This is a genomic window from Arthrobacter sp. 135MFCol5.1 (assembly GCF_000374865.1).
In the GTDB taxonomy this organism is placed as follows: domain Bacteria; phylum Actinomycetota; class Actinomycetes; order Actinomycetales; family Micrococcaceae; genus Arthrobacter.
This window is the reverse complement of the sequence record NZ_KB895464.1, coordinates 1-54,920: the sequence shown is the minus strand read 5'-3', so window position 1 is coordinate 54,920 and position 54,920 is coordinate 1. Positions and strand designations below refer to the sequence as shown.

The 54,920-nt window shown below is 66.9% G+C and carries 57 protein-coding genes and 1 tRNA gene; 23 read left to right on the top strand and 35 right to left on the bottom strand.

The window, feature by feature from the left end; all coding sequences use genetic code 11:
* Positions 1–16 precede the first annotated feature (16 nt).
* From C563_RS0116775 to C563_RS0116760, 4 genes are all read left to right on the top strand, one after another.
* Positions 17–928 carry a transketolase gene (locus C563_RS0116775; protein WP_018763231.1) on the top strand — a complete coding sequence of 304 codons (912 nt, stop codon included), beginning with the start codon at positions 17–19 and terminating at the stop codon, positions 926–928.
* Entirely contained in the window at positions 925–1,935 is a 1,011-nt protein-coding gene (locus C563_RS0116770; RefSeq protein WP_018763230.1) for a transketolase family protein, read from the top strand. The genes C563_RS0116775 and C563_RS0116770 overlap by 4 nt, the downstream gene beginning before the upstream one ends.
* A gap of 121 nt (positions 1,936–2,056) precedes the next feature.
* Positions 2,057–2,716: a GntR family transcriptional regulator gene (locus C563_RS0116765; RefSeq protein ID WP_018763229.1), complete on the top strand. Its 660-nt coding sequence runs from the start codon at positions 2,057–2,059 to the stop codon at positions 2,714–2,716.
* Positions 2,717–2,828: 112 nt separating this feature from the next.
* Positions 2,829–3,278: a transferase gene (locus tag C563_RS0116760; protein ID WP_018763228.1), complete on the top strand. Its 450-nt coding sequence runs from the start codon at positions 2,829–2,831 to the stop codon at positions 3,276–3,278.
* Positions 3,279–3,311: 33 nt separating this feature from the next.
* Here the strand turns inward: C563_RS0116760 and C563_RS0116755 are convergent, their stop codons facing one another.
* Positions 3,312–4,364: a LacI family DNA-binding transcriptional regulator gene (locus C563_RS0116755; protein ID WP_018763227.1), complete on the bottom strand. Its 1,053-nt coding sequence runs from the start codon at positions 4,362–4,364 to the stop codon at positions 3,312–3,314.
* A 254-nt stretch (positions 4,365–4,618) separates the two neighbouring features.
* On the opposite strand from C563_RS0116755, the gene C563_RS0116750 reads away from it, so the two are divergent.
* Positions 4,619–6,442, top strand: a complete 1,824-nt coding sequence (locus tag C563_RS0116750) for a hypothetical protein (protein ID WP_018763226.1) — start codon at positions 4,619–4,621, stop codon at positions 6,440–6,442.
* Positions 6,443–6,522: 80 nt separating this feature from the next.
* Here C563_RS0116750 and C563_RS0116745 read toward each other — a convergent pair whose 3' ends face one another.
* The 11 genes from C563_RS0116745 to arfA all read right to left on the bottom strand — a co-directional run bounded on the left by C563_RS0116745 (position 6,523) and on the right by arfA (position 16,167).
* On the bottom strand, positions 6,523–7,557 hold the full coding sequence (locus tag C563_RS0116745; protein WP_018763225.1) for a HoxN/HupN/NixA family nickel/cobalt transporter: 1,035 nt from the start codon (positions 7,555–7,557) through the stop codon (positions 6,523–6,525).
* Positions 7,557–8,525: an urease accessory protein UreD gene (locus C563_RS0116740; protein WP_026264997.1), complete on the bottom strand. Its 969-nt coding sequence runs from the start codon at positions 8,523–8,525 to the stop codon at positions 7,557–7,559. The genes C563_RS0116745 and C563_RS0116740 overlap by 1 nt, the downstream gene beginning before the upstream one ends.
* Positions 8,522–9,139, bottom strand: a complete 618-nt coding sequence (gene ureG, locus C563_RS0116735) for an urease accessory protein UreG (RefSeq protein ID WP_018763222.1) — start codon at positions 9,137–9,139, stop codon at positions 8,522–8,524. The genes C563_RS0116740 and ureG overlap by 4 nt, the downstream gene beginning before the upstream one ends.
* Positions 9,140–9,181: 42 nt before the next feature.
* Complete coding sequence (locus tag C563_RS0116730; RefSeq protein ID WP_018763221.1) at positions 9,182–9,850, bottom strand: urease accessory protein UreF; 669 nt, start codon at positions 9,848–9,850, stop codon at positions 9,182–9,184.
* A gap of 141 nt (positions 9,851–9,991) precedes the next feature.
* Positions 9,992–10,471: an urease accessory protein UreE gene (gene ureE / locus C563_RS0116725; protein WP_018763220.1), complete on the bottom strand. Its 480-nt coding sequence runs from the start codon at positions 10,469–10,471 to the stop codon at positions 9,992–9,994.
* 19 nt (positions 10,472–10,490) lie between these two features.
* The gene (gene ureC, locus C563_RS0116720; RefSeq protein WP_018763219.1) at positions 10,491–12,248 is read right to left on the bottom strand and encodes an urease subunit alpha; all 1,758 of its coding nucleotides are present in this window, start codon (positions 12,246–12,248) and stop codon (positions 10,491–10,493) included.
* Complete coding sequence (locus C563_RS0116715) at positions 12,245–12,583, bottom strand: urease subunit beta (protein ID WP_018763218.1); 339 nt, start codon at positions 12,581–12,583, stop codon at positions 12,245–12,247. Before C563_RS0116715 ends, ureC begins: the two co-directional genes overlap by 4 nt.
* 11 nt (positions 12,584–12,594) lie before the next feature.
* Positions 12,595–12,897 (bottom strand): urease subunit gamma, encoded by a 303-nt coding sequence (locus C563_RS0116710; protein ID WP_018763217.1) that lies wholly within the window; start codon positions 12,895–12,897, stop codon positions 12,595–12,597.
* A 92-nt stretch (positions 12,898–12,989) separates the two neighbouring features.
* Positions 12,990–13,994, bottom strand: coding sequence for a LacI family DNA-binding transcriptional regulator (locus C563_RS0116705; protein ID WP_018763216.1), 1,005 nt, complete (start codon positions 13,992–13,994; stop codon positions 12,990–12,992).
* Positions 13,994–14,581: an HhH-GPD-type base excision DNA repair protein gene (locus C563_RS0116700; protein WP_018763215.1), complete on the bottom strand. Its 588-nt coding sequence runs from the start codon at positions 14,579–14,581 to the stop codon at positions 13,994–13,996. Before C563_RS0116700 ends, C563_RS0116705 begins: the two co-directional genes overlap by 1 nt.
* A 59-nt stretch (positions 14,582–14,640) precedes the next feature.
* Positions 14,641–16,167 carry an arabinosylfuranosidase ArfA gene (gene arfA, locus C563_RS0116695; RefSeq protein WP_018763214.1) on the bottom strand — a complete coding sequence of 509 codons (1,527 nt, stop codon included), beginning with the start codon at positions 16,165–16,167 and terminating at the stop codon, positions 14,641–14,643.
* A 310-nt stretch (positions 16,168–16,477) separates the two neighbouring features.
* Between arfA and C563_RS0116690 the strand changes: the two genes are divergently transcribed.
* Entirely contained in the window at positions 16,478–17,425 is a 948-nt protein-coding gene (locus C563_RS0116690) for an ANTAR domain-containing protein (RefSeq protein WP_081624200.1), read from the top strand.
* A 31-nt stretch (positions 17,426–17,456) separates the two neighbouring features.
* On the opposite strand, the gene C563_RS0116685 is transcribed toward C563_RS0116690, so the two are convergent.
* From C563_RS0116685 to C563_RS0116665, 5 genes are all read right to left on the bottom strand, one after another.
* Complete coding sequence (locus C563_RS0116685) at positions 17,457–18,251, bottom strand: anti-sigma factor domain-containing protein (protein ID WP_018763212.1); 795 nt, start codon at positions 18,249–18,251, stop codon at positions 17,457–17,459.
* Entirely contained in the window at positions 18,238–18,816 is a 579-nt protein-coding gene (locus C563_RS0116680; protein WP_018763211.1) for an RNA polymerase sigma factor, read from the bottom strand. Before C563_RS0116680 ends, C563_RS0116685 begins: the two co-directional genes overlap by 14 nt.
* 50 nt (positions 18,817–18,866) lie before the next feature.
* A complete protein-coding gene (locus tag C563_RS22840) occupies positions 18,867–19,625 on the bottom strand; it encodes a class F sortase (RefSeq protein ID WP_026264995.1) in 759 nt (252 codons plus the stop codon).
* A 113-nt stretch (positions 19,626–19,738) separates the two neighbouring features.
* Positions 19,739–20,575: a DUF4397 domain-containing protein gene (locus tag C563_RS0116670; RefSeq protein WP_018763209.1), complete on the bottom strand. Its 837-nt coding sequence runs from the start codon at positions 20,573–20,575 to the stop codon at positions 19,739–19,741.
* A gap of 118 nt (positions 20,576–20,693) precedes the next feature.
* A complete protein-coding gene (locus C563_RS0116665) occupies positions 20,694–21,707 on the bottom strand; it encodes a LacI family DNA-binding transcriptional regulator (protein WP_018763208.1) in 1,014 nt (337 codons plus the stop codon).
* 132 nt (positions 21,708–21,839) lie between these two features.
* Here C563_RS0116665 and C563_RS0116660 point away from each other — a divergent pair, with 132 nt between their 5' ends.
* Positions 21,840–22,181, top strand: a complete 342-nt coding sequence (locus C563_RS0116660) for a YciI family protein (protein ID WP_018763207.1) — start codon at positions 21,840–21,842, stop codon at positions 22,179–22,181.
* Positions 22,182–22,346: 165 nt separating this feature from the next.
* Here C563_RS0116660 and C563_RS0116655 read toward each other — a convergent pair.
* Positions 22,347–22,419 (bottom strand) — tRNA-Lys (locus C563_RS0116655).
* A 208-nt stretch (positions 22,420–22,627) separates the two neighbouring features.
* On the opposite strand from C563_RS0116655, the gene C563_RS0116650 reads away from it, so the two are divergent.
* From C563_RS0116650 to C563_RS0116640, 3 genes are all read left to right on the top strand, one after another.
* Positions 22,628–23,287, top strand: coding sequence for a hypothetical protein (locus tag C563_RS0116650; protein ID WP_018763206.1), 660 nt, complete (start codon positions 22,628–22,630; stop codon positions 23,285–23,287).
* A gap of 303 nt (positions 23,288–23,590) precedes the next feature.
* Positions 23,591–24,208 carry a DUF47 domain-containing protein gene (locus tag C563_RS0116645; RefSeq protein WP_026264994.1) on the top strand — a complete coding sequence of 206 codons (618 nt, stop codon included), beginning with the start codon at positions 23,591–23,593 and terminating at the stop codon, positions 24,206–24,208.
* Position 24,209: 1 nt separating this feature from the next.
* A complete protein-coding gene (locus C563_RS0116640; protein ID WP_018763204.1) occupies positions 24,210–25,220 on the top strand; it encodes an inorganic phosphate transporter in 1,011 nt (336 codons plus the stop codon).
* Between the two features lie 25 nt (positions 25,221–25,245).
* On the opposite strand, the gene C563_RS0116635 is transcribed toward C563_RS0116640, so the two are convergent.
* The 5 genes from C563_RS0116635 to pstS all read right to left on the bottom strand — a co-directional run bounded on the left by C563_RS0116635 (position 25,246) and on the right by pstS (position 29,868).
* The gene (locus C563_RS0116635) at positions 25,246–25,644 is read right to left on the bottom strand and encodes a hypothetical protein (protein WP_018763203.1); all 399 of its coding nucleotides are present in this window, start codon (positions 25,642–25,644) and stop codon (positions 25,246–25,248) included.
* A gap of 94 nt (positions 25,645–25,738) precedes the next feature.
* On the bottom strand, positions 25,739–26,518 hold the full coding sequence (gene pstB / locus C563_RS0116630) for a phosphate ABC transporter ATP-binding protein PstB (RefSeq protein WP_018763202.1): 780 nt from the start codon (positions 26,516–26,518) through the stop codon (positions 25,739–25,741).
* Between the two features lie 79 nt (positions 26,519–26,597).
* Complete coding sequence (gene pstA, locus C563_RS0116625) at positions 26,598–27,710, bottom strand: phosphate ABC transporter permease PstA (RefSeq protein ID WP_018763201.1); 1,113 nt, start codon at positions 27,708–27,710, stop codon at positions 26,598–26,600.
* A complete protein-coding gene (gene pstC, locus C563_RS0116620; RefSeq protein WP_018763200.1) occupies positions 27,711–28,643 on the bottom strand; it encodes a phosphate ABC transporter permease subunit PstC in 933 nt (310 codons plus the stop codon).
* Between the two features lie 103 nt (positions 28,644–28,746).
* Positions 28,747–29,868, bottom strand: coding sequence for a phosphate ABC transporter substrate-binding protein PstS (gene pstS / locus C563_RS0116615; protein WP_018763199.1), 1,122 nt, complete (start codon positions 29,866–29,868; stop codon positions 28,747–28,749).
* A gap of 251 nt (positions 29,869–30,119) precedes the next feature.
* Between pstS and C563_RS0116610 the strand changes: the two genes are divergently transcribed.
* The 3 genes from C563_RS0116610 to C563_RS0116600 all read left to right on the top strand — a co-directional run bounded on the left by C563_RS0116610 (position 30,120) and on the right by C563_RS0116600 (position 34,547).
* The gene (locus C563_RS0116610; RefSeq protein ID WP_018763198.1) at positions 30,120–31,247 is read left to right on the top strand and encodes an FUSC family protein; all 1,128 of its coding nucleotides are present in this window, start codon (positions 30,120–30,122) and stop codon (positions 31,245–31,247) included.
* A gap of 126 nt (positions 31,248–31,373) precedes the next feature.
* On the top strand, positions 31,374–32,747 hold the full coding sequence (gene radA / locus C563_RS0116605) for a DNA repair protein RadA (protein ID WP_018763197.1): 1,374 nt from the start codon (positions 31,374–31,376) through the stop codon (positions 32,745–32,747).
* Between the two features lie 111 nt (positions 32,748–32,858).
* Positions 32,859–34,547 carry a sensor histidine kinase gene (locus C563_RS0116600; protein WP_018763196.1) on the top strand — a complete coding sequence of 563 codons (1,689 nt, stop codon included), beginning with the start codon at positions 32,859–32,861 and terminating at the stop codon, positions 34,545–34,547.
* Positions 34,548–34,564: 17 nt separating this feature from the next.
* Here C563_RS0116600 and C563_RS0116595 read toward each other — a convergent pair whose 3' ends face one another.
* On the bottom strand, positions 34,565–34,804 hold the full coding sequence (locus tag C563_RS0116595; protein ID WP_018763195.1) for a hypothetical protein: 240 nt from the start codon (positions 34,802–34,804) through the stop codon (positions 34,565–34,567).
* 116 nt (positions 34,805–34,920) lie between these two features.
* On the opposite strand from C563_RS0116595, the gene C563_RS0116590 reads away from it, so the two are divergent.
* From C563_RS0116590 to C563_RS21515, 4 genes are all read left to right on the top strand, one after another.
* Positions 34,921–35,409: an NUDIX domain-containing protein gene (locus C563_RS0116590; protein WP_018763194.1), complete on the top strand. Its 489-nt coding sequence runs from the start codon at positions 34,921–34,923 to the stop codon at positions 35,407–35,409.
* Positions 35,410–35,511: 102 nt separating this feature from the next.
* A complete protein-coding gene (locus C563_RS0116585) occupies positions 35,512–36,396 on the top strand; it encodes a LysR family transcriptional regulator (protein WP_018763193.1) in 885 nt (294 codons plus the stop codon).
* A gap of 161 nt (positions 36,397–36,557) precedes the next feature.
* A complete protein-coding gene (gene kdgD, locus C563_RS0116580) occupies positions 36,558–37,472 on the top strand; it encodes a 5-dehydro-4-deoxyglucarate dehydratase (protein WP_018763192.1) in 915 nt (304 codons plus the stop codon).
* Between the two features lie 37 nt (positions 37,473–37,509).
* Positions 37,510–39,123 carry an aldehyde dehydrogenase (NADP(+)) gene (locus C563_RS21515; RefSeq protein ID WP_018763191.1) on the top strand — a complete coding sequence of 538 codons (1,614 nt, stop codon included), beginning with the start codon at positions 37,510–37,512 and terminating at the stop codon, positions 39,121–39,123.
* A 1-nt stretch (position 39,124) separates the two neighbouring features.
* Here C563_RS21515 and C563_RS0116570 read toward each other — a convergent pair whose 3' ends face one another.
* Positions 39,125–40,360 (bottom strand): beta-ketoacyl-[acyl-carrier-protein] synthase family protein, encoded by a 1,236-nt coding sequence (locus C563_RS0116570; RefSeq protein ID WP_018763190.1) that lies wholly within the window; start codon positions 40,358–40,360, stop codon positions 39,125–39,127.
* A 10-nt stretch (positions 40,361–40,370) separates the two neighbouring features.
* A complete protein-coding gene (locus C563_RS0116565) occupies positions 40,371–41,984 on the bottom strand; it encodes a peptide chain release factor 3 (RefSeq protein ID WP_018763189.1) in 1,614 nt (537 codons plus the stop codon).
* 195 nt (positions 41,985–42,179) lie between these two features.
* Here C563_RS0116565 and C563_RS0116560 point away from each other — a divergent pair, with 195 nt between their 5' ends.
* The 3 genes from C563_RS0116560 to disA all read left to right on the top strand — a co-directional run bounded on the left by C563_RS0116560 (position 42,180) and on the right by disA (position 44,287).
* On the top strand, positions 42,180–42,422 hold the full coding sequence (locus C563_RS0116560; protein WP_018763188.1) for a hypothetical protein: 243 nt from the start codon (positions 42,180–42,182) through the stop codon (positions 42,420–42,422).
* A gap of 40 nt (positions 42,423–42,462) precedes the next feature.
* The gene (locus C563_RS0116555) at positions 42,463–42,966 is read left to right on the top strand and encodes a 2'-5' RNA ligase family protein (protein WP_018763187.1); all 504 of its coding nucleotides are present in this window, start codon (positions 42,463–42,465) and stop codon (positions 42,964–42,966) included.
* A 244-nt stretch (positions 42,967–43,210) separates the two neighbouring features.
* On the top strand, positions 43,211–44,287 hold the full coding sequence (gene disA / locus C563_RS0116550) for a DNA integrity scanning diadenylate cyclase DisA (protein ID WP_018763186.1): 1,077 nt from the start codon (positions 43,211–43,213) through the stop codon (positions 44,285–44,287).
* A gap of 54 nt (positions 44,288–44,341) precedes the next feature.
* Here disA and C563_RS0116545 read toward each other — a convergent pair whose 3' ends face one another.
* Positions 44,342–45,025 carry a hypothetical protein gene (locus C563_RS0116545; protein ID WP_018763185.1) on the bottom strand — a complete coding sequence of 228 codons (684 nt, stop codon included), beginning with the start codon at positions 45,023–45,025 and terminating at the stop codon, positions 44,342–44,344.
* A 148-nt stretch (positions 45,026–45,173) separates the two neighbouring features.
* On the opposite strand from C563_RS0116545, the gene C563_RS0116540 reads away from it, so the two are divergent.
* The 3 genes from C563_RS0116540 (at position 45,174) to C563_RS0116530 (ending at position 47,172) form a co-directional block, all read left to right on the top strand.
* A complete protein-coding gene (locus C563_RS0116540) occupies positions 45,174–46,118 on the top strand; it encodes an A/G-specific adenine glycosylase (RefSeq protein ID WP_018763184.1) in 945 nt (314 codons plus the stop codon).
* A gap of 60 nt (positions 46,119–46,178) precedes the next feature.
* Positions 46,179–46,610, top strand: a complete 432-nt coding sequence (locus C563_RS0116535) for a DUF3592 domain-containing protein (protein WP_018763183.1) — start codon at positions 46,179–46,181, stop codon at positions 46,608–46,610.
* Positions 46,611–46,689: 79 nt separating this feature from the next.
* Entirely contained in the window at positions 46,690–47,172 is a 483-nt protein-coding gene (locus tag C563_RS0116530; RefSeq protein ID WP_018763182.1) for a hypothetical protein, read from the top strand.
* Positions 47,173–47,179: 7 nt separating this feature from the next.
* On the opposite strand, the gene C563_RS22655 is transcribed toward C563_RS0116530, so the two are convergent.
* The 8 genes from C563_RS22655 to C563_RS23055 form a co-directional block, all read right to left on the bottom strand.
* Complete coding sequence (locus C563_RS22655) at positions 47,180–47,353, bottom strand: hypothetical protein (protein WP_018763181.1); 174 nt, start codon at positions 47,351–47,353, stop codon at positions 47,180–47,182.
* Positions 47,354–47,422: 69 nt separating this feature from the next.
* Positions 47,423–48,115 carry a dihydroxyacetone kinase phosphoryl donor subunit DhaM gene (gene dhaM, locus C563_RS0116520; protein WP_018763180.1) on the bottom strand — a complete coding sequence of 231 codons (693 nt, stop codon included), beginning with the start codon at positions 48,113–48,115 and terminating at the stop codon, positions 47,423–47,425.
* Positions 48,112–48,744 carry a dihydroxyacetone kinase subunit DhaL gene (dhaL, locus tag C563_RS0116515; RefSeq protein WP_018763179.1) on the bottom strand — a complete coding sequence of 211 codons (633 nt, stop codon included), beginning with the start codon at positions 48,742–48,744 and terminating at the stop codon, positions 48,112–48,114. The genes dhaM and dhaL overlap by 4 nt, the downstream gene beginning before the upstream one ends.
* 2 nt (positions 48,745–48,746) lie before the next feature.
* The gene (gene dhaK / locus C563_RS0116510) at positions 48,747–49,748 is read right to left on the bottom strand and encodes a dihydroxyacetone kinase subunit DhaK (RefSeq protein ID WP_018763178.1); all 1,002 of its coding nucleotides are present in this window, start codon (positions 49,746–49,748) and stop codon (positions 48,747–48,749) included.
* A 238-nt stretch (positions 49,749–49,986) separates the two neighbouring features.
* Complete coding sequence (locus C563_RS0116505) at positions 49,987–50,496, bottom strand: amino-acid N-acetyltransferase (RefSeq protein WP_018763177.1); 510 nt, start codon at positions 50,494–50,496, stop codon at positions 49,987–49,989.
* Between the two features lie 34 nt (positions 50,497–50,530).
* Positions 50,531–52,657: a S9 family peptidase gene (locus C563_RS0116500; RefSeq protein WP_018763176.1), complete on the bottom strand. Its 2,127-nt coding sequence runs from the start codon at positions 52,655–52,657 to the stop codon at positions 50,531–50,533.
* An 860-nt stretch (positions 52,658–53,517) separates the two neighbouring features.
* Positions 53,518–54,372: an IS3 family transposase gene (locus C563_RS22650; RefSeq protein ID WP_018761876.1), complete on the bottom strand. Its 855-nt coding sequence runs from the start codon at positions 54,370–54,372 to the stop codon at positions 53,518–53,520.
* Positions 54,369–54,773, bottom strand: a complete 405-nt coding sequence (locus C563_RS23055; protein WP_442852938.1) for a helix-turn-helix domain-containing protein — start codon at positions 54,771–54,773, stop codon at positions 54,369–54,371. The genes C563_RS22650 and C563_RS23055 overlap by 4 nt, the downstream gene beginning before the upstream one ends.
* Positions 54,774–54,920 lie beyond the last annotated feature (147 nt).

Below are 54,920 nucleotides of genomic sequence, written 5' to 3'. Positions count from 1 at the left end.
AATCACGGAGCACGCAATGCCTACAGAAACCGTCCAGGACGCCGCCCCGCAGGGACAGACATATCAGGCTGGGGTGACCCCGGAGCGGGTGGACAAGATCAGCGCCGCCGCGTACCGCATCCGGCACCACGCCCTGAACATGGGCGAAGTCCAGGGCCAGGGCTACGTGGGGCAGGCCCTGGGCGCCGCGGACATGCTGGCCACCGTCTACGGGGACCAGCTGCGGTTCAGGGCGGAGGACCCGCACTGGGAGGCCCGCGACCGGTTCCTGCTTTCCACCGGCCACTACGCGATCGGCCACTACGCCGCCCTCGCCGAGGCCGGCATCGTCCCGGTCCAGGAGCTGGAAACCTATGGTTCGGATGACTCGCGGCTGCCGATGTCCGGGATGTCCACCTACACCCCCGGCATGGAAATCTCCGGCGGCTCCCTGGGCCACGGGCTGACCATCGCCGTCGGCATGGCCCTGGGCCTCCGCTACCAGGGCTCCAACGCCCGGGTGTTCAACTTCCTCTCCGACGGCGAACTGGATGAGGGCTCCACCTGGGAGGCCGCCATGGGCGCGCACCACCACCAGCTGGGCAACCTCACCGCCATGGTGGACATCAATGCGCTGCAGGCCGACGGCAAGACGGACACGGTCCTCCGCACCGAGCCGGTCACCGAAAAGTGGGAATCGTTCGGCTGGTACACCCAGCGCGTGGACGGGAACGACGTCGGCGCCCTGCTGGCAGCGTTCGACAACGCAGCCGCCCAGGCCGCCGCCGTCGGACGTCCCTCCGTGATCCTGTGCGACACCAAGGTGGGCCGCGGCGTTCCCCTGCTGGAGGAGCGCGAAAAAGCGCACTTCATGCGCATCGAAGAACACGAATGGCAGGTCTGCCGCGAGCAGCTCACCGCCGGATATGAAGGAAAGGCTTCAGCATGAGCACCACCACGACGACGGCCACGCCCGCCAAGCCCAAGCTGAAGACCTCGGCGATGATCGCCTCCTTCGCGGACCCCGGCCAGAAGACGTCCTCCGCGCCGTTCGGTCACGCCCTGGTCAAGGCCGCGCAGGAGAACGACAGGATCGTGGGCCTGACCGCGGACCTGGGCAAATACACGGACATGCACATCTTCGCCCAGGCCTTCCCGGAACGGTTCTTCCAGATGGGCATGGCAGAGCAGTTGCTCTTCGGCGCCGCGGCCGGCCTGGCCGAAACCGGGCTGGTCCCGTTCGCGTCCACCTATTCGGTGTTCGCGGCCCGCCGCGCCTACGACTTCCTGTGCCTGGACGCTGCCGAACCAAACCTGAACGTCAACATCGTGGGCGGCCTGCCCGGCCTCACCACCGGGTACGGGCCCAGCCACCAGGCCACCGAGGACATGGCGATCTTCCGCGGCATGCCCAACCTGACCATCGTGGACCCCTGCGATTCGGTGGACATCGAGCAGGCGGTGCCGCAGCTGGCAGCGTCGGAAGGCCCCACATACCTGCGACTGCTGCGCGGCAACGTGCCCACCGTCCTTGACGAGTACGGCTACACCTTCGAGCTGGGCAAGGCCAAGGTGCTGCGTGGCGGCAACGACGTCGTGTTCATCTCCTCCGGCCTGATGACCATGCGTGCCCTCCAGGCAGCCGAGGCGCTGGCGGCCCACAACGTGGACGTCGCCGTCGTACACACCCCCACCATCAAACCGTTCGACGCCGAAACCGTCCTCGCGGAGATCAATACCGGCCGCCTCGCCGTCACGCTGGAAAACCATTCCGTGGTGGGTGGACTGTTCGAAACCGTCGCCTCCGCCGTCGTCACCGCGGGGCTGGGCAAGCGCGTGGTGCCCGTGGCACTCCCGGACCAGTTCCTCGATGCCGGCGCCCTGCCCACCCTGCACGACCGCTACGGCCTGGCCACGGACCGCATCGTCGCCAAGGTCCTCGCCGAACTCGGCTAAAGGCAAGCCACCCCATGAAAATGCACGGCACCGGTCCCAAGCCGGTGCCGTGCATTCTGCCGTACTATCGAAACTACTCCCGACTGTAGACAGTCGACTTATGACATTGAGGACAGAAGCCATGGCCGGACTGACCGCCCCGTTGCTGGGACTGGAAAAGAAGAGCCTCCGCGAGCAGGCGCTCTCGGCGCTGCGGACCGCCATCACCAGCGGAGAGCTGGAACCCGGGCGCCACTTGGTGGAAACCGAACTGTCCGAGATGCTGCAGATCAGCCGCGGCACTCTCCGCGAAGCCCTCCGCCAGCTTGAACAGGAGGGCCTGCTCTCCGCTGGGCCCCGCGGCAGGCTGTCCGTCCGCCACCTGGACGAAAAGGAAATCCGGGACATCTACTCCGTCCGCGCCGCCTTGGAGTCCCTCGCGGCCCGGACCCTGTGCGAACTGCCCGACCGGCAACAGGTCACCGACTCGCTGCACAAGGCCGTTGACGCCATGGATGCCGCAGCCAGCGGCACCCTGGAGGAACGGATCGAATCCGACCTCGAATTCCACCGCACGCTGTGCCGGCTCACCGGCAACGAAACGCTCCTCCACTCCTGGGAGTCCCTGGAGGGCTCCATCCGGATGTCCATCATGTTCGCCGGCCTGGAAAAAGGCGTCCGCAACATGAGCGTGGACCGGCACAAGGACATCGTCGCCGCCATTGATACCGGCGACGCCGCGCTGGCCCGGAAGACCATCCTGGAACACATGGACACCGCGGCCGCCAACCTGGTGGCATAGCCCGTCGGCGGCACCAAAAACCGCGCCGCCTGGGCCCGTTTGGGAATCCCCGAAAGCTCCCGGCCGTTAACCTACTGTGCGGTAGAGTGCCGCAGCGTTAACGAGGGACGGTATGACCGCAAAGTTTGTGTCAGTTGAGGACGACGCCGGGAAGATCACCCGGTATGCCCGCCACGACAACGGCGGCGGCCTCATCGCTCCAGGAGCGAAGGTGGCCGAGAGCGCACGGATCGGCCCCATGACCTACGTGGAGCACGGTGCGCAGGTGGGTGCGGGCTGCAGGATCGGGCACGGCAGCTGGATTGACCGTGACGCACGGATCGGTGACCGGACCGTGATCGGCGACGGTGTGCGCATCGGGCGTGGCACAGTCATTGGCAACCGGGTCCATATTGGCAGCCATTCCAGGATCGGCTCCGGCGTCCTGGTAGAGCACGGCGCCCACCTTGTCACGGACAGCACCGTGCCGGACGGCAGCGAAGTCCTCGCCGGGGCGCACTCGCGCTTGGCCGCCACCGCGCACCGGCCGCACCGCAAAGCCAAGGGAAAGATCGCGGCGTAGCTCCGGCCTTTGCTGGGAGGCGCGCCGGGGCGGTCAGGGAACCGTACTGGCGCGCACCACCAGTTCCGCCGGATAGACCACCGGGTCCATGTGCTCCCCGGGGGATCCGATCGCGCTGACCAGGAGTTGTCCTGCCGCAGAAGCCATGTCCACCATGGGGTGCGCCACGGTAGTGAGTCCCAAGCCGTTTGATGCCTGGATGGCGTGGTTGTCGAAGCCCACCACTGCCACATCCTCCGGTACCCGCCGGCCCGTGCCCCGAAGGGCATCCACGACGCCGAGGGCCATGAGGTCGGAGGCGGCGAAAATCCCGTCCACTCCGGGCGCTTGGGCCAGCAGGCGCCCGGCCGCGGCGGCGCCACCCGTCGTCGTAAAGTCCCCGTGGATGACGGGCCCGGGCTGCAGGCCCGCGTCCTTGAGTCCCTGGAGCCAACCGTCAAGGCGGTCGACGGCGGCCGTCATGTCGGTGGGGCCGGCAACACTTGCCAGCGTGGTGCGGCCCAAGGATGCCAGGTGCCGGGCTGCCAGCCGGCCGCCCTCGAAGTTGTCCAGGTCCACGTAGGGAATTCCCGCTCCCGTGTCCCAGGGCCTGCCGATGAAGACGGTGGGCAGCCCCGTGGCACCCAAGGTCTCCACCCAGTCATCGGCGCGGTGGTGGGACACCACGATGGCACCGTCCACGTGCCCGCCGCGCAGGTAGCGGAGGGTCCGGGCGGAGTCGTCCCCGGCCCGGGACATCAGGAGCACCAACTGCAGGTCGGTGCCGCGCAGTGCTTCATTGACGCCCGTGATCACGGCAGCGAAGTAGGGGTCCATCATGACCCGGGCGTCAGGTTCAGGGATGACCAGCGCCACCGAACCGGCGCGCCGGGTGACCAAGCTCCGTGCAGCGCGGTTCGGTGTGTAGCCCAACGCCACGATTGCGGCATCGACGGCGGCCTGGGCCTTCGCACTCACCTTGGACCCGCCGTTGATTGCGCGGGATGCGGTGGAACGGGATACCCCGGCGGCCGACGCCAGGTTCTCCAGCGTGGGACTGGGCCGCCCTGCTCCTGGCGTGCCCGGGCGGCTGGAGTTTGCGTTCATTCCACCGACAATACGACACCGAGGGTGCGTGGGAGCGCTCCCGAAAAGCCTTGCCTGGGCAAAAACGCAATGCTACGCTTCCCCGACGGGAGCGCTCCCACCACTCGGCCCGGCTGCCCCAGTTGCCCTGGCCGTCCACCCCATCACCGACAGGACCAGCAATGCCGCTAGCCCCACGCCCTGATACAGCCAACCCCGTATTGTTACCGCGCCTGCACCGGGCCGGGACGATTGCGGCCGCCGCCGCCTTGCTCATGGGTCTCTTCGCCGCCGGCGGGGCAGCACCCGCGCAGGCCGCAGCACCGGCCCTGGGCCCGGCAGCCCAGGCACCGGCGTCGCCAGTGCCCCCAGCCCCAGCACCGGCTTCAGGACACCCCTTCGGACCCAACACCTACGTTTTCGATCCCGGCATGCCGGTGGCCCGGATCAAGGCCACGGTGGATTCCATTGCGGCGCAGCAGGTGGACGACGAAATGGGGACCAAACGCTATTCCCTGCTCTTCAAGCCCGGCACCTACGGCACGCCCCAAGAGCCGCTGATCATCCAGGTGGGGTATTCCACCGAGGTTGCGGGCCTGGGCGCTGCCCCCACCGACGTCACCATCAACGGGCACGTGGACGTCTACAACCGGTGCCTGGCCGCTGACAACTGCATCGCGCTCAACAACTTCTGGCGCTCCTTGTCCAACCTCACCATCAACGTCACGGGCCTTGAGGGGTGCCGGAGCTCCGCCAACTTCTGGGCCGCCTCCCAGGCCTCCCCCATGCGCCGGGTCAACATCACCGGCGGCAACCTCTCCCTGATGGACTACTGCACGGCCGGTCCACAGTACGCCAGCGGCGGTTTCATCGCAGATTCAAAGACGGGCGCCGTCATCAATGGCTCCCAGCAGCAGTACCTGGTCCGCAACAGCAGCATCGGAAGCTGGTCAAATGGAGTCTGGAACCAGGTGTTCTCAGGGGTGAACGGTGCACCTGCCGATTCCTTTCCGAACCCGCCCTACACCACCTTGGACAGCACTCCCATCAGCCGCGAGAAGCCCTACCTGACCGTGGATCCGGCCGGCCAGTACAGCGTGTTCGTTCCCTCCGTCCGCCAGGACTCTGCCGGGACCACGTGGGAAAACGGCCCCACCGCGGGCCGCAGCATCCCCTTGACCGACTTCTATATCGCAAAGCCCGGCGATTCAGTGCAGACCATCAATTCCCAGCTGGCCCGCGGAAAGAACCTGCTCCTGACCCCCGGGGTCTACGACGTTGACCGGAGCATTGAGGTCAAGCGGGCCGGAACCGTGGTCCTGGGACTCGGGATGGCAACCCTCACCGCCGTCAACGGCTCAGTTCCCCTGACGGTGGCAGATGTCCCCGGAGTGGACATCGCCGCCGTCACGGTGGACGCCGGCGAGGTGAATTCGCCCGCCCTGATGCGCATCGGGAAGGGCAATGGGCCGTCCAGCTCATCCGTGCACACCGATCCGGCAAACCCCACCACGCTCCATGATGTGTTCTTCCGCGTCGGTGGACCGCATAGCGGCAAAGCCTCGGTCAGCCTGGAAGTCAACAGCGACAACGTCCTTCTGGACCACATCTGGGCCTGGCGCGCCGACCATGGAAACGGCGTCGGCTGGACCACCAACACCGGTGCGAACGGTGTGATCGTCAACGGCAACAACGTCACGGCCACGGGCCTGTTCGTGGAGCACTACCAGCAGTACAACGTCATCTGGAATGGAGAAAGCGGGCGCACGGTCTTCTTCCAGAACGAGCTGCCCTACGACGCCCCCAACCAGGCCGCGTGGCAGCACGACGGGGTCCTGGGCTGGGCAGGCTACAAGGTGGCAGACTCCGTCAAGGCCCACGAGCTCTGGGGCGGCGGCAGCTACGTTTACACCAACGTCGACCCCAGCATCCACGCAACGAGGGGCTTTGAGGTGCCGGTAACGCCGGGCGTGAAGCTGCACAGCCTTTTGACGGTGAACCTCGGCGCAGGCACGCTGGATCACGTGGTCAACGACACGGGGGCGCCGGTCTCAACCGACGCCGTGGGGGTTCCCAGCTACGTAGCCGATTTCGGCTGACCGGCTGATTCCGTCCGTTGCTGATTCTGTCCGTTAAGGTCCGGACCTGGCGGGCGCGGTGCCGGTGGTACCGCGCCCCGTCACTTGGTCCGGAACGCCTTGCCCTTCAGCGCCGCGCCGGCCCATACGGCCAGCAGCAAGGCCACCAGCAGCAGGCCGGCGTCGCCCAGGTCGATCGATCCGAGCCACCCCGTCACGGGATCGTCAAGGGACAACGCGGCGTGCAGGAATCCGCCGAGCGTGATCACGGCAATGAACAGGGCGGACACGGCCGAGATGCCCGTGACCACGGCGTTGAAACCGAGCTTCCGCCGGGGGTCGTCCAGCGCGGAGCGGTACATCCGCAGCATGGCCATGCCGTTCACCGAGTCGCAGAGTGTCATCGCGGCGGCGAAGGCGACCGGCAGCGCAAGCAGGGCGAACGGCGGCACTCCGGCCAGCGAGGCCGCCGTCGTCATCATCAGCAGCCCGATGGTGGTGGCAGTGTCAAAGCCGAGGCCGAACAGGAACCCAATCACGTAGATGTTCCGCGGCCGGCGCACCCTGGACAGCGGCCGGGCCAGCAGCCGCGCCACCGCGCCCTGCGGTTCCAGGTCCCGGGGCTCGACGGCGGCGCCGTTGCGGGCGCGGCGGTAGGCGCCGGCGGAACGGACGAAGGCGGAGCCGTTGAACAGTCCCATGGCCAGCAGGAACAGGCCGGATACGCCGCTGCCGATCAGGCCCAGGACCAGGTTGCCGGCCGAACCGTCCTGCATCAGTCCGCCCACCAGGGATGCCCCCGCGATGACCAGCACCCCGGCGAGGGTCACCACGGAGCTGTGCCCCAGGCTGAAGGCGAAGCCAACGCTGACCGGGTCTTGACGCTGCGCCACGAACTTGCGGGTGGAGTTGTCGATGGCTGCCAGGTGGTCCCAGTCGTAGCTGTGCTTCACGCCGGCCAGGTAGGCGGTGAGGAACAGGCCCCAGGTCAGCGGTTGGCCGCCGGCGGTCGTGCCGGCGAGCAGGAGGACGACGGCGGCGGCGTGCAGGGCGGCCACCGCGCCGAAAGTGAACAGCGCGCGGGTCCGGAGCGGCAGGGAGTCCCGGTCCCGGTAGAGGGTGGCGATGCTGGTCATCAGTGCTTCCTCAGGTCCAGCGGACCCTGGCCGTACCAGCGACTGCGCAGGAAGTCGGTGCAGGACCGGAGCAGGCGGTTCAGTTCGTCGGTGCTGTTGGAGAGGCTCCGCAGAACCAGCCCGGAAGTCCCCGCAACTGGGCGCGCCAGTGAGATGCCGGTCAGCGCTTCGCGGCCGGCCGTGAGCCCGTGCAGGTCATCGGCGAGTGCCTGGTCCACCCTCGCATCCACCACCACCAGGGACCCGAGGTGGCTGTGGCCTTCCATGAATCCGAGCCCGGTGACGTCGTGCAGCGGTGGCCGGATCAGCAGGTTGTCCAGCGCCAGCAGGTGGGTTCCGCCGTCGGATTCGACGCGGATTTCGTTGCGCAGCCGCACTTCCCGGTATTGGAAAGCCGAACCGTCCGGCGACCAGCCGGGAGTGACCACCTCAGCCATGACCAAGGACGACGACGGCCGCAGGGTCACGGAGGTCCGCTGCCGGTAGCTGGCCTCGCGGTAGGCGATGAGCTGGTCCGGCATGAATTCCAGCCGCGCCGCCTCCCCCAGCCGCACCACCATCCGCTGCTCGGCAAAGGACCCGGGAGTCCGATAAATCTTGGTAGCGGATTGGGTGGTCAACAGCAGGTCAGCCCCCTCCCCGACCTCCACATCTATGACAAAGAGATCCGCCCCAAGATAAGCCCCGCCAGGATTGACGACGACATAACAAACCTGCCCGGAGTCATCAAGATAGTGCGGGCGGAGTACTCGAAGAGCGCCACGGTGATATTGATACGTCGCGACTGAACGCTGACCGCGTAAGGCGACCCGAAGCTCAAGCTCGCCCATCGGGGGCCGATCAGCGGACGCGGGTGATAGGGGCCGCGGCGTGGCGGGCACCGCGAAGCGGGCACGGCCCCTATCATCCGCGGGCGCAGGCCCCGGCGAGGTGCCTGCTTGAGGTGACCCGACCGCCGTCGTACTCATGAGGCCAAATCAAGCATCAGGACGTCGTGCCGGATCCAGTCGATGACCTTGTCCAGGCCCTCGTCAGTTTTCAGGTTGGTGAAGCAGAACGGTTTGTTGCCTCGGAATTCCTTGGAATCCCGCTCCATGACGGCCAGGTCAGCGCCGACGTGGGGTGCGAGGTCGGTTTTGTTGATGATGAAGAGGTCGGACTTGATCATGCCCTGGCCGGCTTTGCGGGGGATCTTTTCGCCTTGGGCCACGTCGATGATGTAGATGGAGAAGTCGACGAGTTCGGGGCTGAAGGTGGCGGAAAGGTTGTCGCCGCCGGATTCGACGAAGATGACTTGCAGGTCGGGGTGGCGGGTTTTGAGTTCCTCGATGGCGGCGGTGTTCATGGAGGTGTCTTCGCGGATGGCGGTGTGCGGGCAGCCGCCGGTTTCGACGCCGATGATCCGGTCCACGGGGAGGATGCCGTTGGCGGCAAGGATTTTGGCGTCCTCGATGGTGTAGATGTCGTTGGTGATGGCGGCCATGGAGATTTCCCCGCTCATGTGCCGGGTGAGCCGCTCCACGAGCTGGGTCTTGCCAGCTCCCACGGGTCCTCCGATGCCGATCTTGATGGGTTCAGACATGTGTCCTCCTTTGACTCAAAAGCACAGTATTTTCAAGCACGGTCAGCTCATGAACATGCGGGCACGTTGGCGTTCGTGCCTCATTTGCGAGATTTCCAGGCCGGGGCTGACGGCCCCAAGGTCGTCCGGCGTGAGGTGGGCGATCGTGTCGATGGCGGCAGCGACGTCGTCGTGCGCTGCCCGCAGCACCCGCTGCCCGGCGTTCTGGCCCAGCGGGATGGCACGCACGGCGTTCTGCGTCAGCGAGGTGACGGTGGCGAAAAGGTAGGCGGCGAGCGCCTCCTGGAGCGGAACGTCCAGGGAGCGGGCGACGACGGCGAACGCGAGCGGCTGGTGCCCTGCGGCCCGGCCGTCACCCACCAGGTCCCGGTACAGTCCCAGCGCAGGTGAAGGAAACACCTCAGCCCCAATCTCCAGCAGCCGGAGCCCCATTTTGACGCTCGCCTCCCGAACCTGCCGCGGCAGGAGAGAAGCAGAAAGAAGAGAATCCAGCTCCCCCACATCAGCCCCTTCATAAAGGAACCGAATCGCCAGCCCATCCGAGTAAGTAAGCTGCTGCGACACAAAAGCACCAAGCCACACCCCAAAAGAAGCCTCATCAGCGACCACCCCGGCGTCGACATAGGTCTCGAACCCAAGCGAGTGGGCAAACGCCCCAGTAGGAAGCGCAGAGTCAGTGAGCTGCTGCAGCGCCAGCTGATACCCGCTCACTAAGCGCCTCCCAAAGGCGCGAGACCCAAGCGACGGCCCGGGATGGGGGCTGCGGCGTGGTGGGCACCGCGAAGCGGGCACAGCCCCCATTCCGGGTCGGCGCAGCCAGCCCGGCCGGCGCCAAGAGCCGAAGACGACGACCTAGTGCGAGTGTTCAGCATGGCGGAAAGGCACAGGCATGACGCGTTCCTGGCGGGTGTAGGGCACTGAGTTGTGGCGGAGGTAGTCCTCGACGGTGTGGTCGTAGGCGCACACCATGACATCGGCCCCGTACTCGGAGGACGCGTCGAAGAACTGTGCCTGGAGGTGCCTGTTGCCGAGGGAGTGTGCGGTGACGCCCATTTCGTGGATGGTGCGGGGTGCGATGACCAGGACGTCGGTGGGCAGCACGGACACCACGATCATGTTGGCCTCTTCCACGTGGAGGATGTCGCCGTCGCGGAGGTCCCCGGAGCCGGCGGACAGTCGGATGCCGATCTCCTTGCCGTGGTCCGTGGTGGCGCGCTGGATGCGCTTGACCAGCTGGGAGCTGGGAAGCATCACCTTTTCCCGGTGCAGTCCGGCGTAGGTTTCGGGGTCCGGGAGGTCATGCAGGTTGCCGAGGACTTTGTCGATGATCACGTGGGGGCTCCGGTGGGGTCTAGAACAGGAAGTAGCGCTGCGCCATGGGCAGGACGTCGGAGGGTTCGCAGGTGACGTCCTCGCCGTCGACCGTCACCTGGTAGGTTTCCGGGTCCACCTGGATGTCCGGGGTTGCGTCGTTGTATTTGAGGTCGGCTTTGGTGAGGTTGCGGATGCCGGAGACGGGCCGGATGACCTTCTCCAGCCCCAATTCCCCGGGCACGCCGGCGTCGATCGCTGCCTGGGACAGGAAGGTGATGGAGGACTGCTGCACAGCCTTGCCGAACGTGGCGAACATGGGCCGCATGGTGCGTGGCTGCGGTGTGGGGATGGAAGCGTTCGCGTCTCCCATCAGGGCGTAGGCAATCTGGCCGCCCTTGAGCACCAGCTCAGGTTTGACCCCGAAGAAGGCCGGGTCCCAGAGCACGAGGTCGGCGAATTTGCCCACCTCCACCGAGCCCACCGAGTCCGCGATGCCCTGGGCGATGGCCGGGTTGATCGTGTATTTGGCCACGTAGCGCTTGAGCCGGAAGTTGTCGCTGCCTGGCGAGCCGTGGCTGCCCGGGCCGGTCCCGCCGTCGCCCTCGTCCAGGGCGCCGCGCTGCTTCTTCATCTTGTCCGCCACCTGCCAGGTGCGGGTGATGACCTCACCCACCCGGCCCATGGCCTGCGAGTCGGAGGAGGTAATGGAGAAAATGCCCAGGTCCTGGAGGACGTCCTCGGCGGCGATGGTCTCGGCGCGGATGCGGGAGTCCGCGAAGGCCACGTCCTCGGGGATGTCCGGGTTGAGGTGGTGGCACACCATGAGCATGTCCAGGTGCTCTTCGATGGTGTTGCGGGTGTAGGGCAGGGTGGGGTTGGTGGAGGCGGGCAGGACGTTGGGCATGCCGGCGATCTTGATGATGTCCGGCGCGTGGCCGCCGCCGGCGCCTTCGGTGTGGAAGGTGTGGATCACGCGCCCGTTGATGGCCCGGATGGTGTCCTCCACGAACCCGCACTCGTTCAGGGTGTCGGTGTGGATGGCCACCTGGACGTCGTATTCGTCGGCGACGGTGAGCGAGGTGTCTATCGAGGAGGTGGTGGATCCCCAGTCCTCGTGGACTTTCAGGCCGATGGCGCCGGCTCGGATCTGCTCGGCGAGGGGTTCGACGGCGGACGCGTGGCCTTTCCCGAACAGGCCGATGTTCATGGGCAGCCCTTCGGCTGCCTGCAGCATCCGCTGGATGTGCCACTTTCCGGGCGTCACGGTGGTGGCCTTGGTGCCTTCAGCCGGGCCGGTGCCGCCGCCGATCATGGTGGTCACGCCGCTGGCCAGGGCCGTGGGCACCTGATCCGGGGAGATGAAGTGGATGTGGGTGTCGATGCCACCGGCGGTAAGGATTTTCCGTTCCCCGGCGATGATTTCAGTGCTGGCCCCGATGACGATGTCCACGCCGTCGGTGATCTGCGGGTTGCCCGCCTTGCCGATCCTGAAGATGTGCCCGTCCCTGATGGCCACGTCCGCTTTGTAGATGCCGGTGTAGTCAAGGATGACGGCGTTGGTGATGACGGTGTCGGGGATGTCTGCGCCCTGGACGTTCCCGTCCCTGGTGGCCTGGCCGTTCTGGCCCATGCCGTCGCGGATGACCTTGCCGCCGCCGAACACCACTTCCTCGCCGTAGGCGGTGAAGTCTTTTTCGATCTCGAGGAACAGGTCGGTGTCCGCCAGGCGGATCTTGTCCCCGGCGGTGGGGCCGTAGAGGTCCGCGTACTGCCGGCGTGGAATCTCGAAGCTCACTTTGCGCCCCCGTCCAGGCGGGTGCCGCCGTCGAGCTTTCCGTTGACGGCGTTGCTGAGTCCGTAGACCTCGCGTGCGCCGGCCAGTTCGATCAGCCGTACGCTGCGGGAGTCGCCGGGTTCGAACCGGGCGGCTGTTCCGGCCGGAATGTCCAGGCGCCGGCCGTAGGCCGCCTCCCGGTCGAAGGACAGGGCGGCGTTGGCCTCGGCGAAGTGGAAGTGGGAGCCCACCTGGACGGGCCGGTCACCGGTGTTGGTCACCGCAACGTCGATGGACTCCCGGCCGGGGTTCGCCGTCACGGGCTCGGGCCGGAGGATGTACTCGCCTGGGATCATTGCGGCGCTCCTTAGCGGATCGGGTTGTGGACGGTGACCAGCTTGGTGCCGTCGGGGAACGTGGCCTCGACCTGCACGTCATGGATCATCTCGGGCACCCCTTCCATGACGTCGTCACGGCCCAGCAGGGTGGTGCCGTAGCTCATGAGCTCGGCCACGGTCCTGCCGTCCCGGGCACCTTCGATCAGTTCGTAGCTGATGATGGCCACGGCTTCGGGGTAGTTGAGCTTGAGTCCCCGCCCCTGGCGGCGGCGGGCGAGGTCCGCGGCCACTACGATCAGGAGCTTTTCCTGCTCACGCGGCATCAGATGCATGGGGTTCCCTTCGACGGCCTGGGGCGTGCTGCCAGCCAGCCTAGGCCGGTCACGTTTCCGCCACGTTTCAGGTCCATCATCCGGACGGAACGCTAGGGTGCGGATTCCCGGATCTTCAGCTCGAACCCTGATTCCATGTGCACGCCCTGCCCGGATGTTTCGCGCCCGCCGATCCGGTCCAGCAGCAGGCTGATCGAACGCTCCGCGATCTCATCCATGCCTGGGGAGATGGTGGTCAAGGACGGGGACGCGAAACGGGCCTCGTCGATGTCGTCAAAGCCCGCGACCGCCACGTCCCCCGGCACGTTGACGCCCCTGATCAACAATTCGTGCATGGCGCCCAATGCCAGGACGTCGTTCAGGCCGAAAACGGCGTCGAACTGCACGCCCGAGGCCATCAGTCCCGCCACGGCGGCGGCACCTGTATCGCGGCGCCATTCGGCGGGGGCCACCAGGTCGGCGTCGAATTGGACGCCCGCCTGTTCCAGCGCCTTCCGGTACCCGTTCATGCGCAGTCCCGCGGTCCCGGTGGACTCCTCCGGGTGGGCGCCGATGACGGCGATGCGACGGCGGCCGGCCTGCAGCAGGTGGGTGGTCAGCGCAGCCGCGGCTTCCCCGTTCTTCATGGTGACCAGGTCGAAGCGGGGGTCCATGATGTGCTCGCCGAGCATCACCAGGGGTTTGGTGCCGGCGCGGGCGGCGATGGCGTCGGCGTCCAGCACCAGCGGGGTGAAGAGCAGCCCGTCGGTGAGCTGCCGGAACGTCCCGTGCAGGGCGCTGAGTTCAACGGAAGCCTCAGCGCCGGACTGCTCCACCAGCACCCGGTAGCCGCGGCGCGATGCGGCCTTCATCAGCCTGGACGCCAGTTCCGCGTAGTAGGGCGCCGAGAGGTCGGAGAGCACCAGGCCCAGCATGGACGTCTTGCCAGAGCGCAGGCTTCGGGCGGTGAGGTTGGCCTCATACCCCAGTTCAGCAATGGCGTCCTGCACACGCTGCTTGGTGGCCGGGCGGATGAACTCGTAGTCGTTCAGGACGTTCGAGACCGTTTTGAGCGAAACGCCGGCCGCGCGGGCGACGTCGTTCATGGTGACTGCCATTAACGTTCTTTTCCTGCCTTCGCCGCCGCCTTGGCCGCTTGCTTGCTGGCCCGCACCTTGGCCAGGGATTCCGGGTCCACGATGTCCGCCACGGACAGGTAGGAGCCCTCTTCCCCGTAATGGCCGGCCGCTTCCCGCCAGCCGGGCGCGTCAAGGCCCCGCTGCTTGCCCAGCAGGGCCAGGAAGATCTTTGCTTTTTGCTCACCGAAGCCGGGCAGCGCCTTGAGCCGCTTCAACACCTCTGCACCGTCGGGTGAGCCCTTGGTCCAGATGGCTGCGGCATCGCCGTCCCAGTGGTCCCGGACAGCCTCGGCGAGCGCCTGCACCCTGCCGGCCATGGATCCGGGGAAGCGGTGGACGGCGGGCCGTTCCTTGAAGATCTCCACGAATTCCGCGGGGTCGTGCCCGGCGATGGCCTCGGGCGTCAGGGTGCCCATCCGGGTCCTGATCTTTTCCGGTCCGGCGAAGGCCGATTCCATGGTGACCTGCTGGTCCAGCAGCATGCCGGTCAGCAGGGCGAAGGCGTCCTCACTCAACAACTTGTCCGCGGCGGGATCGCCCGTGATGTGCAGTTCCATGCCGTCCATCCTCCCACCTGCGGGCCGTCGTCGTCATGGGGCCGCCTCCGCCCTGGCACGCGGCCCGTTCAGGCCTCCACGGCGAGCCGGATCATGGACCAGGACACGGCCGGGAGCTCGGCTGTCAGGTGTCCGCCGTCGGCCTTGGCCGTGACGTTCTCCGCCGGCAGGACGGAGCTGGAATCGTCGGCCGTGGCCTGCCAGTAGGGGTCCTTGTTGGAGTAGGTCAGCGCCTCGATGACCCGGACGTTGCCCAGTCCCCCGACGGCGGCGTCAAGTGTCAGTGCCCCGGCGGCCGAGCGGTTGACGGCGAACACCACCGCCTCGCCCTTTGCCGCGTCGTAGGTGGCGACGGCGGACAGGGCGGCGAAGTCGGCCGTCGTACCTCCGCTGACAAGGGGGGATTCGACGGCGAGTTGCAGGACCGTGCCGGACGCGTGCCGGGAGGTCAGGGCGAACGGGTGGAAGGTGGTCTGCTTCCAGGACCGGCCGCCGGGTTCGGTCATGATGGGGGCGATGACGTTCACCAGTTGCGCGAGGCTTGCCGAGAGGACGCGGTCCGTGTTCCGGAGCAGCGTGACCAGCAGGTCCCCCACCACCACGGCGTCGGCCACCGTGTAGGTGTCCTCCAACAGGACGGGGGCCACGGGCCAGTCGTTTCCGCTGGGGACTTTGGATTCGCCGCGGCTCATGTGCCAGACGTTCCATTCGTCGAAGGAGATGTTGACCTGTTTGGTGGACTTTCGGACGGACTTCACGTGGTCGATGTGGCTGACGATGTCGCGGATGAAGGCTTCCATCTTGTGCCCGGCAGCGAGGTGTTCCTGGAGGTCGCCGGAGTCTTCGAAGTACTGGTGCGCGGAGACCAGGTCCACCACGTCGTAGGTTTCGGTCAGGACCACACGCTCCCACTCACCGAACGTGGGCATCGTGGGGCCGGAGCTGCCGCAGGCCACGAGTTCCAGGCCGGGATCGATCATGCGCATTCCGCGGGCGGTGTCCGCGGCCAGCCTGCCGTACTCCTGGGCGTTCTTGTGCCCGATCTGCCAGGGGCCGTCCATTTCGTTGCCCAGGCACCACATCCTGATGCCGTAGCCGGTGGCGGCACCGTTGGCGCGTCTTTTCTCTGAGAGGGCGGTGCCGCCGTCGATGTTGCAGTACTCCAGCAGGTCAAGGGCCTCCTGGACGCCGCGGGTGCCCAGGTTGACGGCCATCATGGGCTCTACGCCGGCCTTCGCGGACCACTTGGCGAACTCGTCCACGCCTACGGAGTTGGGGTCGGTGGAGTGCCAGGCCAAATCCAGCCGGACGGGCCGCTGGTCCACCGGTCCCACGCCGTCCTCCCAACGGTATCCGGAGACGAAGTTGCCGCCGGGGTACCGCACCGTGGAGACGCCCAGTTCACGGGTGAGCTCAAGTACATCCTTCCGGAAGCCGTCCTCGTCGGCATCGGGGTGGTCCGGCTCGAAGATTCCGGTGTACACACAGCGCCCGAGGTGCTCAACGAAAGCGCCAAAGGTGCGCCGCCGGACGGGGCCCACGGTGAAGGCGGGATCGATGGTGATCGTTGCCGGGGTGGATTCTGCTGGGGTCACGAAAACATCCTTGTGTCAGATTATTTACAACGTTATAGAAGCATTCTTTGCGGTTCTGTCCGGCGAGTCAAGGAAACGGGGAAGTCCGTGGTGTTTGCCCTCTCCCCCACATGCGCCGGGCAGGGCAGGGTCCCACCTGCGGCAATGGCCCGAAGGCATCGCAGGAGCAGGATTCCAAGTACTGCCCCGTCCCAAAAACAGGTACCAGCTACGCATTCACCGGGTGCTTCCTGGCCACTAAATTCTTCCCAGAGGCAATACCACTTCCGGCTTTCGGTACTTGACTCACTAGGGGGGTGTGGGACTGGCAATGAATGCACCACACCCACGTACAGGTTTCCCGGCCCGCAGGGCCCGGGTAGTAAGCGGGGCCGGCGACGAGGAGCTCTTTGAGACCAAGGGCTCTCCCCCAGCCGTCGCCGGCCCTCCATCCTCACGCGGCCCCGGCGGGGGCAGTGCTGCCACGGTTGCGCCTGCCTCTCCAGGACCCGACGGCCACCGTAATCCAGCCCTCCTGTTGGACCTGGTCAGCGGCGCCCAAACCCTCGCCGACTCCCTGGACCTGCTGGTGGCCGCATCCGCCGGGCACATCGCCAGGACGGCGGGGATTGAGGTGGGTTGCGGCCTGGTGCTGCAGCAGCCCAAGCGGAGTCCGGCGCTGTCCGGCACCTCCGAAGAGGTCCTCCGCCTGCTCGGCTGGGAACGCGGGTCCGCGGAGGGGCCGGTGACCGATGTCTTGTCGGGAGGCCATCCGGTGGCGGTGCTTCAACGGAACGGTGACTTCCGCTGGCGGCAGTACTCCGGGCGGCTGCAGTCCGCCGGATACGGCAGTGCCTTGGCAGTAAGGCTCCCGCTGGACGCCGGGGTCCAGCGGGAGCAGATATTTCCCGCCGAGGCCGACCCCCGCCGGATGACCGCGGCCCTCGCTTTCTTCGCACCGGATGCGAAAGCCTTTCCGCTCCAGGTCATCGCCGAGGCCCGCGGGTTCGCCACCCTGGCCGCCAGGAGCCTCCACATGGCCATCGACATGCACACTGCCCGGTCCCTCGCGACCGACCTCCACTCTGCCTTGGACAGCAGGACGTCCATCAACGTCGCGTGCGGCGTGATCATGGCCCAAAACAGGTGCTCCTACGAGGAGGCGTTCGCCATCCTCGCAAAGGCATCGAGCCACCGGAACATCAAGGTCCGCAAGGTGGCGGAGGGCATCCTGGAGCGGCTTCCGGAGGGGGCGCCGCAGCCGCACTTCGGCCGCTGACATGTTGTGATCCCTGCTTTTCACCAGTGGGTCAGGACGTCAACGTGCCCCTGGCGATGCTCACGCTGGAGTGTGCGGGGTTGCCATCCATTGGTTCGTCCGACACATCCACCACCGGGTACTGGGAGAGGTCCAGGCCGGTGGGCACCTGAAAGGTTCCGGACGTGGAGTTCATGACGCCCAGGCTGACCAGCCGGGTCAGGTCCGGGGCGATCAGCCACACCTCCTGGTAGCCCTTGGCTTCATCCTTGTCCAAGCTGATTTCCAGCTTGCGGGAGCCGTCTGGACCCGTCACGACCTTCGCCGACCCTGACGCTGAGTGCTGGGCCAGCGGCGCCAGCCGGGCAGCAGCAAGTTCCTGGGGCCCGGGCGGACGGTTCAACGCCCAGATGGCACCGGAAACCACCAGCGCAGCAGCAGCCGCCGTTGCCAGCAACGGGCCGGGGCGGTGCCACCACGCGGCCTTGGTCCTGCCGCCCCCGGCCCGGCCACCGAGCCGGATGACGTTCGACGGCGGCGCCGGCGCTGGCGGCGCGGCCACCCCTGACGCCACCGGGCCCTCCGCTGGCTCCTTCACGGCGAGCGGATCCTCCCGCAGTGATTCGGAAAGGCCCAGCTCCCGATGGATTCCAGCCCATACCTGGGGCCCGGGCACGGCCAGGCGGCCGACGTCAGGGGATGCCTTCACGGCATCCACCGTGCGGCGAAGGGCGGCAAAGTCATTCGCGCACTCGGGGCAGGCCGCAAGGTGATCGCGGCCCTCCGGATCCTCCCGCCCCTCGTAGAGTGCCAGGAGGCTCAACTGTTCCGGATCAAGATGCGGCATGGTCTACCTCCAATCTGCTGCGTAGATGCGAGAGGCTCCGGCGGATGTGGCTCTTGACCGTACCAAGCGGGAGCCCGAGCTTTCGTGAGATCTGCTCGTGCGTCAGGTCCTCGTAGAAGGCCAGCTTCATGATGGACCCCTGCGGCTCGCCGAGCCTCTCCAACTCCCCGTCCAGAAGCAACCGGTCCGCCAGCATTTCCGCCGCCTCCGTGCCGGTTCCGGCATCGTCCCCCATGCCGGCCCCGGCCGCGGCGAAGGCCTTGCGCGCTTCCCGGGCCGCCGCCGAATGGGCGTCGGTAATGGCGTTGCGCGTGATTCCGACGATCCATGCCGGAAGCCTGGCCACCTGGGGGTTGAAGGTGTTCCGTGAACGCCAGGCCCGGATAAAGACCTCCTGGGTCACGTCGTCGGCGGCCGCACGGTCCGGAAGGGAGCGCAGGGCCAAGGTTTGCACCAGGGGCGCGAACTCGCGGTAGGCCGCTGCCAGCGCGTTCTCGTCCCCGGCCAGGAAAGAATCGGTCAGCGTGTCGTCCCACCCGCGGGAGGCCTGCCCGGGAAGCGTCACAGGCAACTCCTTCCCGGCTTCGGTGCACGAGTCAAGCGATTGGCCACCGATCATGCAGGAACCGCGGTGACAATCACATTGTCGCTGTAGTCCATCCGCTCGTCCAGCCACCTGCCGCCACAGGTGACCAGCTTGAGTTCGTGCGGGCCGGACCGGCGGAACAGGGCGCCGCCGTCGAATTTATCCTTGGCCATCATTTCCACTCCCACCACCCGGTAGGTAACCGGCGGGGCTCCGTCCCGGCCCACCCGGATGACGGTCCCGGCAGCGAGGGACTTCAATGCCGAAAACGGCGCCCGGTCCGAGGTGGTGTCGATATGGCCGGCAATGACGGCGGTTCCCTCCGCCGCGCCGGGGGCCGGACCGAATTTGTACCACGACGCCCGGTTGAAGGCCTCAGGAATTTCCATCACTCCCTCTGCGGAAACTCCCCCGGGCACCACCGGCATATCGATGGCCGTGCCCGCCACGGTCAAGGAGGTGGGCGCGGACACGGCCGGAGCTGCGGGCGCAGTGGCGGGCCGGACCGGGATACCCCCGGCAGGAGGAACAACCGGGCGGACGGGAACCGCAGTTCCGCCGGGACCGGTGGGAGTGGGCTCTTGTCCGGAGAGCGCCGGACCGGGAGAACCGGTCCCTGGCGGCATCGTTGCCATCGGGACCGCTTCTCCCCCTGGGTTGCCGGCTCCTCCGGAGCTGCCCAAACCGCAGCCGGACAGAACCAGCGCGGCAGCCACCAGCGCGGCGGCCCCGCCACCTGCCGCATGGCGCCGGCGGCAGCCCGGTGCCGTCGTCGAGCTTGCCGTCATTCCTAACGCCTCCCTTCCACTGTGCTTGTTGACCTTGGCAGGACCAGCCCAAGGGGCCCGTCCTTTGACGGGCCGGGCCCCTTGCGCTTACGTCCTTCGCGGATTCCGCGAGGCTACTGCCCCGCCCTCCGGGCACGGACCGTGCGGGCCGCGCCTATCGCGCCCGCGAGGAGGGCCAATGCTGCCAGTCCGAATCCGGCCGTGGCTACGGCAGTACCCGCTCCGCCGGAACTCGCCGAACCGTTAAGCGCACCCGGCACCGAGCCCGGCGCCGAATGCAGGCCCTCGATGGTTTGCACGGCAAGTTTCAGGTTCTGGTCAGCCAGGCTCCCCCAGGCATAAACGATGGTGTGTGTTCCCTCGGCCACCGCCACGTCCGCCGGGCCTATCACCGGAGTGGTGGTGCCCGTGGCGGCCACTGCGGCCGGGACGGTGCCCGGGTCGAGGGTGAGTGTCTTCTCGTTCGGGTTGGCCAAGTTGGTGATCACGGGGGTGGCGCCGGCCAGCACATCGACGGCTGGGGCGGCGGCGGCATGCCTGACTGTCAGTTTGCCTTTTCCGGCCGGGATCTGGGACACATCATTGGTGAAGAGGCTGGCTGTCGGCTTGCCATCCGCACCCAGGTGGGCCGCGGCAGTGTAGTTCCCGTTGGCCGCAAGGTTGACGCTTACGGGACCAATGGCGGGTGCGGACGCGTCGGCGGCATCCGCCGCGGTGATCGCAATTTCGTAGCTGCCGGCCGGAAGCGCGAGCGGCCCGGCAAGGGTTCCCGGGGTGAAGTCATCAAGGGTCCGGTTTCCGTTGACCCAGACGTCAACGGTCAGTCCGGGGACCCCGTGCAGCACGGAAAGCTGGGCGTCCCCTTCGGCTGCCTGGGCGGGACCGGCCAGAGCGATTGCGGCTGCAATGGCTGCTGCACCGGCGCCTGCGGCGAAGAATGTTTTGCGCATGTCCATCTCCTTGAACGGCCCGGCTGGCGGGCATTTTCTGCTGACACTCCTACTACCGGCCCAACCCCGGATTTGGATGCAGATTCATGGAGTTTTTTTGGTTCTGCGCGCTCCCCGCCTACGCGGGGGCGGCGGTGCTGGCCCGCACCACGAGCTCGGGCGGGACCACAGTTGAACTGACAGCGGCGCCGGACTCGATTTCCTTGAGCATGATGTCCATGCAGCGCCGTCCGAGTTCCTCGAAGTCCTGCCGGACGGTGGTCAGCGGCGGCGTGAAGTACCCCGCTTCCGGCTGGTCGTCGAAGCCCACCACGGAGACGTCGTCGGGCACTTTGATCCCCGCTTCCGTGAAGGCGCGCAGCAGGCCCAAAGCCATCTGGTCGTTGCCCACGAAGATGGCCGTCGCGGTGCGCCCGGACGCCAGCTTGCGGCCGATCGCGTAGCCGCTGCCTGCGCTCCAGTCCCCTTCCACCAGCAGGGACTCCTCCAGCCCGGCCTCCCGGAGCGCGGCGCGCCAGCCCTCCGCACGCTCGGCGCCGTCAGTCCAGTCCGGCGGGCCCGCGATGTGCCCGATCTGCCGGTGGCCTTCCTTGATGAGATGTTCGACGGCGAGCCTGGCTCCCGCGCGCTGGTCCACCATCGCGCCGCTCACCGAGGCACTGCCGGCGGAGCCCACAGCCACCACGGGCACGGGAAGGTTCATCTGTTCCAGCACGGCCAGGGTGTCCGAATGCGGTACCAGCACGGCGATACCGTCCACGGCCTGGTCCATGAAATGGCCCACCGCGTTGGATATGGCGTCCCTGCTGACTTCCCGCAGCGCGGCGATACTGACGAAGTAGCCGGCGTTGCGTGCTGCCTGCTCGACGCCCAGGAGGGTATTGGCAGGGCCGTACTGCGAGAGTTCGCTGGCCAGCACGCCGATGGTCTGCGAGCGCCGGGTGACCAGGCTCCGGGCAGCGGTATTGCGCCGGTACCCCAGTTCGGCAATGGCCGCCTCCACCTTTTCCCGCGTCGCCTTGCTGACGTTGGGGTGGTTGTTCACCACCCGGGAAACGGTCTGGTGGGAGACGCCGGCCACCTTGGCCACGTCTTCCAGGCGCGGCATCCGGCCCTTGCTGGTATTTGCCATGTGCCTATTGTGCCTTTCGGCCGCGGCGGCATCCTGTTTTGCAGCGCCAGCGGTGGGAACAAATCCTTGCGCGGCCCCCTGGTGGTGGGAAGGATGAAGGTGATCCGCGCCTGCAAAGAAGGAGCCTGCCCAATGACCAAGTACCTGATCTCGTTCCCCAGTGGCGTCATGGACATCCCCGACGGCGGGCTGCAGGAAGTTGCCGACGCGGCCCATGCGGTGGTCCAGGAGGCAAAGGAAGCCGGTGTCTGGGTGTTTGGCGGGGGCATCGACGAGAGCGTCCCGCCCGTGATGGTCAGCGGCGAAGGAGCAGTGCGCGAGGGCACCTACCCCCAGACAGCGCAGATCGAGGGCGGCTACACAATACTGGAGTTGCCCACGTACGACGCCGCCCTCCACTGGGCCTCCAAGATCGCCACCGCCTGCCGCTGCGCCCAGGAAGTGCGGGCCTTCCAGTACGATCCCGCCAGCTGAACGCCGAACACGGCAGGCACTGGGGCCCTGGAGCAGCGGTGGAGCTGGCGTTCCCATCTCGTTCCGTGGCGGGATACCGCGCAACGGGATAGTCGTGCGAGCCTGAATCCCAGGCTTAAAAGGAAAAGGCCCGCCTCACGGCGGACCTTCAAAACCTTCTGTGGGTGGGCCCTGTGGGGCTCGAACCCACGACCCACGGATTAAAAGTCCGATGCTCTACCAACTGAGCTAAAGGCCCCTGCCGGTCGGTCAGACACGCTGTGTCGTTCCGCCCGGCCCAATCCATTTCTGGACGTTAATACTCTAACCCATGGTTCGGGCGTCTTTCGCACCTGGTCCGGGAGCCGCCGTCGTGCGCTTGTCCGGGACCAACGGCACTTTCTGCGGGGACCGGGCGAACGCGAAGACGCTCGATTTCCGCTGCGGCACAGGAGTAGCGTGGGGGCATGAGCGAGCAAGCAGGAACCAGCCCCTACGGCGGCAGCAACCGGCACCACAAACCAAAGCCGTTCGCCCCAATGGATTTCGAGCCGTTCGCCGGCGGCGCCGATCCCGCCCGCGTCTCGGAGGCCGCCCACCTTGCCGCGCAGGCGCTGGTCCGCCATGGCCGGGACAGCGACGATCCCGTCATCACCGAACGCCTGGTGAAGCTCGCCGACGAGCAAGGCCTGGATGCCATTGCCGAGATGTGGGCCGAAAGCCCGGCCCGCTCCCTGCCCGGTGCGCTCTGGCGGCTCTACGCGCTCCGTGCCGCCACCGTCCGTGACCCCGAGCGGATATCTGTCTACTTCCGGGCCGGCCGGGACACGGCACAGGTGTCCAACGTGGTGGCCGGTGCCGCCGAGCCGCCGGGCGCTGATGAAATGCGCACCATGGCGGACGCCATCCTCTCAGGCGCGTTCGACGGCGATTTCGACGTTGCGCTGGAACGCTCGGCAGCTTTCTGCCGGGTGGTGGCCCTCGGCCAGGCCACGCTCGCGGACGGCGCCGAGCACGCCAATGAGGCCCACGCCAGCAAGCTGACCCGCAACTCGCACCAGCTGGTCAAGACCGCCGAAGACCTGGAACACGCCGCCAACGCGTGGCGCCTGGGCGAACTCGATTAGGCGCCGCCCTGATATTTTCCGCACCCGCCAACGGCCGGCTGTCAAGATTGACTTGGGCGGGGCTAAGTAGAAGACTGAAGCCGGTGCCGAGCCGCGAAACCCCCGGGCTTCAACAATTAGCCGCCTAGAGCGGCCTACCGCCGAGAGGCGTATCCGGTTCGGCACCATTTTTCTGCCCTCGTCCCGGCAGCCAATTCAAGGCACACTCTTTCGGGCCGGTAGAGTAGGCGACAGTTGCGCGTCGGCGTCAAGTCACACGGCAGCAACGCCCGCCTTGAACAGTCCCCGGAGACCGGTAAACACGTGAAGCTGCGCCTTTTTCCCCAGGAGCCCGCAGGGCTGAACCTCCTATCGCAGATGGCACAACAGATCGTGTTGGCCAGCGCAACCCTGGCCGAAATCCTTGGCGTACCCGCGGACGAACACGGCAAGCTCGTAGATCACATGCACAACCTCGAGGCCAAGTCCGCCGAGCTGCATTTCGCGCTGCTGACGCACATGCGCTCCAGCTTCGTGAACCCCCTCCCCCGCGAGGACATGTACGCCCTGTCCCGCTACCTCAACGAGGCCATGGAGAAGATGGACGCGGCCGCGGAACTGGTGGCCCTGTACAAGCTGGACCGCCTGCCCAAGCGGGCGGCCGACCAGCTGGAGATCATCAGCCGGCAGGCGGAGCTGACGGTTGATGCCATGCGCCGGCTCAATGACCTGGACGACCTCGAGGATTACTGGATCGAGATCCTGCGCCTTGCAAAACGCGCCGAACGCACCCACCGGGTGTGGGTTGCCGACATGATCGCCGACATGAAGTGGGCGCAGTACTCGCGCAACCGGGACATCGCCAACCAGCTGGTGGAGGTAACCAAGGACATGCGGCGGGTGGCCACCCAGGTAGGCAGCATCATCGTCAAGGAATCCTGACGTGGCCGCAGCCATCTTTGCTGGGGTGGTCCTGCTGGCCGCAGCGTTTGCCTTCCTGAACGGCTTCCGTGATGCCTCCACCTCGGTTGCCCTCGCCGTGCGGAACCGCGCACTCACGCCCAGCGTGGCCGTGCTCCTGGCTGCGTTCTTCAACTTCGTGGGCGCCCTGCTGAGCGCGATGCTTGCCGTTGCAGCCAGCCGGACCTGGATCAATCTCCCGGCCGGCCCGGGCGGCCTCGCCATACTGGTGGCCGGCCTGGCCAGCGCCTGCGCCTGGGGCCTGCTGATGTGGCGCCGCGGCATCCCCGCCTCCTCCACCCATGCCCTGGTGGGGGGACTCGCAGGGGCGGGACTGGCCAGCCTTGCGGTGGGAGGCCCTGGGGTGGCGGGCGTGGACCAGTCGCTGCTGTTCCAGGTGGTCCTCCCGCTAGTGCTTTCCCCGCTCGTGGCCTACAGCGGATCCTTCCTGCTGGTCTATCCGGCCACCTGGGGAGCGCGCTACACCCAACCCAACGTGGTGAACCAGCGGTTCCGGAGGGCGCAGGCGATTGCCGCCGGCGCGGTGGCTTTCGGCCACGGCCTGCAGGACGGGCAGCGGGTCAGTGCCGTGCTGTTGCTGGCCCTGCTTGCGGCAGGGTACGCCGACGGCGGGATCCCCATCTGGGTGGCCTTGCTGTCGGCGGTGATGATGACAGCCGGGACGTTGTTCGGAGGATGGCGGATCTCGTACACCATCGGCTACAAGATCACCCGGATCGATCCCCTGCGCGGCTCCGTGGCGCAGACCTTCAGCGCGCTGATGCTCTTCGTGGGCGCCATCGGGTTGCACTGGCCGTTGTCCACCACCCACACCGTCACGGCGGGCACCCTGGGCGCGGGCGAGAACCAGCACTTTTCCGTGACCAACCGGAAGCTGGTCATCAGGATCATCTGGCTCTGGGTCCTGACGCCGGTAGCCACCTGCGCCATGGCCTTCGTGCTGGCGCTGGCGCTGTCACCGCTGGCCAGGTAGCCGGGAACCGAAGAAGTGCGTGGCCCTAGATGGCAGCGGGTGCTGCTTCAGGGCCCAGCAGGATCGCGGCCAGCTCTTCGGCAGACAGGTTCGCCGCCGTGCAAAGTTCATCCCGGGCGACACCCGCAGAAGAAGCCTTCCGGACCGCCTGGCGCAGCGCTTCGAGGGCGCTGTCCAACTCCCACTGCTTGCCCTCGAGGTAGGAACTGGTCCGCCACACCTCCGTGAGCACATCCTCCGCATCCCCGGCCGCCGCTATTGCCTCCGGGTCGATTTGCGGGACGAGCGGCCCACCCCCAAGGGTGGCGGCGAGTCCGGCGGCCGCGTCAAAGTCCTGCACGTGCACGGCGGGCTTCGCCGGTGCGCCCGCAGCGGGTACGGAAACCGTAAGCTGGGGGCCGGGGTTGCTGGCCGTCTGCGTCATGGCAAAACTCCTAAAGCTGGCTTACTACTAGTTTCAAAAGTATCTAGTTCAGCGTACTAAATGCTGTCGGAGTTCGCCACCACGGAGCAGCTGCCTACCCGAAGCGTCCCGAGACGTAGTCTTCGGTGGCCTTCTGCACCGGGTTGCTGAAGATGGTGTGGGTGTCACCGTACTCGATCAGCTTGCCCGGCTTGCCCGTCCCGGCAATGTTGAAGAAGGCCGTCTTATCGGAGACGCGGGCGGCCTGCTGCATGTTGTGGGTCACGATCACCACGGTGTACTGGTCCTTGAGCTCATTGATGAGGTCTTCAATGGCCAGGGTGGAAATCGGGTCCAGGGCGGAGCAGGGCTCGTCCATCAGGATCACCTGCGGCTCCACGGCGATGGCGCGGGCGATGCAGAGGCGCTGCTGCTGGCCGCCGGAGAGGCCGGAGCCAGGCTTTTCGAGCCTGTCCTTGACCTCGTTCCAGAGGTTGGCGCCTTTGAGCGAGCGCTCCACCAGGACATCGGCCTCGCCCTTGGAGATCTTCTTGTTGTTCAGCTTGACGCCGGCCAGCACGTTGTCGCGGATGGACATGGTGGGGAACGGGTTGGGCCGCTGGAAAACCATTCCAATCTGGGAACGGACCGTCACAGGGTCCACGCCGGGGCCGTAGAGGTTGTCGCCGTCCAGAAGCACCTCGCCTTCCACGCGGGCGCCGGGGATGACCTCGTGCATGCGGTTCAAGGTCCGCAGGAACGTGGACTTGCCACAGCCGGAGGGGCCGATGAACGCGGTGACGGACTTGGCCTCGATGTTGATGCTGACGTCCTCCACGGCGAGGAAATCGCCGTAATACACGTTCAGGTCCTTGACGTCGATGCGCTTAGACATGGTGTTCCTTCACTTACTGGGTATGGGTTGAAGTCTAGGATCCGCCACGGTGGGACGGAAGGCCGGGCCGGCGGCCTGGTTACCGGCCGGTCTTGGGGGCGAAGATCCTGGCGATCAGGCGGGCCGCCAGGTTCAGGACCATGACCAGGATGATCAGCACCAACGCCGCGCCCCAGGCCCGCTGCGAGGACGGATCCGGGTTCGATGGCGAGGTGGGGTTCAGGATCTGGGTGTAGATGAACGTGGGCAGTGATGCCATCCACCCGCCGAAAACATTGGAGTTGATGCTCGTGGCAAAGCCCGCGGTGACCAGGATGGGTGCCGTCTCGCCGATGACCCGGGCGATCGCCAGGGTGACGCCGGACGCGATGCCGGAAATCGCCGTCGGGATGACCACCTTGAGGATGGTCCGCCACTTGCGCACGCCCAGGGCGTAGGCGGCCTCGCGCAGTTCGTTGGGGACAATCTTGAGCATTTCCTCGCTCGAGCGGACCACCACGGGGATCATCAGGACAGAAAGGGCGACGGCGGCCACGGCACCGGTCTTGGTCCCCGGGCCCACCACCACGAAGAAGAATGCGGCGGCAAAGAGGCCGGCCACGATGGAGGGGATGCCGGTCATGACGTCCACGAAGAACGTGATGGCCTTGGCCAGGCGGCCGTCGTGGCCATACTCCACCAGGTAGATGGCCGTGAGCAGCCCCACGGGTACGGAGATGACGGTGGCCAGCAGGGTGATCTGTACGGTGCCCAGGATTGCGTGGTAGATGCCGCCCATGACCGGGCCGCCACCCTCCACGGCCTTGTTGTCGAACGCGCCCGTGACGCCGTTCATGGAGGTGGTGAGGAAGCCGGGATCCAGGAGTCCCGGAATGCCGTTCACCAGTACCGTCCAGATCACCGAAACGAGCGGCAGGAGGGCCACCAGGAATGAGCCAACCACCAGGCAGGTGGCCAGCTTGTCCTTGGCCCTGCGGGAACCTTCCACCGCTGCGCTCCAGGACACCAGGCCGATGGCGAAGAGCAAGGCCGAGACCACTCCCCACCCGAACGCATTGAAGCCGATCAGGGCAAGGATGGCAGCGCCGACGATCAACGCCGCGGCAAGGACGGCGTAGGGGGCGTATTTGGGCAGCTGGCCCTTGGTGAGCGCGGACCGCTTGCTGCGGACCGGGGTAAGCGTGGAGGTCATTTAGTTGGCTCCCGAGAATTCTTTGTGCCGGGTGATGACCCAGCGGGCGATCATGTTCACGGCCAGGGTGATGACGAACAGGACCAGGCCGGCGGCGATCAGGGTGCTGACCTTGATGCCGCTGGCTTCCGGGAAGTTCAGGGCGATCTCGGCCGCGATGGTCTGGTTGCCGGACTGGATCAGGCTGGCGGTCAGGGCGCCGGAGGACAGGACCAGGGCAACGGCCATGGTTTCGCCCAGTGCGCGGCCCAGACCCAGCATGATTGCGCTGATGATGCCCGGGCGGGCGAAGGGCAGCACGGCCATCTTGATCATTTCCCAGCGGGTGGCACCGAGCGCCAGTGCCGCCTCCTCGTGCAGCTTGGGGGTCTGCAGGAAAATCTCCCGGGACAGCGAGGTGATGATGGGCAGGACCATGACCGACAGGACGATGCCCGCAGTGAGGATGGTCTTGCCGGTGGTGGAGGCGGGGCCCTGGAAGATGGGAAGCCAGCCCATGTTCTCCGCGAGCCATCCGTAGGCGGGAGAGATCTGCTTGGCCAGGAACGCCGCGCCCCAGGCGCCATAGACCACGGAGGGGATGGCGGCGAGCAGGTCCACGACGTAACCGAGTCCGGAGGCGAGCCGGCGCGGCGCGAAGTGCGAGATGAAGAGGGCTACTCCGATGGCCACCGGGGTGGCGATCACCAGCGCGATGACGGCGGCGATCAGGGTCCCAATGACAATGGGCCAGATGTAGGCGAAGAAGCCCTGTCCGCCCTGGATCTTGTCGGCGGGAGCGGTCAGCGCGGGAATTGCCTGGACCACCAGGAAGAGTGCGACGCCGAAGAGGACGGCGAGGATCAGGCAGCCGGCGGCCAGTGCGGCCCCGGAGAAGACTTTGTCCCCGGTGCGTCCGGCGCCCTGTGAACTGGTCAGGGAGGTGGCGGTCATTCGACGGCCCTTCGATTCGTTGCTGGATTAAGGAAGCAGGGTGCAAAGCCAAGTTCCCCGCACTGCCTTCCGGCAGGCGGGGAACCCGGTTTTGCGGCGATGGTTAGGACTTGACCTTGATCGAGTCGATGGCCTTGGCGGCCTTGGCTGCGAGGTCGGAGGACAGCGGAGCGGACTTGGCCGAGTCCGCGGCGGCCTTCTGGCCCTCAGCGGAAACTACGTAGTGCTCGAAAGCCTTGACCAGGTCAACGGTCTCCTGCTTGTCGTACGTGGTGCACAGGACGTGGAAGGACACCAGGACGATCGGGTAGGCGCCGGCGATGGTGGTCTTGCGGTCCAGCTTGATGGAGAGGTCGTTCGCGGCGCGGCCGTCAACGGGCTTGCCGGCGTCGACTGCCTTGGCGGCGGCATCGGCGGAGATCTTGGTGAAGGAATCGCCCACCTTGATCTGTGCAACGCCCAGCTTGCCGCTCACGGCGGAGTCGTCGGCGTAGGTCACGGCGCCGGGGGTGTCCGTCACGGTCTTGACCACGCCGGAGGTGCCCTTGGCGTTCTCGCCCTGGAGGCTGGCGGGCCAGACACCGGCGGCCTTGTCCGTCCAGACGTCGGAGGCTGCGGCGGACAGGTAGTCCGTGAAGTTCTGGGTGGTGCCGGAGTCGTCCGAGCGGTTCACCGGGGTGACCTTGAGGTCGGGCAGCGAGACGCCCGCGTTGAGGGCAGCGATCGCGGGGTCGTTCCATTTGGCGATCTGGCCGCGGAAGATCTTGGCGACGGTGGTGGCGTCCAGCTTCAGGTCGGTGACACCGGGAACGTTGAAGGCCACGGCGATCGGGGAGATGTAGACGGGGACGTTGATGGCGCCGTCGGGGCCGCACACGGACTTGGAGGAGGCGTATTCGTCATCCTTCAGGTAGGCATCCGAACCGGCGAACTGGGCCGAGCCGTCGAGGATTGCCTTGCGGCCGGCACCGGAACCGTCCGGGGAGTACTGCACGCTGGCGCCGGAGTTGGCGGAGGCGAAGTTCGTCTTCCATGCGTCCATGGCCGCACCCTGCGCAGAGGAACCGATGCCGGTCAGCGTGCCGGTGACCTTGGTGCCGGACGAAGCCTGGTTGCCTGCGGGCGCGGTGCCCGTGGCGTTGTCTGAACCGCAGGCGGACAGCGCGAGTGCGCCCGCAGCGATAACAGCGATAGCCGCGTGGCGGCCGAAGCGAAGTGCCTTCACTAGATGTACCCCTTCCAGGGTTATTCAGGTGCGGGACAGGGACGGAGAACCCTGCTGCGCGATGCGTACGTTGTGTACCTTCAAGAAAGTTATGGGCCGCAGGTAACGGGATGGGCTGTCCAAAGTGAACGGATGATTAACGACGGCGGGATATTGGCTGACAAATGCCGGGTCACCATTGCGCAGATCACATCCGCAGCCGTAGTGGAGCCGTGCCCGGCAGTGGACGGGCACTGAATAGACTTGACCGCATGGCCATCCCAGCAGGACTCTCAGCAGGCCGGCGGTTCCTGCGCACCCGCATCCGGACCGGGCTGATCCGCAGCCGCAACTCCTTCGTCCCAGCCATCCAGATGACCATCTGCGCCGTCGGCGCCTACGCTTTCGCGGAGTACGTCCTGGGCCATTCCGGGCCCCTGTTCGCCGCCACGTCCTCGCTGATCGCGCTCGGGTTTTCCCGGGAGCCGCGGCTGCGCAGGGTGATGGAGGTGGGCCTGGGCTGCACCATCGGCATCGCCGTGGGCGACCTGCTCCTGCACTGGCTGGGCGGCGAAATCTGGGTGGCCGCCGTCGTGCTTCTCTTCTCCATCCTGCTGGCCCGGTTCCTGGACAGCGGAAACATCTTCACCACCCAGTTGGCACTCCAGTCGCTGCTGGTGGTGCTGCTGCCGGCACCGTCCGGGGGCCCGTTCACCCGGAGTATCGACGCCGTGGTGGGGGGCCTGTGCGCGCTGCTGGTAACCATCCTGGTGCCCAAGGACCCCCGCCGTGAGCCACGCCGCGACGTCCAGAAACTGCTGCATGAACTGGCCGAGGTCCTGCGTGAATGCGCAGGTGCGCTGGCGAACAGCGATTCCACGCAGGCGTGGCACGCGCTGATCCGCGGCAGGAACTGCCAGCCCCTGGTGGATGCCATGCGGCAGTCCCTTCGGGCGTCAGGGGAAGTGGCCACGCTGGCGCCGGCCTACCGGCGGCACCGCGACGAGCTGGAACGGCTGAAGCAGTCGCTGGACTTCATCGACCTGGCGCTGCGGAACAGCCGCGTCTTCGCGCGGCGGCTGACCAGCGCCATCAACCACACCGCCCTCTCGGACGAGGCAACGGACAGCATTGCCGGGGTGCTCCAGGAGACGGCTGCCGCCATTGATGAGCTCTCGCTGGGCCTGGCGGAAACGCACGACGGCGTCCGGCGCGCCCACCTGCGCACGGCCCGGCGCGACCTCAGTGAGATAGCGCTGCGGCTGCACCCGAAGCTGTTGGAGGTCCAGCGGCTGGAGGGCGAAACGGTGGTCATGCTGTTCCGACCCCTCATGGTGGACCTGCTGGAAGCAGCAGGCATGGACGCGGCCGAGGCACGGGACATCCTGCCCGCGCTGTAAGAACCGGTGGCTAAGCCTGGGCCCACGGCCGCAAGGTGCCCCGGCCGGGCTTGCGAGGTCAGCGGGCGCGTGGGGACGAAGGCCGCGTCGACGCTGATGTCAGTGGCCGCCGCTAGGGTTGAACCCATGGCAACAAAGACTTCCCGGGCATCAAAGGCGCCCGCCTATAAATGCGCCGAATGCGGCTGGACCACCGCCAAATGGGTGGGCCGCTGCGGCGAGTGCCAGGCGTGGGGCACCGTCGAGGAAACGGGCACCGCGGTGGCCCGGACCACGGCCGCCACAACGGTGCTGGAACCGGCGCGTCGTATCGCGGATGTTGACGCCACTACGGCGGCGTTCCTGCCCACCGGCGTGGACGAGTTGGACCGCGTCCTGGGCGGCGGGCTGGTTCCCGGCGCGGTGATCCTGCTGGCGGGTGAACCCGGCGTGGGCAAGTCGACGCTGCTCCTGGACGTGGCGGCCAAGTTCGCCCGGACAGCCCAGGACGTCCTCTACGTCACCGGGGAGGAGTCGGCAGCCCAGGTGAAGCTGCGCGCGGAGCGGATCGACGCCGTCGCGGAGTCCCTCTACTTGTCCGCGGAGACAGACTTGGGCCAGGCACTGGGCCAGGTGGAACAAATTGAACCGCGGCTGCTGATCGTGGACTCCGTGCAGACCCTCAGCAGCGCGGACGTTGATGGCAGTGCCGGCGGCGTTTCCCAGGTGCGCGAGGTGGCGGCATCGATCATTGCCGCGGCCAAGCGGCGGAACATGACCACTTTGCTGGTGGGGCATGTCACGAAGGACGGTTCGATCGCCGGGCCGCGGCTCCTGGAACACCTGGTGGATGTGGTGTGCCAGTTCGAGGGCGAGCGGCACTCCCGGCTGCGGATGCTGCGCGCCGTGAAGAACCGGTACGGACCCACCGATGACGTTGGCTGCTTCGACCTCAACGAAAACGGAATCGAGGGCCTCGCCGATCCCAGCGGGCTGTTCGTCAGCCGCACCAAGGACCCTGTTTCGGGCACTTGCATCACGGTCACCATGGAAGGGCGCCGTCCCCTGCTCGCCGAGGTTCAATCACTCCTGGCCGAAAGTCCCAACGCGCAGCCGCGCCGGGCCACCAGCGGCCTGGACAGTTCACGGGTGTCAATGCTGCTGGCGGTACTGCAGCAGCGAGCGGGAACCATGCTGCACAAGGACGATTCCTACGTCGCCACCGTTGGCGGCGTCAAGCTCAGCGAACCGGCCACGGACCTCGCCGTGGCCCTCGCAGTAGCATCGGCGAAGGCCCGTAAACCGCTGCCCATCCGGCTGATTGCTTTTGGCGAGGTGGGGCTGGCCGGCGAAGTCCGTCCGGTACCGGGGATCAACCAGCGCATCCAGGAGGCCCACCGGTTGGGATTCACGCACGCTGTGGTCCCCGCCAGCCACACGGGGCCCGGTCCCGTGCCCGCCGGTTTCTCGGTGCGGGAAGTGGAACACCTGACGGAGGCGCTGAGCCTTTTGATCGGGTGACCGCATGCCAATAAACCCGCCGCCCACCGTGAGAACCTGCATTCACCCGGGTACTGTGGCTGCAGGACCTTCTTGCAAACGGAGGCATGACATTTCTGTGCTGGGGGCAGCGTGGTAATCCGGGAACCGCAGGGCACCACCGATGTGCCCGGCCTGGCGCGCAATGCGCTGCCCGAACCAGTGGTGTCGGACCGGCTTGACGGGCTCTTCGGTGGGCTCAGCGCCCGGCAACGGGTGATGGCCAGCCAACTGCCCGTCAGCCTGACCGTGGCACTGGTGGTGGTGGCGGCCGCCGTGTTCAGCCCGTGGACCCTCACGGACAGCAGGTTCCTGAACGCTTTGCTGTTCCACCTGGCGATCGCCGCAGCGTGCGTCGCCGTCCCGTGGGGACGGCTCCCGTCCGGAGCATTCGCCGTCATCCCGCTTCTTGACTGCTTCGCCATCGGCTTTACCCGCGAGGCCGGCGGGCCCCCGTTCAGTGTCCTGAGCCTGACGCTGGTATTCCCCGTCATTTGGCTCTCGGCCCAGGTCCGGCCGTACATGCCCGCCCTCGCCATTGCCGGGACCGTCCTCAGCACCGTGGTCCCGGCAGCAGCACTGGGGTCGCCGCCTGTGGCCGGCTCGATGATCCGTGTCCTCATCCTGCCCCTGGTCATGTCCGTTATGGCCGTAACCGCGCACGTGGTGGCCACCACCATCCGCCGGCACCGGACCAAGCTGATGGACAGCGAGTATCACCTTGGCCGGACGCTGGACGAAAGCGTCCGGCGCCAGAACCTGCTTGATGCAGTGCTCGGCGCCGTGGGCGTGGGCGTGTGGGTGGTGGACCGCAACGGCAACACGGTGCTGACGAACAAGACCCTGCAGTCCGATCCTGCGCTGGCCGGCCTTGTTGGAGTGGGCGGCGGACATACCCAGTTGCTGGCGGCAGACCGCACCACGCCTGTTCCGGCCGGTTCACGTCCTGCTGAGCGCGCCGCCGCCGGGGAAGCGTTCATGGACGAGCTCTACTGGGCCGGGCCGGCGGACGGCCAGCGCGCCTATTCAGTGAGCTCACATGGCTTTCCTGCTGCCGGCGGCCAGGAAGCCGGCGGGGTCATCACTTTCGCGGACGTGACCGACCTGATCAGCGCCCTGGCTGCCAAGGACGACTTCGTGGCCACGGTTTCGCACGAGCTGCGGACTCCCCTGACCTCAATCCTCGGCTACCTCGAACTGGTCCTCGACGAGCCTGGCCACGACGACATCCGCGCAGAACTGCTGGTGGTCCGGCGCAACGCTGACCACCTGATGGGCCTGGTGAACGACCTCATTGCCGTGGCCTCCGAACGCGTGGAGCTGTCCCTGGAGGAGACGGACCTTGCCCAGCTGGTGAGCCGCGCGGTTGACGCCGCACTGCCCCGCGCGGCCGGGAACGGCCTGCAGGTGAAGCTCGAGGTGGAACAGCCGCTCCCGGTGCGCGCAGACCCGGCCAGGATCAGCCAGGTCCTGCACAACCTGCTGTCCAACGCCGTCAAATACTCCCCGGACGGTGGGCTCATCACCGCCACCGCTGCCAGGACCGAGGCCGGGCTGGTTTGTTCCATCACGGACACCGGCGTGGGCATGAGCGAAGAAGAGCAGGAGCAGGCATTTACCAAGTTCTTCCGCTCCGCGCGCTCGCGGTCCACTGCCATACCGGGGGCAGGCTTGGGATTGCCGGTCAGCAAGACCATCGTGGAAGGCCACGGCGGATCGATCAGCCTGGCCAGCGAACCCGGTTCGGGCACCAGCGCCACTTTCATCCTGCCGGAATCATGAGCCGCCCGGGGCGGCGATCAGGAACCGGAGCCGGTCAACCAGTTCGAGACGTCACTGCGCAGCACCATAAGGGGCCCGCCGGTTGAGCTGACGTTGCCGTTTGCCACGTAGTAGCCGCGGCCGGATCCCGTTCCCCCGGCGGCACGGTCCAGCGCTTCCACCAGGTGCCGCGGCAGGTGGCCCTGCGGACCCAGGCTGCGGAGTTCAGCAACTTCCTCCGGCGTGAGCCGTCCCAAAACCTCAGCAATATTGGCCATGACCGGGTCCCTTCGAGCAGAGTGCCTGAAGGAATAACCTAAAGCAGGGCCGTGAATACCACGTTAACGGCGGACGGCGATTGAGCGTCGTCAACAACAGCCGGGAAGGAACCCAAATGCCGGTTCGAAGTGCAGGCATCCTGCTGTACCAGCGGCCTCAGGGCGACGCGGCCGGCCCCGGCGATGGGCTGCAGGTGTGGATTGCCCACATGGGCGGCCCGTTCTGGAGCAGTAAGGACGCCCATGCCTGGTCCATCCCCAAAGGGGAGTACTCCGACGGCGAGGATGCACTGGCCGCGGCGCAGCGCGAATTCGCCGAGGAAATGGGCGTCCCCGCCCCTGGCGCCGAATACCGCCTGTTGGGTGAATTCCGGCAGTCGTCGGGAAAAATAATTACCGTCTTCGCAGCCGAGGCCGGATTTTCACCGGAAGCCATCCGCAGCAACACCTTCCCCCTTGAATGGCCCAAGGGATCGGGAAAGATCCAGCACTACCCCGAGATCGACGACGCCCGCTGGTTCCCGGAGCAAGAGGCCCGGCTCAAACTCGTGAAGGGCCAGCTGCCCGTCCTGGACGCGCTGCTCCAGGACCTTTCACCGGCCTAGGCAGGAACTTGCAGCTGTTCCTTGGCCCGGCCTTGACGGCGGCCACTGACATTGCGATGCCCGGCTAAGCTAAGTCGTTACCTTTGATACCCGGAGGGCATCATGTTCACGTTCGACCAACTGGCCGGCTTCATCGCCGTAGCGGAGGAGCTGCACTTCGGCAGGGCTGCCGAGCGGCTGAACATGACGCAGCCTCCCCTGAGCCGGCAGATCCAAAAGCTGGAGAAGATCGTCGGGGCCGAGCTGCTGGAGCGGGACAACCGCAAGGTGGAGCTCACCTCCGCCGGCCGGACGTTCCTGGACGAGGCCCGACGGCTCATGGCGCTGGCCGAACGCGCACCTGCAACGGCCCGCCGGATCGCGTCCGGACGCTCGGGCGTGCTGCGGATCGGTTTCACGGCAGCCAGCGGCTTCAGCATTCTTGGCCCCGTGCTGGACGAGCTGTCACGCGTCATCCCCGACGTCGATATCGAGCTGCAGGAACTGGTCACCGGCGAGCAACTTGCGGGGCTGCTGACCGGCGAACTGGATCTGGGCCTCGCCCGCCCACCCTTCGACCGTGCCACCTTTGACTCGCGCCTGCTTTACCGGGAATCCATGGTGCTTGCCGTACCGGAAGGTCACCGGCTCGCACTCCTGGACCGGCCGGTCACCGCGGACGACCTCAACGACGAGCCACTGATCATGCACTCCCCCACCCAGGCCCGATACTTCTACGACCTCGTCGTCCGCATGTTCCCCGTCCGGCACGCCAACGTGGTGCATACGGTCAGCCAGATCCTCACCATGGTTTCGCTGGTGGCCGCAAAGCGCGGTCTGGCCTTCGTTCCCCACTCGGCCACCACGCTGGGCATAGACGGCGTCGGCTTCCTGCCACTGGCGGGGGGGAGCCGCGAGCCAGTGGAACTGCACGCCCTGTGGAACCGGCGGATCACCAACCCCGCGCTCTCCCGCCTGCTCCGGGACCTGGAATTCGCCACGGAATAACTGCGCCTCCCGGGTCCGGCACAAGGCACGCGGATTCATTTTGCCATGCCTCAAAGGTATCAAAGCATCCAATAAAGCACTTGGACAGGCATCAATGACGGTCCCTAGGCTGGAGAAAATCACCCAAACCCGCCGCCCGCGGCAACACACCGGAGGACCCCATGGCAAGGTACACACCCCAGGAACTGGCGGACACCCTCAAGGAAGGACTGCTGTCCTTTCCCGTCACCTCGTTCGATGCAACCTTGGCGTTCGACGAGGAGAACTACCGCAAGCACCTCGCGTGGCAGGCAAGCTTCCCGGTGGCCGGCCTGTTCGCTGCCGGCGGCACCGGCGAAGGCTTCTCCCTCACCCCGGCCGAATCGGAACGGGTGGTGCGCACCGCCGTCGAGGAAGTGGGAGCCCGGGTCCCCGTGCTGGCATCGGCCGGCGGGTCCACCGCCCAAGCCATCGAAAACGCCAAGGCGGCAGAAGCCGCCGGCGCAGAAGGCATCCTGCTGCTGCCGCCCTACCTGACCGAAGCAGACCAGGAAGGGCTGGCCGGGCACGTCAGTGCCGTCTGCCGCGCAACCTCGCTCGGCGTCATCATCTACAACCGCGCCAACGCCATCTACAAGGACACCACCGTGGCGACCCTGGCCGAACGGCACCAGAACCTGATCGGGTTCAAGGATGGCGTCGGAGACCTGGAACATGACGCCCGCGTCTACGCCAAGCTCGGTGACCGGCTCTTCTACCTGGGCGGCCTGCCCACCGCGGAAACGTTCGCCCTGCCCCTGCTGCAGCTGGGGATGAGCACCTACTCGAGCGCCATGTACAACTTCGTCCCGCAGTTCGCGCTGGATTTCTACCAGGACGTCCGCAACAACGACCGCGCCGCCGTCAACAAGAAGCTCAACGAGTTCGTGGTCCCCTACCTGGACATCCGCGACCGTGTGAAAGGCTACTCGGTGTCCATCGTGAAGGGCGGCCTGGACGCCATCGGCCGGTCGGCAGGGCCGGTGCGCACGCCGCTGCAGAACCTGGCTCCGCAGGACCTCGCGGACCTCAAAGCCCTGATCGCCACCGTTTCCTGAGAGACAAACAGCACCACTCCCACCACAGGAGGAACCCATGAACCTCACCGGACATTCACTCATCGCCGGCCGGACGGTTGCCGGCGACGGCAAGACCACCAACGGCTTCAATCCGGCCACCAATAAGGCCCTGGAACCGGCCTATTCCCTGCTCACCGCGGAACAGGTCAAGGCCGCAACGGCCGCAGCCGCCGAAGCGTTCCCGTCCTTTCGCGCCCTGGACCCGGAAACCCACGCCGCGTTCCTGGAAGCCATCGCGGACAACATCGACGCCATCGGGGATGAACTCATCACCCGCGCCGGGCAGGAAACCGGCCTGCCCGCAGCCCGGCTCACCGGTGAGCGGGCCCGCACCACCGGCCAGCTGCGCCTGTTCGCCGGCGTGGTCCGCCAAGGCGACTTCCGCGGCGTCCGGATCGACCCCGCCCTCCCCGACCGCACACCGCTCCCCCGCGCAGACATCCGCCAGCGCCAGATACCGCTCGGCCCGGTGGCCGTGTTCGGCGCCAGCAACTTCCCGCTCGCCTTCTCGACGGCGGGCGGAGACACTGCCTCGGCCCTCGCCGCAGGCTGCCCGGTCGTCTTCAAGGCCCACAACGCCCACCCCGGCACCAGCGAACTCGTGGGCCAGGCCGTCAGCAAAGCCGTCAAGGAAGCAGGACTGCATCCCGGCGTCTTCTCCCTGATCTACGGTCCCGGCTCCAGCATCGGCCAGGCACTGGTCGCCGACCCCGCCATCAAGGCTGTCGGCTTCACCGGGTCCCAGACCGCCGGCCTCGCCCTGATGCGCACCGCCGCCGCGCGCCCGGAACCCATCCCGGTCTACGCGGAAATGTCCTCCCTGAACCCGGTGTTCGTTTTCGAGGGCGCCCTCGCCGGCAGCCCCGAAAGCATCGACGCCCTGGCCCGGCAATACGTCGCCTCCGTCACGGGCAGCTCAGGCCAGCTTTGCACCTCCCCCGGCCTGCTGTTCGCCCCCGCAGGAGAGCCGGGAGACAAACTCGCCGCCGCCGTCGGACGCGCCATCGCCGCCAGCACCGGCCAGACCATGCTCACCGAAGGCATCGCCGCGTCCTGGAACACCGGAACCGAAGCGCTCAGCTCGGCCGCCGGCGTCGAACTGATTGGCCAGGGCTCTCCCGGCACCACCGACAACGCCCCGGCACCGGCCATCTACGGCACCGGCGTGGACCAGTTCACCGGCAACCCCATCCTGCACCAGGAAATCTTCGGTGCGGCGTCCCTGGTGATCCGCTACAAGAGCATCGAAGACCTGCTGCAGGCTGCCTCCCGGATAGAGGGCCAGCTCACCGCATCCCTGCAGCTCACCGAACCGGACTACCCGACGGCGGCACGGCTGATCCCCGTCCTCGAACAAAAAGTGGGACGCATCATCGTCAACGGCTGGCCCACCGGGGTGGAAGTTGGCCACGCCATGGTCCACGGCGGCCCCTTCCCGGCCACGTCGGACACCCGCACCACGTCGGTGGGAACGCTGGCCATCAACCGCTTCCTGCGCCCGGTGGCCTACCAGGACCTGCCCCAGGAACTGCTCCCCGAGGCGTTGCAGGACGCCAACCCCTGGCACCTGAACCGGCGGATCGACGGCGAGGTCGCCCCCGCCGAAGCGGAAGCCGCGCTGGGCGCGTAACTTACGCGCCCGTTATCACCAAGGCCACGCTGTGGCCGCCAAAACCGAAGGCATTCACCAGCCCTGCCGGGGCAAATCCCGGCGGAAGGCGGTGGGTGCCTTCGGTGATGACGTTGAGGTCCACGTCGGGGTCCTGCTCCTCCACGTTAAGCGTTCCCGGCACCTGGCCGGTCCGCAGGGCTTCGAGGACCACGACGGCGGCCAGGGACCCGGCACCGCCCAGCAGGTGGCCGGTGTGCCCCTTGGTGGAGGTGACCGGCACGTCGGCGCCGAAGACGGCGTTGATGGCCTGGCCTTCCAGCCGGTCACCAACGGGAGTGGAGGTGGCATGCGCATGGATGAACCCGATGTCCGCCGGCTGCATCCCGGCCGAGTCAAGCGCCTTCTGCATGACCCGGCGCTGCATGGCGGGGTCCGCGGCCACGATGTCGTTGGCGTCGGAGGTCACGGCCCCGCCGGCCACGGCACCCAGCACGGCGGCACCGCGCGCACGTGCGTGTGCCTCACTTTCCAGCACCACCACTGCGGCGCCTTCTGCAAGCACAAAGCCGTCCCTGCCGCCGTCGAACGGGCGGGAGGCGCGCTGCGGATCGCCGGTGCGCGTGGACAGGGCACGGATCTGCGAAAAGCCGCTGATCACCAGATCGTTCACCGAGGCGTCCACCCCGCCGGCAATCACGACGTCGGCGGCACCCGAGCGGATCATTTCGGCGGCCTGCACAATCGCCTCAGCCCCTGACGCGCAGGCGCTCACGGGCGTCCGGGCGCCGCCACGGGCACCAAGGTCGATGGACACCCACGCGGCGGGGCCGTTGACCATGAGGCGGGTGAGGGTGTGCGGGGACACCTTGCGCGGGCCGGAGCGTCCCAGCGCGCGGTCCTGCTCCAGGGTGGAGCCAAGGCCGCCGTAGGCGGAGCCGATCACCACGGCGAACCGCTCCGGGTCCACGTCCGGGGTGCCCGCTTGGGTCCAGGCTTCCCGCGCCGCGACCAGGGCCAGCTGGCCGCAGCGGTCCATCCGTTTCATTTCACGGGTGCCCAGGTGCTCCGAAAGGTCCGCCGTGACCTGCCCGGCGATCTTGACCGGCAACTGCTCCGCCCAGTCCTGGGTCAGCTCCGCAATCCCTGAGCGCCCGTCCAGCAGCGCCTCCCAGGTTTCCTTCACGGTGGAACCGAGCGGGTTGATGGTTCCGGCGCCGGTGACCAGGACGCGCGGTTGGACAGGCATGTCAGGCATCGGAGCCGCCCTACTTCGCCGGGTTGTGCGTGCCGATGGGCAGCAGCGTCAGGTCCGGATGGTTCTTCTCGATCCGCCGCAGCGCCCAAACGTCATTGAACAATGCGAGGTATTCGCCGTCGGACCGCAGGAGCACCTCCGCGCCCGGAACGTTGGCCAGGGCAGGCATAGCGTCCGCCGTCGAAATCCGGGCCAGGGAGTACGGCAGGCGCTCCAGGCGCATGGGAGCGCTGAAGTCGTGCGCCATGCGGTCCTCCACCACCTCGAACTGCATGGGTCCGACGGCGGCGAGCACCGGTGCCTGGTCGCCGCGCAGGTCGGAGCGGAGGAGCTGGATGACGCCCTCATGCTCGAGCTGTTCGATGCCGCGGCGGAACTGCTTGAACTTGCTGGGGTCCTTGGACCGTGCCACCTGGAAGTGTTCCGGGGCGAACAGCGGGATGGCCGGGTATTCCACTGCTTCGTCAAGGAACAGGCTGTCTCCCACCCGCAGCGAGGAAGCGTTGACCAAGCCAACCACATCGCCGGGGTAGGCCTCGTCGATGACCTCGCGTTCGCGGCCGAAAACCTGCTGTGCGTACTTGGTGGCGAATGATTTTCCGGTGCGGGTCTGGGTGACCACCATCCCGCGCTCAAAGACGCCGGAGCAGACGCGGATAAAGGCCACGTGGTCCCGGTGCGCCTTGTTCATGCCGGCCTGGACCTTGAACACGAAGCCGGAGAACGGCGCTTCCACCGCTCGGGGGTTGCCGTCGATGTCCGGCCGGGGAGCTGCGGGCGGAGCGAAATCCACCAGGGCGTCCAGCAGTTCCTTGACACCGAAGTTGAGTGCGGCCGAACTGAACAGGATGGGGGTGGCCTTGCCGGCGTGGAAGGCATCGACGTCGAACTCAAGGTTGGACTCGATGACCAGTCCGGCCTCATCCACGGCGTCGGACCAGTTGCTGCCTTGGTTTTCGGCGGCTTCCTCCGGGGTGAAGTATTCCGTGATGGCGATCTGGGCGCCGGCATTGTTCCGCTGGAACCGGGCAAAGCGGTCGTTGCGGAGGTCCCAGACGCCGCGGAAATCGCCCGAGATGCCCACGGCCCAGGTCAGCGGCATGGGCTGCAGGCCGGTGCGTTCGGTGATTTCATCCATCAGGGCCAGGGCGTCCAGGCCCGGGCGGTCCCACTTGTTGATGACGGTGATGATGGGCAGGTTGCGCTGCTTGCAGACCTCGAAGAGCTTCATGGTCTGGGTTTCCAGGCCCTTGGCGGCGTCCACCAGCATCACGGCACAGTCGACGGCGGCGAGCACCCGGTAGGTGTCCTCGGAGAAGTCGGCGTGGCCGGGGGTGTCCAGCAGGTTGATGACGGTGTCCCGGTAGGAGAACTGCAGCGCCGCAGAGCTGATGGAGATACCGCGGTCCTTTTCCATCTGCATCCAGTCCGAGACCGTTTCCCGGCGGTTGGCCTTGCCGCTTGAGGCGCCGGCCGTGCCGATCACCTTTGCGTGCAGGGCCAGCGCTTCGGTGAGCGTGGACTTACCGGCGTCCGGGTGGGAAATGACGGCGAAGGTCCTGCGGCGGCCCGCTTCCTTGTGAATCTCGGAGATCCGGGCGGGGGTCAGGACATCTTGGGACACGGTGCTACTTTCGCTGCGGTTGTGGCTGCCCAGGGGCCTGTCGGGTAGTGCGCTGCGACTCAAGGGCGGGGAATGTCATTGGCAAGCGGCCAAAGTACAAGTTTATCGCAGGGCCGCAAACGGGAGCCGTTCCGCTTAACGAGTGCGAAACCGGACGTTCAAGGCCACGAAATGCGTACCGGCTAGCTTGGGCGGATGATGCACGGTCCCACCTTCTCCGGCAACCTTTTCTTCGATCCGCTGGCAACAAACCTCGGCAACAACCTCGTCGCAGGCGTGGCCACCGCCGGAACTGCCGACCCGGCTCCCGCCAGGCACCCCGGGGCGGCGCGGAAGCGCGGTGTCCAGTCGGCCGCCGAACACAAGGCGCTCCGGGCAGCCTCCCTCTCCAAAGTCAGCCGCGACCTGGAGCGGATGCTCAGGGAACGTAAACGCTGACGTTCCCACCATCGTGCCGCGGGAACGGCATGATGTGTTCATGCGCAGCATCGAGCTGGTCTTCGATGACCCCACCGATTCCCTGGTCAGGGCCGACTGGGCACGGCTTGCGGCTGCCGGCCTCCCCAGCCTGGCGGCGCACACCTCCCCCAGCAACAGCCCGCACATCACGCTGGCTGCAGGCGCAGAGCTGGAGGCCGGTCCGGATGGACCCTGGGACCAGCTGCCCCTGGACGTGACGTTCTCCGGGGCAATCATTTTCCCTGCGGGTACGGGGAAGTACGTCCTGGCCCGCTCGGTCCTGCTGGATCCCGCCCTCTTGGACCTGCACCGCGCGCTGCACCGGGACGTGTCCGGGGCGCTTCCACTGACGCGTCCCGGAGCCTGGACGCCGCACGTCACCATTGCCCGGCGCATCGCCGGGCCCCAGCTCGGAACAGCGATGGACCTGCTGGACCTGCGCATCGAGGGCCGGTGCACCGGCGCCAGGCTTTGGGACGGGAGCACCAGGACCGTGACGCCCCTGGCCAACGGGTCCTCCTGAACAGGGCCCGGAGCCCGGGCCAACGCAGGGCAAAGTGCCCTCCCGGGACCGTCCGCAGCGCCCACTTTCCCTCCTGTTCCAAGCACCCCCCAATGAGGCACTTTGGGGCTTGCCCGTGCGGAAGTGGCGTTTCTTACCCCTATCATTGAGCTTGCGGGAATCAGCGCACTTTTTGATCCTGCCGGCCAACTGCGGATGCCGGCATTCCCGCGGCAGGCGGTCCGCACCTTTGAAGGGAAACACCATGGCGCGGAGCCCCGAAGAATCGCTGCGGGCCACTCTGGGCAGGGTAGCCCCCGGAACGCCCCTCCGCGACGGCCTGGAACGCATCCTCCGCGGGCGTACCGGTGCGCTGATCGTCCTGGGCTCCGACCGGACCATCGACTCCATCTGCTCCGGCGGTTTCGATATCGGGATCGAGTTCTCGCCCACCCGGCTGCGGGAGCTGGCCAAGATGGACGGCGCCATCATCTGCGACAAGGACGCCGGCAACATCCTGCGGGCCGCCGTCCAGCTGGTCCCGGACTCAAGCATCGAGACGCAGGAATCCGGAACCCGCCACCGCACGGCCGAGCGGGTGGCCAAACAGACCGGCGTCCCGGTAATCTCCGTGAGCCAGTCCATGCAGATCATCGCCCTCTACGTCAATGGCCTCCGGCACGTCCTGGAAGGCTCCGAAAACGTCCTGGCCCGCGCCAACCAGGCCCTTGCCACCCTTGAGCGCTACCGCGCCCGGCTGGACCAAGTCACCAGCTCCCTTTCGGCCCTGGAAATCGAGGCGATGGTGACGGTGCGGGACGTGGCCGTGACCTTGCAGCGGCAGGAAATGGTCCGCCGCATCTCCGAGGAAATCTCCCAGTATGTCCTGGAACTCGGCGAGGACGGCCGGCTTCTTTCCCTCCAGCTCGACGAACTCACGGTGGGCCGGGGCCCCGGCAGCGACGTGATCATCCGCGACTACGCCAGCCCCAACGCCTCCGCGGAGGACATCGAGAAGGCCGTCAGTGAACTGGTGAACCTGGGGCCAACGGAATTGATCGACCTGGGCAAGATTTCGGCGATCGTGGGATTCGCCGGCGGCGAGGCCAATCTCGATGCCGTCGTGCAGCCGCGCGGCTACCGGCTGCTGTCCGGCCTGAAGGCAGTTCCCAAGGCCGTGGCGGACCGCCTGGTGGACCATTTCGGTGGCCTGCAGTTCCTGATGGCCGCCACCATCGATGACCTGATGACCGTGGACGGCATCGGCGACCAGCGCGCCCGCACGGTCCGCGAAGGACTGAGCCGGATGGCCGAAGCAAGCCTCCTGGACCGCTTCCTCTAAACACGAATCGAGCTCCCGCGCACCGGGAAACCTCCCGGAGGTTTCCCGGTGGGGTCAGTTCAGCTGGAACACGGCCTTCGGGCTGGCACGCGAGCCCAGTTTCGCGGTGAAGATGTAGTACGCCCCGCCACCGCCGGGTGCTGCCGAGACGGGCTTGCAGCCATCGGCGCTGCGGTTCCGGCCCCAAGGGAAGTTGGCGGTTTCGCTGGCGCCGGGGGCAATGACCTTCTCCAGGTCCTCGCTTGACGCCTGGCAGTCCTTGGAGGAGAAGATCCGGTCCGAGCCGCTGGTGACCAGGAACTCCATTTGCGAGGTTCCGATATTGACCTCGCAGGGCACGGTTCCGCCGTTGGTGACCTTCAGCGTGAGCATCGGGTTTTCGCCGGGACCATAGGCGGCCTTGTCCGTGGACGCCGTCACGGTCACCAGGTTCTGGTTGCACGTGGGTGTGGCTGCGGCAGTAGGCGGCGGCGTTGCGGAGGGCGTCGCGGACGCCGTGGCGGACGGCGTCGGGGAAGCCGCCGGATCAGCGGTGGAAGGTTGGGTCGAGGAGGCCTGCTGCGAGCCGCCCTTGAAGGCCCCCGCCAGGGCGAGGCCGCCCAGCACCAGGGCAATCACCAGGAGCAGGGCACCGCCGGCTGCCAGCCGGCGGCGACGGTACACGGCCGGGCTCGGCTTCCGGACGCTGCTGGAACCGGATGCCGTGCCGCGTGCTGATGAATTGCCTTGCCTGCCCATCCTCCTAGGCTATGGAACGCCTCTGGTTCTGCACCGCCACCACGCCGCCGGGCCGCCATCGCTCTGGTCACAACCGGTTTTCAGCGGGCCGGAAACGATCAACTACAGTGTTGGAATCGACACTCAAACCATCGCCACCACCCCGGCCGTGCCCGGCCCGGACCGCCTGCAGCGGCTCCATCACCGGATCAACGGCTGGTTCGCCGGCATCGCCCGCGACCTCCCCTGGCGGGAGCCTGACTGCTCCCCCTGGGGCGTACTGGTCAGCGAGATCATGCTGCAGCAGACCCCCGTGGTGCGGGTGCTTCCCGTCTGGCACGAATGGCTCAAGCGCTGGCCCACCCCGGCCGGCCTGGCCGGCGAACCCGCGGGCGAAGCCGTGCGGTCCTGGGGCCGGCTGGGCTACCCCAGGCGGGCACTCCGGCTGCACGCCGCGGCCACGGCCATTGTGCAGGACCATGGCGGCAAGGTCCCGGACACGTACGCGGCCCTGTTGGCACTTCCCGGGGTGGGCAGCTATACGGCTGCGGCGGTGGCCGCCTTCGCCTACGGCCGCCGGGAAACGGTGGTGGATACCAACATCCGCCGGGTGCACGCCCGGCTGATCTCCGGCGTCGCCCTTCCCGCCCCCGCGCTGACCGCGGCGGAGATGCGCCTGGCCGCGGCACTGCTGCCGGACGACGACGACACCTCCGTGCGCTGGAACGCTGCGGTCATGGAGCTGGGAGCGCTGGTGTGCACGGCCCGGGCACCCAAGTGTGCCGCGTGCCCGGTGAAGGACTCCTGTGCCTGGCTAGCGGCGGGTGAGCCGCCGCCGTCGTACGTGCCCAAAGGCCAGGCCTGGCACGGCACCGACCGGCAGGTCCGCGGCGCCGTCCTGGCCGTCCTGCGGCTGGCCGATGCGCCCGTGCCGCCGGAGATGTTCCAACGCGAACCCGCCGACCTCGGCTTCGCCCCGGAAGGCGTCGGCGTGCCGCTGGCCGCCCTGCACCGGCTCAACTCCGCGCCCGAACAGTTGGAACGGGCGCTTGCCGGGCTGCTCGCGGACGGCCTGGCAGAAATGCACGACGGCGGCTACCGGCTCCCGGCCTGAGCCGCCCGAAGTGCGGGACGGGGATGGCATACTTCTTGGTGACCGGAACCGGGGGAAGCCATGAAGATCATTCTGTACATCGTGTGGGCACTGTTCGTCGCCGCCGCCATCGTCGCGCTGGTGCGCTCCGTGCGCAAAACCAGGCAGCAGGACCAACGGACGGCGGCCTGGCCCAAGACGCAGGCCACAGTAACCGGCAGCACCACCGGCTGGACCAGTGGCGTGGGCGGCTCCAACCGGAACCTCCGCCACTACCCCACCTACCAGTTCACGGATCCGCAGGGCACCCTCTTCATGGGCAAGTCCGAGGTCTCCCTTGCCGAGCAGCCCGTCCCGGGATCCCTCGTGGAGGTGGCGTACAACCCGGCGAATCCCAACGAGTCGTTCCAGGTTTCCTCATCGTCACGTGCCGCCCTCGGCTGCCTGATCCTGTTCTTCGCGGTCTTCGCCATCGCCCTGTTCTGGTTCATTGGAATCTTCCCGTTCGGGTGACCGCGGAGGCGGGTAACGATGTTGCCGCTAATCCGGGACGAACCGCCCTGTAGTCCCGCCCGGGACGTAGCCTGAAAGTATGGGCAGGCCCGGACTCCTGTTGGTTTTGATCACCGCCGCGGTGTCCCTGCCGGCGTGCGGATCCACGCCCAGCGCGTGCCCCGCCATCGCGCAGGCCACCGCCGTCTCCGTCACAGTCAGCGCCGACTACGCTCCGCGGGTCGGCAAGCTGCATCTTCGCGCCTGCCAGGACGGTTCGTGCAAGGAGGGGGACCTTGAACTGCGCCCCGGCAGCGCATCCGTTGACCAAGGCTGCGCTGGTGGGATCTGTTCCGCCACGGCCTCGCCCGACGGAACCGCGGTGGGGATGCTCATGCTGGAAACCCTGACCGAATCACCCATGGCCATCACGGCCTCCGGCGCCGCCACAGACGGCTCCGCCCTGCCCGTGCGGACCCTGGAATTCCACCCGCAGGCGGCGTATCCCTTCGGTAAGGAATGCGGCAAGGTCGTGTCAGCATCCGTCACGCTGGACAGCTCGGGGCTGCACCCGCGGACCTGAGCCGGGGCTAGAAGAGCGCCGGCTGGCTGAAAGGTTCGCCTCCCGACGTTCCGGGCACCACACCGCCGTCCACCGGCTCAGCGGTCCATTCGAACCCGAGTTCCGCGAGCAGCTCCTCCACGGATATCTGGCCGTCCAGCACTTCAATATCCGGTGGGTTCTCTGCAGGCGGCCGTTCCATGGCATCGAGCTTATTCCCAGGAAAGCGCGCAGGCCTCCCGAACACACCGCGAAGCCACGGATTGGGACGTCACGGTTCACCGAAGCCGGACTGCACCAAGGCGCCCACGTAGCTCACGGCCCGTTCGGCATCCGCGCCCCAGGCCTCCACGTGCAGGACCGAACCCTTGCCTGCGCCCAGGGTCATCAGGCCCGTCATGGAGGCGCCGTCCACCCCGTTGATGGTCACTTCCGCGTCGAGGGAGGATAGGCCGCCGGCCATTTTCGCCGCCGGCCGGGCGTGCATGCCGGCCTGGTTTACCAGCTCGAAGTCGCCGGTGCAGTCCGGTGGTGCGCCGGCGCCCGGGCCCTCATCGGCGGCCTGGCCGGAGTCCGGCGCCGGCTGGCGGGCCGGGCCGAACGCCGCCTCCGCAGCACGCTTGACTGCCTGCGCGTCAGCCCCGCCCTGCGCGGCCACCGCCGCGGCCACCAGGCCCTCCACCAGGGGTGCATCTGCGAGCAGGACGCCTTCGGGATCTCCCAGGAACTCGAGTGCCGATTCGGCGGTCATCACGGCCGACCCCAGGTCCGTGAGGACCACGGTCCCGTCCCCGCCGGCCTGCTCCAGGGCGGCGAGGACCTTTTCCAGGCTGGTGCCGATCCTGCCGTCGTCGGTGCCTCCGGCGGCCAGGAGCACCACACCAGGTGCCATCTGGGCGGCAAGTTCCGTGGCGCCATCGGCAATCTTTGCGCTGTGGGACACCACCACGATGCTTACGGTCACGCGGCAGCCCCGACTGCCGCGCGCAGGATCAGGGCGCTGGAAACAGCGCCGGGATCCCGGTGCCCGGCACTGCGTTCGCCGAGGTAGCTGGCGCGGCCCTTGCGGGCAATCAGCGGATCCGTGGCAACGGCACCGGCCTCGGCAGCTTCCGCTGCCGCCACGAGGACGCCAAGGAGGCCTGCGCTGCCGCCGTCCGCAGCCGCCCGCGCAGCGTCAACCGCGGGTGTCCACGCGTCCACCATCGTCTTGTCCCCTGGCTCCGCCTTCCCGCGCGCCACGATCCCGTCCCGGGCGGCTGCCAGTGCATCGGCCCAGGCGGAGGGATCGATCTCGGCAGCATCGCCCACCGCCGTGGCGGCGCGCAGGAAAGCGGTACCGTAGAGCGGGCCGGCAGCACCGCCAACCTTGGACATCAGGGTCATTGCCGTCATCTTCAAGGCCGCGCCGGGTGTCTCCGGCGTGGATTCGCCGAGCTTGGCCAGGACCGCCTGGAAGCCGCGGTCCATGTTCTCGCCGTGGTCCGAGTCCCCGATGGCCCGGTCCAGTTCGATCAGTTCCACCCGGTGCTCGGCCATGGCCTGCGCGCAGAGGGTCAGCCATTTCACGGCCCAGTTCGCGTCCAGCCCCATGGTTAGACGCCCCAGCGCAGGGCAGCGGTGTGGACGGGGGCGTCCCACAGTTCCGTAAGCTCGTCATCGAGCCGGAGCACCGAGATGGAGCAGCCCTGCATCTCCAGGGCGGTGATGTAGTTGCCCACCAGCGAGCGCTCCACCGTGGCCCCGGCGTCGGCAAGCACCTGCACGGCCCGCCGGTACACGATGTAGAGCTCGCTCAGCGGGGTGCCGCCCATGCCGTTGACGAACAGCAGCACCTTGTCCCCTGCGCTGACGTGCAGGTCGGCAAGGACGGGTTCCAGCAGGCGGTTGGTGATGCTGTCTGCGTTTTCCATCGGGATTTTGTGCCGGCCTGGCTCGCCGTGGATACCGATGCCGATTTCGATCTCGTCGTCGGCAAGGTCGAAGCTCGGGGTGCCGGCGTGGGGAACGGTGCAGGCGGACAGCGCAACGCCCATGGTCCTGACGTTGGCATTGACCTTCTCGCCAATGGCGGCCACGGCGTCGAGGTCGTCGCCGCGTTCCGCCGCGGCCCCGGCGATCTTTTCCACCAGGACGGTGCCTCCCACTCCGCGTCGGCCGGCCGTGTAGAGCGAGTCCTCCACTGCGACGTCGTCGTTGACCAGGACGGTGCGGACGGTGACGCCTTCGGCCTCGGCGAGCTCGGCGGCGGTTTCGAAGTTCAGGACGTCGCCGGTGTAGTTCTTGACGATATGCACCACCCCGGCGCCGGAATTGACGGCCAGGGTGGCCGGAAGGATCTGGTCAGGCGTCGGTGAGGTGAACACCGCCCCCGGCACGGCGGCGTCGAGCATTCCTTTGCCCACATAGCCGGCGTGCAGCGGCTCGTGGCCGCTGCCTCCGCCGGAAACCAGCCCCACCTTGCCGGCCACGGGCGCATCCTTGCGCGTGATGTAGATGGGGTCGTTGTTGACCGTGACAAGGTCGGCGTAAGCCAGGCCAAACCCCTGGACGGCTTCCTCGACGACGGATTTGGGATCGTTGATGAGTTTCTTCATGGCGGTGCTCCTGGCTGCGCTCCTGGAGGATGTGTTTTTTGACCCTACTACCGGGGTGGCCGGTGGCGGTAGGTTCGTTCGATCCGGTTTTCCCCGCACCCCTGCCCCGGACGCAGCAAAGGGACAGCCCCCAATGACTGTCCCTTTCCTGAGGCCCCCCATATCCCGGCCACAGATAGTTTATCCATCAATTCGAATAATGCAAGGACGGGTCATTGATTCCTTGCCGGGACGGCGTTCAGAGGATGCGGATCATCCGGGTGTTGCCCAGGGTATTCGGCTTGACGCGGGCCAGGTCCAGGAATTCCGCCACGCCTTCGTCATGGGAGCGCAGGAGCTCCGAGTACACCTCAGGGTCCACGGCGGACTGGTCGGCCATCACTTCGAATCCGTGGCGCTTGAAGAAGTCCACCTCGAATGTCAGGCAGAAAACCCGGGCCACGCCAAGGGCCCGGGCTTCCTCCAACAGCTTCTCCACCAGGACGTGCCCCACCCCCTTGCCCCGCCATTGCCCGGAGGCCGCGAGCGTCCGGATTTCGGCAAGGTCCTCCCACATGACGTGCAACGCCCCGCAGCCGATCACTTCGCCGTCACTGGACTCGGCGATCCTGAACTCCTGCAGGCTCTCGTAGTACGCCACAGTCTCCTTCGCCATCAGGATGCGTTCCTCAGCCAGGGGCGCCACGAGCTTCTTGATGGCCGGGACGTCGCTGGTGCGTGCAGGGCGGATGTGGAAGGAGTCAGTCACAAAGCCATCCTACGAGGTCGGGGTGGCCGGGAATTTAGAGGCCGAGTTCCGGCGGCAGCTCGGTCTCCTGGCCCAGGACGTTCCTGGCCAGGAACCACTCCACCACCTGGTACCAGACCTTGGCGTGCTGTGGCTTGAGGATCCAGTGGTTCTCGTCCGGGAAGTAGAGGAACCGGTGCGGCGTCTGCCCGTCGTCGTCCGCGGCCAGCCGGGACTTGGACAGCAGCTCATACCAGAGGCGCAGGCCCTCGCCGATGGGCACCCGGTAGTCCTTGTCGCCATGGATCACCAGCATGGGGGTGCTGATGTTTTCCGCGTGGAGATGCGGGGAGTTCTCCAGTGCCATCTCCTCGGTCATTTCCTTCAGCCAGTACTGCGAGGCATCCGTGGTGGGACCGAACTGGTCCAGGGCCCATAGGCTGGCGTGGGTCACCACGGCCTTGAACCGGTCCGTGTTGCCCGCAACCCAGTTGGCCATGTAGCCACCAAAAGACCCTCCCATGGCGGCGGTCCGCGCCTGGTCAATATCCGGGCGCTCCACGGCGGCGTCCGTGACGGCCATGAGATCGGTGAACGGCGCTTTCCCCCAGGAACCCCAGCCGCGCTGGATGTGCGATTGCCCATATCCGGTGGACAAGGCCGGATCGGGGAGCAGGACGGCGTAGCCCTTGGCCGCCAGGAGCCAGGGGTTCCAACGCCAGGTCCAGGCATTCCAGGAGCCCAGCGGACCGCCGTGGATCCAGAGCAGCAGCGGCGCCGGGGACCCGGCAGAGGCACCCTCCGGCAGCGCAAGGTATGCGGGGACGCGGGACCCGTCGGCAGCGGAGGCCGCGATGCGCTCCAGCCGTCCGGGACTGGCCGGGCGTTCGGCCGGAGCGGGCAGGCGCGTGGTTTCGCCGGTGGCCAGGTCGATGCGCACGGCCTCGGGTGGGAACGCATAGGAACTCCGGAGGGCGTACGCGTGGCGCCCCTCCGGAGAGATGGCGACGTCGGTGTACGCCGCGGAGTCCTGCGTCACCCTTGTGACGCCCACCTCGGCGGCAGCGGACGGAACGCTGACCCGAAAAACCGGCGACGCGCCGTCGTCGTCCGCCGTGACGAGGATGGCGGAGCCGTCCGGAAGCCAGGCTGCGGGCTTGGCCCAGCGGTCCCAGTCATGGGCGAGGGGCCGCAGGCCGGAAGCGTCGTCGACGGCGGCGTCACCGGACACGTCGAGCAGGTGCAGCTTGATCTCCGGCGCCTTGTGCGGGGTGGAGTCGGACTCGCTGACCACCACGAGCGTCCTGCCGTCAGGGCTGACGGGCCCCGGAAAGTAGCTCATGCCTTCGTGGTCCAGCAGGACCTTGAGGCTGCCCGAGGCCACATCCACGGCCACGAGGATGGATCGACTGTCAGCCTTGGCGAGGGGCTTGGTGTAACTGCTGTAAATGGTCTTCCCGTCCGGGCTGACCACGGTTTCCGCCTCGCGCAGCCGGGGCCCGGCGTCGGGCGTGAGGTTGCGCAGGGCAAGGGGTGCGGTGGCGTCAACCGTGGCGGGCTTGCCAGGAGCCGTGTCCTCCCCCGGGTCGACGGTAAAGATGCGCGGCTGGGCCGGCCCCAGGTCCGCGTCCCAGTAGCGGACCGGGTATTCGCTGTGCAGGATGGCCGAGACCTTCTTGTCCTTCCGGGACTTGCGCCGCTCGGCGTCGTCGCCTTCGTCGGCGGATCCGGCCAGGACCTCTGCCGTCACAAAGGCTGCGTCGGCGTCCCTGGCCGTCATGATGCGGCTGATGCCGCCGGGCCGGCTGAGGACCACCCGGGCTTCGCCGCCGTCGGCGGGAAGCATCCAGAGCGCGTTGACCGGCTCCTCGTCCGGGCTGTCCGGGTCCGGCCGTGCGGATGTGAAGTACACGTCACCGTTGGCCGCGAAGGCGGCACCCGCTTCGCCCTTGGCGCTGCGGGTGATGCGGCGGGCGTGTTTTTGTCCTGCCGGGTCCAGCTCCCACAGCGCCGTGGCGAATTCGGTGCCCTTGCCGTTCAGGGTGCTGACGGTGGTGACCAGCCGCGAACCGTCGGGGCTCAGGGCAAGGCCGCTTACCCGTGGGATGGAGAGGTAGTGGTCGAGGTCGTGGAAGGGGGTCAGTGGTTGCTCATCCGGGATCACCGGTTCCAAGTTAGCCATGCCCCGATTCAACACGGTTTGTGCCGCTGATCACAATGCGAAAGCCCCGCCGCTCCGAGGTGAACTGGTCCCCGAAAGTTGGACTCGTAAATGTGCGAACTCCACGTTAGCGGCTAGTGTCGGCTTTTCACGGAAGTCCCCGTCCCACTCGGGACGGGGACTTCTTCGTCGTCAAAGTCATGCCCGCCGTGACTCAGGCAGAGTCATCACCGCTGAGGCGGACCAGGGCAGTTCTGGGACGACCTGTGGAGGCCCCAAAGTTGACGTCGAAATCCTTAGCGAGAGGCTTTAGCACCACGAGCACCGCAGCGCCCGACGAGTCATTGACCTGTTGAATAACAGCTGCAGATTCCGAGGGAGTTACGGAAAAGTCCGTGCCCTTTCGGCAGTCGTCAGTCAACAGGAGATAGACATTCCCCGACATGCTGGTGTGCTCCACAGGCTTGGTGCCCGGGAGCTCGGCATGGTGGATGGAGGGAACTGCTCGTCCTCTGCTGATGACCTCGCCACAAAGCCACACCTGCGCTTGTTGATCAGTGGAGACCTCAGGGGCATTTGATGGTGTCGTATCGACTAATGAGCACGAGACCAGCCCAAGGCCGCTCAGTGTTGTAACCAGTCCTGCAAGACCGAGGACGAGCTTTGACCTGTTCATCTAGCAGTAACCAGCGCAACGCGGACGTGCGGAATATCCATGTGCCCCTCCCCAGAAGGCCTCTATCCTGACACTGGTGCGATCCTCCTCCCTCCGAAGCCGTGACGCAAGGTCTCACTGTCGGAGAGAGTAGCCAGAGCAGGCTAAGCGTTTGCAGGGCTTAGCGATTCTGTCAGTGTCGGGTCAGCGATGGCTGCGAGTGGACCTATGACGCAAGCATCTGAGCCCGGTACTGAACCGGGCTCCTCCCTTTGAGCGTGGTGGAGATTCTTTCGGTGTTGTACCAGTGGATGTATTCGTTCAGCGCCGTGGTGAGTGCGTCGGTACTGAGGAAGCGGACACGGTGGAAGAGTTCCTCCTTGAGGTGCCCAAAGAAGTTTTCCATCACCGCGTTGTCGTAGCAGTTGGCTTTGCGGGACATGGATTGGACCGCACCGGCCTGCCCCAAGAGAGTGCGCCACGAGATGTGCTGGTACTGGAACCCCTGGTCGGAATGCACGAGCGGCTGCTGCCCAGGCTCCAGGCGTTCAAAGGCGCCACGCAACGAGTTGTTAGTCAGATCCAGGTTCGGGGATGTGCTGATGCTGTGGGAGATGATTTGCCGGTCGAAGAGGTCCATGACAGGCGAGAGGTAGAGCTTACGGTCTCCAACGCTGAACTCGGTCACGTCCGTGACCCACTTCTGGTTTGGGGCAGTGGCATCGAACTTCCTGTTCAGGAGGTTCGGCGCGATCATGCCCGCCTCGCCTTGGTATGAGTTGTAGCGTTTCCTGCGCCGCACCTTGCAGAGCAGGCCGAGTGTCCGCATCAACTTCAGCACGGTCTTTTTGGCAACCGTCCAGCCAAGATTGAGCAGTTCACTGTGCACCCGCCGGTGCCCGTACCGCCCATGGTTCTTCTTAAAGATGTCGCTGATGGACGCCTTGAGTTCCTCTTGCGGGTCAGCGGCTTGAAGGCGCGCCTGGTGGTAGAAAAACGTGGATCGTGCCAGGCCCGAGACCTGAAGAAGAAGCGGCAGCGGGAAGTCAGCCTTGAGGGCGATGAGGGCCTGGACCTTCACCTTTGTTTTGGAGCCCTCAAGGCTCGCAATTTTCCCAGATACGCGACTTGGGCCCGCAGGCGTTCGTTCTCCCGCCGTAGCCGTTCTAGCTCGGATACTTCGGCAGGCGGTGGGGAGTCAGGCTTCCGGGGTCTGCCCTTGGGCTTGGGGCGTAAGGCGTCCACGCCTTCACGACGGTAGGTACGCACCCACGACTTGAGTAGCAGGGCCGAAGATAAGCCGGCCTCTTCAGCCAAGGCCGGTGCAGTCTCACCCGCGAGGAACCGTTGCACCAGGGCGAGCTTGAATTCGAACGTGTACGACTGAGCAGGCTTCGTCACCAGCGCACCTTGACCATGGATCCTCCACCGCCGATACAGCCTCTTAACAGGCCCACGAGAGTCACGAGACACACCGAGCATGGTGGCGGTCGCCGTGTAAGCAAGGCCCTTCTCAAACCACGCTACAGCCGTTGCGCGCTGATCGGCTGACAAAGAACTACTTGAACGCAAAACTGCTCCCCGGAAGTCGAAACTGAATTTTCAGTCCAACTTTCGGGGAGCAGTTCA

What these genes read in the sequence shown, in the direction of transcription:
- C563_RS0116775 (WP_018763231.1), top strand. Translation starts at nt 17, where the DNA reads ATGCCTACAGAAACCGTCCAGGACGCCGCCCCGCAGGGACAGACATAT.
- C563_RS0116770 (WP_018763230.1), top strand. Translation starts at nt 925, where the DNA reads ATGAGCACCACCACGACGACGGCCACGCCCGCCAAGCCCAAGCTGAAG.
- C563_RS0116765 (WP_018763229.1), top strand. Translation starts at nt 2,057, where the DNA reads ATGGCCGGACTGACCGCCCCGTTGCTGGGACTGGAAAAGAAGAGCCTC.
- C563_RS0116760 (WP_018763228.1), top strand. Translation starts at nt 2,829, where the DNA reads ATGACCGCAAAGTTTGTGTCAGTTGAGGACGACGCCGGGAAGATCACC.
- C563_RS0116755 (WP_018763227.1), bottom strand. Translation starts at nt 4,364, where the DNA reads ATGAACGCAAACTCCAGCCGCCCGGGCACGCCAGGAGCAGGGCGGCCC.
- C563_RS0116750 (WP_018763226.1), top strand. Translation starts at nt 4,619, where the DNA reads ATGGGTCTCTTCGCCGCCGGCGGGGCAGCACCCGCGCAGGCCGCAGCA.
- C563_RS0116745 (WP_018763225.1), bottom strand. Translation starts at nt 7,557, where the DNA reads ATGACCAGCATCGCCACCCTCTACCGGGACCGGGACTCCCTGCCGCTC.
- C563_RS0116740 (WP_026264997.1), bottom strand. Translation starts at nt 8,525, where the DNA reads ATGAGTACGACGGCGGTCGGGTCACCTCAAGCAGGCACCTCGCCGGGG.
- ureG (WP_018763222.1), bottom strand. Translation starts at nt 9,139, where the DNA reads ATGTCTGAACCCATCAAGATCGGCATCGGAGGACCCGTGGGAGCTGGC.
- C563_RS0116715 (WP_018763218.1), bottom strand. Translation starts at nt 12,583, where the DNA reads ATGATCCCAGGCGAGTACATCCTCCGGCCCGAGCCCGTGACGGCGAAC.
- C563_RS0116710 (WP_018763217.1), bottom strand. Translation starts at nt 12,897, where the DNA reads ATGCATCTGATGCCGCGTGAGCAGGAAAAGCTCCTGATCGTAGTGGCC.
- C563_RS0116705 (WP_018763216.1), bottom strand. Translation starts at nt 13,994, where the DNA reads ATGGCAGTCACCATGAACGACGTCGCCCGCGCGGCCGGCGTTTCGCTC.
- C563_RS0116700 (WP_018763215.1), bottom strand. Translation starts at nt 14,581, where the DNA reads ATGGACGGCATGGAACTGCACATCACGGGCGATCCCGCCGCGGACAAG.
- C563_RS0116690 (WP_081624200.1), top strand. Translation starts at nt 16,478, where the DNA reads ATGAATGCACCACACCCACGTACAGGTTTCCCGGCCCGCAGGGCCCGG.
- C563_RS0116685 (WP_018763212.1), bottom strand. Translation starts at nt 18,251, where the DNA reads ATGCCGCATCTTGATCCGGAACAGTTGAGCCTCCTGGCACTCTACGAG.
- C563_RS22840 (WP_026264995.1), bottom strand. Translation starts at nt 19,625, where the DNA reads ATGACGGCAAGCTCGACGACGGCACCGGGCTGCCGCCGGCGCCATGCG.
- C563_RS0116670 (WP_018763209.1), bottom strand. Translation starts at nt 20,575, where the DNA reads ATGCGCAAAACATTCTTCGCCGCAGGCGCCGGTGCAGCAGCCATTGCA.
- C563_RS0116665 (WP_018763208.1), bottom strand. Translation starts at nt 21,707, where the DNA reads ATGGCAAATACCAGCAAGGGCCGGATGCCGCGCCTGGAAGACGTGGCC.
- C563_RS0116660 (WP_018763207.1), top strand. Translation starts at nt 21,840, where the DNA reads ATGACCAAGTACCTGATCTCGTTCCCCAGTGGCGTCATGGACATCCCC.
- C563_RS0116650 (WP_018763206.1), top strand. Translation starts at nt 22,628, where the DNA reads ATGAGCGAGCAAGCAGGAACCAGCCCCTACGGCGGCAGCAACCGGCAC.
- C563_RS0116635 (WP_018763203.1), bottom strand. Translation starts at nt 25,644, where the DNA reads ATGACGCAGACGGCCAGCAACCCCGGCCCCCAGCTTACGGTTTCCGTA.
- pstB (WP_018763202.1), bottom strand. Translation starts at nt 26,518, where the DNA reads ATGTCTAAGCGCATCGACGTCAAGGACCTGAACGTGTATTACGGCGAT.
- pstA (WP_018763201.1), bottom strand. Translation starts at nt 27,710, where the DNA reads ATGACCTCCACGCTTACCCCGGTCCGCAGCAAGCGGTCCGCGCTCACC.
- pstC (WP_018763200.1), bottom strand. Translation starts at nt 28,643, where the DNA reads ATGACCGCCACCTCCCTGACCAGTTCACAGGGCGCCGGACGCACCGGG.
- C563_RS0116610 (WP_018763198.1), top strand. Translation starts at nt 30,120, where the DNA reads ATGGCCATCCCAGCAGGACTCTCAGCAGGCCGGCGGTTCCTGCGCACC.
- radA (WP_018763197.1), top strand. Translation starts at nt 31,374, where the DNA reads ATGGCAACAAAGACTTCCCGGGCATCAAAGGCGCCCGCCTATAAATGC.
- C563_RS0116595 (WP_018763195.1), bottom strand. Translation starts at nt 34,804, where the DNA reads ATGGCCAATATTGCTGAGGTTTTGGGACGGCTCACGCCGGAGGAAGTT.
- C563_RS0116590 (WP_018763194.1), top strand. Translation starts at nt 34,921, where the DNA reads ATGCCGGTTCGAAGTGCAGGCATCCTGCTGTACCAGCGGCCTCAGGGC.
- C563_RS0116585 (WP_018763193.1), top strand. Translation starts at nt 35,512, where the DNA reads ATGTTCACGTTCGACCAACTGGCCGGCTTCATCGCCGTAGCGGAGGAG.
- kdgD (WP_018763192.1), top strand. Translation starts at nt 36,558, where the DNA reads ATGGCAAGGTACACACCCCAGGAACTGGCGGACACCCTCAAGGAAGGA.
- C563_RS21515 (WP_018763191.1), top strand. Translation starts at nt 37,510, where the DNA reads ATGAACCTCACCGGACATTCACTCATCGCCGGCCGGACGGTTGCCGGC.
- C563_RS0116570 (WP_018763190.1), bottom strand. Translation starts at nt 40,360, where the DNA reads ATGCCTGACATGCCTGTCCAACCGCGCGTCCTGGTCACCGGCGCCGGA.
- C563_RS0116560 (WP_018763188.1), top strand. Translation starts at nt 42,180, where the DNA reads ATGATGCACGGTCCCACCTTCTCCGGCAACCTTTTCTTCGATCCGCTG.
- C563_RS0116555 (WP_018763187.1), top strand. Translation starts at nt 42,463, where the DNA reads ATGCGCAGCATCGAGCTGGTCTTCGATGACCCCACCGATTCCCTGGTC.
- disA (WP_018763186.1), top strand. Translation starts at nt 43,211, where the DNA reads ATGGCGCGGAGCCCCGAAGAATCGCTGCGGGCCACTCTGGGCAGGGTA.
- C563_RS0116545 (WP_018763185.1), bottom strand. Translation starts at nt 45,025, where the DNA reads ATGGGCAGGCAAGGCAATTCATCAGCACGCGGCACGGCATCCGGTTCC.
- C563_RS0116535 (WP_018763183.1), top strand. Translation starts at nt 46,179, where the DNA reads ATGAAGATCATTCTGTACATCGTGTGGGCACTGTTCGTCGCCGCCGCC.
- C563_RS0116530 (WP_018763182.1), top strand. Translation starts at nt 46,690, where the DNA reads ATGGGCAGGCCCGGACTCCTGTTGGTTTTGATCACCGCCGCGGTGTCC.
- C563_RS22655 (WP_018763181.1), bottom strand. Translation starts at nt 47,353, where the DNA reads ATGGAACGGCCGCCTGCAGAGAACCCACCGGATATTGAAGTGCTGGAC.
- dhaL (WP_018763179.1), bottom strand. Translation starts at nt 48,744, where the DNA reads ATGGGGCTGGACGCGAACTGGGCCGTGAAATGGCTGACCCTCTGCGCG.
- dhaK (WP_018763178.1), bottom strand. Translation starts at nt 49,748, where the DNA reads ATGAAGAAACTCATCAACGATCCCAAATCCGTCGTCGAGGAAGCCGTC.
- C563_RS0116500 (WP_018763176.1), bottom strand. Translation starts at nt 52,657, where the DNA reads ATGGCTAACTTGGAACCGGTGATCCCGGATGAGCAACCACTGACCCCC.
- C563_RS23055 (WP_442852938.1), bottom strand. Translation starts at nt 54,773, where the DNA reads ATGCTCGGTGTGTCTCGTGACTCTCGTGGGCCTGTTAAGAGGCTGTAT.